The following is a 47,203-nucleotide window of genomic DNA, read 5'->3' as shown; positions in this document are numbered from 1 at the left end:
TAGAACCTTTTGGTTGGCTAACAAAAGTTGCTTCCTTCACTGAAGCGTGGCGTCAGCCACTTTTGTACTATAAACAAATAAAAAACTAAAGAAAAATTGCACATACAAGATTTAGAAATGCAGCAATAAAAGTGATATACAATATAACTTTAAAAAATAAAAAGTATATACTAATTAAATTAATAGTATATACAAAGAGTGATTCATATGATAATATAAAATTAAAGAATAAAATGACATATTAATACAAAGTTTAATTTAGATGGAGCATACCATTTATTATGAATAATTAGTAAGCGGTATATTAATAATTTATATATTAAGAACTAGTTGAGGAGGATACACAATGGCAAAGAGTTTAGACGAATTAAAATCAATATCTAAAGAAATTAGAAAAGACATAGTTAAGATGCTTACTGAATCAGCATCAGGGCATCCAGGAGGATCACTATCAGCAACTGATATTATGACTGTATTATTTTTTAAGGAAATGAATTTAGATCCTAACAATGAAAAGGATCCAAATAGAGATAGATTTGTTTTATCAAAAGGCCATGCTGCCCCTGTACTTTATAGTGCTTTAGCTAGGAGAGGATATTTCCCAGTTGAAGAATTATCAACTTTAAGAAAGTTTAAGTCAAGATTACAGGGACACCCAAGTATTCAATACTTACCAGGAATTGATATGTCAACAGGATCATTAGGCCAAGGAGTCTCTGCAGCAGTAGGGATGGCTTTAGCTGGAAAGATAGATGAGAATGATTACAGAGTTTATACATTATTAGGTGACGGAGAATTAGAGGAAGGTCAAGTATGGGAAGCTGCAATGTGTGCTGCACATTATAAATTAAACAATTTAACAGCATTCATTGATTTTAACGGATTACAAATTGATGGGGATATTACTAAGGTTATGAATCCTTGTCCAATAGATAAGAAGTTTGAAGCTTTTGGTTGGAATGTTTTAGTTATTGATGGACATAACTATGAAGAAATTATAGATGCTATAGAAAAAGCAAAAGAATGTAAAGATAAGCCTACAGCAGTAGTTTGTAATACAGTAAAAGGAAAAGGTGTATCATTTATGGAAAATCAAGCTGCATGGCATGGTACAGCACCTAGCAAAGAACAATGTGAAACAGCATTAAAGGAATTAGGAGGGGAAATTTAATGAGTAAGAAGATTGCAACAAGAGAAGCATATGGAAAAGCTTTAGCAGGATTAGCTAATACTAATGAAAATATAGTGGTTTTAGATGCAGATCTTTCAAAATCAACAAAGACTTCAGAGTTTAAGGATGTATGTCCAGAAAGATTCTTCAATATGGGAATTGCAGAAGCAAATATGGTATCAGTGGCTGCAGGACTTGCTACTTGTGGAAAGGTTCCTTTTGTAAGTACATTTGCTATGTTTGCTGCAGGAAGAGCATTTGAACAAATAAGAAATTCAATTTGTTATCCAAGATTAAACGTAAAAGTATGTGCTACTCATGCTGGTATAACAGTTGGAGAAGATGGTGCATCACATCAAACTGTGGAAGACTTAGCATTAATGAGAGCAATACCAAATATGGTTGTTATTTCACCATCTGATGCAGTAGAAACAAAAGCAGTTATAGAAGCAATAGCAGAATATAATGGTCCTTGCTATGTAAGATTAGGTAGATCGCCTGTTAATGTTGTTAACGATGAAAGCACATATAAATTTGAACTTGGTAAAGGTGTACTTTTAAATGAAGGTACAGATTTAACAATAGTAGCTACAGGAATAATGGTAGATGTTGCTTTAGAAGCTAAAGAAATCTTAGCATCACAAGGTATTTCTGCAAGAGTTATCAATATCCATACTTTAAAACCAATTGATTCAGATATTTTAGTAAAAGCTGCTAAGGAAACTGGAGCAATTGTAACAGTTGAAGAGCACAGCGTAATTGGTGGTTTAGGTTCAGCAGTATCAGAAGTTTTAGGAGAAGTTTGCCCAGTACCAGTAGTTAAGGTTGGGGTTAATGATCAATTTGGTCAAAGTGGAAAGCCAGATGAATTATTAGAGTACTATGGATTAACAGCTACAAACGTTGTTGAAAAGGCTAAAAAAGCTATTGAATTAAAAAGATAGTTAAAAATTTTATTAATACAGATGATGAATCAAAATGAAATATTCTTGATTCATCATCTTTTTATAATTAAATGGATAAATTTAAGATTAGATTTATAAGTGAAACCAGGATTTTAATTACAATTTCATAATTCGTATTTCATAATCTAGTTTTTATAAATGTTTATGATATAATTTTGCATTGGAATAATATTCAATGTAAATGGCATAAAAAGAGGTAAAAGAGGAAACATAATTATAGTAATTTAAATAATAGGAGTATATTATGAATAAAGGTAATTTAAGAGATTTTATGTTAATAACTTTTGGTGTGTTTCTCGTAGCAATATCGGTAGTATACTTTTTTCAACCTAATAATATTGCTGCAGGAGGGGTAAGCGGTATAGCAATAATAATTAATAATTTTGTCCCAGGTATACCTATAGGTCTATTGGTTTTAATGATGGATTGTATTTTGTATATAGTTGCCTTTCTTGTAATAGGTAGCAAATTTGGTGGCAAGAGCATTTATGCCAGTCTTACTTTGTCAGGGATAATGTGGTTATTAGAAAAGGTATTCCCTTATAAAGCTACAAATGACCTTATGCTTGCAACTATTTTAGGAACAATAATTTCAGCATTAGGCTTAGCAATTGTTTTTAATTGCAATGCATCTACTGGTGGAACTGATATTTTGGCAAAGATACTACATAAGTTTTTCCACTTTAACATAGGAAAGTCACTGCTGATAGTAGATTTTATAGTTACACTAGCAGGAGCAATGACATTTGGAGTTCAAAAAGGACTATATGCGGTATTAGCAGTAATAATAAGTGGCTTTGCAATAGATAAAGCTATTGCTGGTTTTAATATTTGTAATGAAGTTACAATAATAAGCAAAGAAAGTAAAAAAATAAGTGAATTTATTTTAAATGATTTAGGAAGAGGTTGTACATTTATTAATGGTATAGGAGGATTTACTGAAAAGCAAACTACTATACTTTATACTGTTATAGGCAGAAGTGAATTTATTAAGCTTAAGAGATATATTAGCCAAATAGATAATAATGCCTTTATAACTGTCAGTGAAGTAGCTGAAGTTATGGGAGAAGGCTTTAAAGAAATTAATGGAGAATAATTAAAGGATGGGGTGGTACAAATGAAAAAAATAAAAGAATATGCATTAACAACATTAGGAATAGTATTAACAGCCATTGCACTTGAATACTTCTTCTTTCCCAATGATATAGCAGCTGGTGGAGTTTCAGGTATAGCTCTTGTAATTAATGGAGTTACTGGTTGGAATATAAGTATAATGGTCTTCATATTAAATATTATTCTATTTATTCTAGCTTTTGTTGTTTTAGGAAAAGGATTTGGTGGAAAGAGTATATATGCCACTGTAATGCTTTCTGTAGTAATGGAGATAATTGAAAGAGTATTTAGTCCAGGAATATTAACAGATAATATGTTTTTAGCAAGCTTTTTTGGTTCAGCACTTTTAGCAATGGGATCAGCAATAGTATTCCATCAAGGTGCATCAACAGGAGGAACTAGTATATTAGCAGCTATAATAAGTAAATTTACATCTTTAGGTGTGGGTACATCATTATTATTAAATGACTCAATTATATGCCTTCTAGCAATTAATGTTTTTGGTATAGATAAGGGGTTATTTGGTTTCTTTAGTTTAATATTAATAGGACTTCTTATTGATAAGTTTATTGATGGGTTTAATACATGTAAGCAAGTATTTATAATTACCAGCAAAGCTGAAATGGTAGTTAACTTTATTAATAAAGATATAGATAGAGGATGTACAGTATTAAATGGAAAAGGTGGATATACTGATAGTGAAGTAAAGATTGTTTATACAGTACTTAGCAGCAATCAATTCATTACATTAAAAAGCTTTATTAAGGAAAATAATCCAGAAGCGTTCATTACAGTAAATGACTCTAAAGAAGTGTTAGGATTAGGATTTAATAACGATTACTAAAAATTGGATAATCTTAAATAGTTAGGTACATTGTTGGTCAATAAGGTTTTATGTGATATAATCAATTTAGAGTTTTGGAGAAGGAAGGATAAGAGGTGTTTTAATGATAGAATTTAATAATGTATCAAAGATATATAACAACAATGTAAAAGCGTTATCAGATGTAAGTGTTAAAATAGATTCAGGTGATTTTGTATTCTTAGTTGGACCTTCAGGATCAGGAAAGTCAACTTTTATAAAAATGTTATTAAAAGAAATTGAACCTACAATGGGAAATATTACTGTTGCAGATAAAAAATTATCAGAAATAAAGAGAAATCAAATACCATATTACAGAAGAAAGATAGGTATGGTGTTTCAAGATTTCAGACTTATACCAACATTAAATGTTTATGAAAATGTTGCCTTTGCTATGAGAGTTGTGGAAGCTTCTCAAAAGGAAATAAGAAAGAGAGTACCAATGGTGTTATCTCTTGTTGGATTATCTCATAAATATAAAATGTTCCCAAATGAATTATCAGGGGGGGAGCAACAGAGGGTGTCACTGGCTAGAGCTATAGTAAACAATCCATCTGTGCTTATAGCCGATGAACCTACAGGTAACTTAGATCCAGATACAGCAAAAGAAATTATGGAATTATTAGAAGATATAAATAGATCAGGTACAACAATAGTTATGGCTACTCATGCTAAGGATATAGTTGATAGTATGAAGAAGAGAGTTATAGCTATAGAAAAAGGATCTATAGTGAGAGATGATAGAAAGGGGATGTACGAAAATGAAAATTAATACAATAAATTATTTTATAGTAGATGCCCTGAAAAGTATAAAACGTAATATAACAGTTAGTTTTGCTGCTATGTTAACTGTGCTAGTAACATTTTTTGTATTAGGTACATTTACATTAGTTGGTTTAAATTTTAATAAAACTATAGAAGATGTAGCTGATAAGATTGAAATAAAAGTTTATTTACAAGATGACATAAAACTTGTAAATCAAAGGGAAGTAGAAATTAAATTAGCAGAGCAGGAAGGGGTAAAGGCAGTTACTTATGAATCAAAAGATGAAGCCTTTACAAAACTTAAGAAGGATTTAGAAGGAAATAGCGGTATGCTTGAAGGATATAGTCTTGAAAATAACCCGCTAGCAAGTTCATATATAGTTACTTTAGAGGATGCGTCATATGCAGGTGATGTAAGTAAAGCTGTAGAAGATATGACAGGTGTTGAATCTATAACTAATCAACAAGAATTAATAGAGAAAATAAGCAACGTAGTTGATTTTGTACAAATATTAGGTATAGTATTATTCTTTGTATTTATAGGAGTATCAATATTCTTAATAATGAATACAATCAAACTAGCAGTATATTCAAGAAGAAGAGAAGTAGGAATAATGAAGTTTGTTGGGGCAACAGACTGGTTTATAAGATGGCCTTTTGTTATTGAAGGTATGATAATTGGAGCTGTTGGTTCATTACTTGCAACGGCAATACTGTACTTTATATATAGAGGAGTATTTGGATTTATAGCAAGTAATCTTTTAATAGCCAACTTAGTTCCAGTATCATTTGTATTAACAACATTATTAGGAGGATTCCTATTAGGTGGAATAGTAGTTGGAGCCATTGGAAGTATAGCTGCACTAAGAAAGTTCTTAGTTGTATAAAAAATAAGTGCTTATAAATAAATTAATTAATAAGGAGCTGTAAGGTATTTACGGCTCCTTAGTTTCGTTGAAAAAGCAAAAAAATATATAGATAAATAAAAAAAGAAGCTTAACATTTATTTAAATTAATATTATTATTTAAGATATAGAAATAATAATCATAAAGCTATTTAACATAAATTGAAAGGAAGTAGAGAAATGGAGAATTATAGCAGAGAGGAAAAAGAAGGTAGGAAAGATAAATTTAAATGGTTAAAGATTGCTGCCATAGCTGTATTATTTATAGGAACAGGAATTGGAATGTTTTATGGAGGTAATATTGTAGCAACCAAAGGATTTATTTTGACTGGAGTTCCTGAAAAAGCTGTTGAGGACTTAGGAAAAATAAGTGACTCAGATAAATATAGTGATTTATTTGAGCTTAGAAGTTTGCTTATGGCAAAATATGATGGAGATATAGATGATACTGTACTTTTAGAAGGTGCTATGAAAGGAATGGCATCTGCATTAGGTGATCCATATACTGTTTACATGAATTCAGAGGAGTATGTTGATTTCGTAGAATCAAATAATAACTTCTATGGAATAGGAGCTCAAATTGGTGTAAGAGATGAAAAAGTAGTAATAATAGCACCAATTGAAGGTTCACCGGCAGAGAGGGCTGGAATAAAGGCAGGAGATGTAATCTTACAAGTTGATGATTATGAGGTTACTGATGCTAATAGTGAAGAAGTAGTATCAAGAGTTAGAGGAGAAGAAGGAGTTTCAGTAAAGTTAATTGTTAAAAGAGGCCAGGAGACCCTACAATTTGATGTAGTACGAGAAGAAATTCAAAGTGAATCAGTAAAAGGTGAAATATTAGAAGATAATATTGGATATATTCAAATTACTACATTTAGCGATGAAGATGTAAGTGTTAAGTTTACAGAAAAGCTTAATGAATTAAAAGAAAGTGGAATGGAAAGATTAATATTAGACCTTAGAGGAAATCCAGGAGGATATTTAGATAAATGTGTTGAGATAGCATCTAACTTTATTCCAGAAGGTGAGATGATTACTTATACTATAGATAAATATGATAATAAACAAGTTTCCTTATCGCAAGGTGGAGATGCAATTGGTATGCCATTAGTAGTATTAGTAGATGGTGGCAGTGCCAGTGCATCAGAAGTTGTTACTGGTGCATTAAAGGATAATAATGTGGCAACAGTTATAGGAACTACAACATTTGGAAAAGGTATAGTTCAGCAGCTTATTCCTTTTGTGGAAAGTGATGGGGATACTGGAGCTATTAAAGTAACAACATCAAAGTATTATTGTCCTAATGGGGAAAATATTCATGGTAAGGGTATAGAGCCAGATATTACTGTAGAATTAAGCGAAGAAGTGTTAAGTCAAGAGTATAGTAGGGATATTGATACACAATTCCAAAAGGCATTAGAGGTAATAAGAGAAAAATAGTAACTTAGGAGGCTACAAATGGAGCTGATAACATATAGTCTGAGAACTGTAGCAGAAGCAATAATTAAACCAACATATTTACTAATGCTTATAGTATTTGGCGTAATATTTTATTTAAAAAACAAAAGAACTTCAATGATACAACAAATGACCATTGGAGAAGTAATTGATACTCCATTGGAATTAACATTATCACAACTTGTAATAGGTATATTAGCAGGCACAATAGGAAGTATTATACTATCAGTATTAGGCGTTAGCTTTGGTAATAACTCAGGTATAGAATTTATTTTTATAACATCAATACTATTATTGATAATAAGACCAAGGCTTGTATGCTTTGCTTATTCTGGAGCAGTGCTTGGAGCAGTTAGTATGATATTAAATATAATATTAAATAGTATTGGAAAGCAGTCATATATTAATGTAAATATACTATCATTAACCAGCTTTATAGCTGTGCTACATATGATTGAAGGAATTATTGTCATGGTAGATGGTAATAGAGGGGCCATTCCAGTATTTAGTAATAGGGACAATAAAATAATTGGAGGGTTTTCATTTAATAGATATTGGACTATACCAATAGCTGTAATGATAATGATTAGTGGAGATTCTTCAGGAACAGGAATAATTTCAGCACCAGCATATAATTGGTGGCCTATTATTAAAGATTCAAATTTAATGACAATGTTAGCAGTAGCATCTTTAACATTTGTTCCTTTTTATGGTGTGATAGGCTATAGTTCTGTTACTTTTACTAAAAGAAAGAAGGAGAAAGTTATAGGTGCTGGTATAGGGATATTTTTATATGGAGTATCATTACTTATAGTTTCACAATTATGTAGTATTGGATTAATGGGAGAAATTTTAGCATTAGTTTATATGCCATTAGGGCATGAATTATTAATTAAGTTTGAAAGAATGAGAGAAAAACGTGGAGAATACTTATATGTAAGTGATGAAAATGGCATATCAATACTTGAAGTAGCACCTAATTCTGTTGCTTTCGAAGCTGGAATTAGAAGGGGAGATAAGATTTTAGCCATAAACGGTGAACCTGTAACTTCGGAAGTGGATATTTTAAAAGCCGTTAAGGAATCTACTGCTATGTTGCCTATTAAAATAAAAAGCCAGTACGGTAAGATAAATGATTATATATTACAACCAGGTAATAGAAGATTGGGAGTATTATTAGTTCCTCGTATGGTAAAGAGTGAAAGTAGAATTGATATAAGTAGCGATGAATTTAAAAGAATATTAGAGGAATTAAAAAGCAAAAAGTAGTAATTGCAAATGTAATTACTACTTTTTTCATAGCTTAAATTTAGATATTAATATTTAAATGTTAATAAATTGTACAAAATGTTAATAATAAGTAGAATAGAGATATAGTAATAATTATGACGGAGTTGATAATGAAATGAATAAATTTAAGATACATTCAAAATTTAAACCCATGGGAGATCAGCCAAAGGCCATTGATTCATTGGCACAGGGTATAGAAGAGGGGCAAGAATTTCAAACCTTATTAGGGGTTACTGGTTCAGGAAAGACTTATACCATGGCAAATATTATAGAAAAGGTTCAAAAACCAACCATAGTACTAGCACATAATAAAACTTTAGCAGCTCAATTATGTTCTGAATTTAAAGAATTCTTTCCAGACAATATAGTTGAATATTTTGTATCCTATTATGATTACTATCAACCAGAAGCTTATGTGGCTTCTACTGATACATTTATAGAAAAAGATGCATCTATAAATGATGAAATAGATAAGCTTAGACATGCTGCTACATCAGCGTTATTAGAAAGAAGAGATGTAATAATTGTTGCATCAGTTTCTTGTATATATGGGTTAGGTAATCCAGAAGAATATAAAAAGCTTACAATATCTTTAAGACCTGGAATGGAAAAAGATAGAGATGAAATTATAAGAAAACTTATAGACATTCAATATGAAAGAAATGATATAGATTTTTCAAGAGGTACATTTAGAGTAAGAGGTGATTCTTTAGATATAGTTCCATCATCATCATCTAATAATGGAATAAGAATAGAATTCTTTGGTGATGAAATTGATAGAATAAGAGAATTTGATGTGTTAACAGGAAAGATAATTGGAGATAGAAAGCATGTATCAATAACTCCAGCATCTCACTTTGCTGCTTCACAAGAAACAATAGATAAAGCAATTAATGTAATAGAATATGAATTAGAGGAAAGATTAAAAGAACTTACATCACAAGATAAACTTGTGGAGGCTCAAAGATTGAGACAAAGAACAAACTATGATATAGAAATGATAAAGGAAATGGGATATTGTAGTGGTATAGAAAATTATTCTAGAATTCTTGATGGAAGAGCACCAGGAACGCCACCACAAACATTATTAGATTATTTCCCAGATGATTATTTAATGTTTATTGATGAAAGTCACGTTACGTTACCACAAGTTAGGGCAATGTATGCTGGAGATAAATCAAGAAAAGATAATTTAGTAGAGTACGGATTTAGACTTCCATCAGCTTATGATAATAGACCATTACAGTTTAAAGAATTTGAAGATAAGATAAATCAAGTTGTTTTTGTTTCTGCTACACCAGGCCAATATGAAGTAGATCATTCTACTAATATAGCAGAGCAAATAATACGTCCAACTGGACTAATAGATCCTGAAATAGAAATAAGACCTGTAAAGGGGCAAATTGACGATTTATATGGAAGTATTTTAGAAACTACAAAGAGAGAGTTTAGAACGTTAGTTACTACATTAACTAAAAAAATGGCAGAAGATTTAACTAAGTATCTTACTGATCTTGGTGTGAAGACAACATATATGCATTCAGATATAGACACCATTGAGAGAATGGAAATCATAAGAGATTTAAGACTTGGTAAATATGATGTACTTGTGGGAATTAACCTTTTAAGAGAAGGTCTTGATATACCGGAAGTTGCTTTAGTAGCAATTTTAGATGCTGATAAGGAAGGATTCTTAAGATCAGAAACTTCTATGATACAAACAATCGGTAGAGCAGCTAGAAATGCTGAAAGCAAGGTTGTTATGTATGCTGATACAATAACAGGTTCTATGGATAGAGCCATTAAAGAAACAGAAAGAAGAAGAAAGATTCAAATGGATTATAATAAAGAACATGGCATAGTACCTAAGACAATTAAAAAGGATGTAAGAGATGTCATTGGAAATATAATGGTTGCAGAAGAAGCTGAAGCTTATGAAGTTGATAGCACAGGATTATCTGAAAAAGAAAAGGCTAAATTAATAAAGGAATATACTGCTGAAATGAAGGATGCCGCTAAGAATCTTCAGTTTGAAAGAGCTGCAGAACTTAGAGATATGATTAAAAAGCTTGAAGAATAGGTTATTATTTATAAAGAGTGTTGCTTTTAATATATAAAATTATTAATTGAGAGGTAGATAAAATATGAATAAAATTTTAGTGGTAGAAGATGACTGGGATATTAATGGGTTATTATACAACATATTAGAACAAAATGGTTATGAAGTAAAAGCAGCATATTCAGGTAGTGAGGCTAAGATGTGCTTGGAACAAGGAAAATTTGATTTGTTACTTTTAGATTTGATGCTTCCAGGAATAAAAGGTGAGGATTTAATTGATGAAATAAGAAAAAGCAGTATCATACCCATAATAGTTATTTCAGCAAAAAGTGCACAAGAAGATAAAATAAATGTCTTAAAGATAGGTGCTGATGATTTTATCTCAAAGCCTTTTGATATAAATGAAGTTATTGCAAGAGTAGAGGCACAATTAAGAAGATATAAAAGATTTTCTAATTTAACTGGTGAAAATAATAAAATAGAGCATAAGAATCTTATTATTGACACAGAAAGTAGACAGGTGTATGTAGATAAGCAAGAAGTTATATTAACAGCAAGAGAATTTTCAATTTTAGAGCTTCTTATGAAGAATCCCCATAAGGTATTTACAAGAGCTAATCTTTTTGAATCTGTATGGCAAGATGAATTTATGGGAGATGATAATACTGTTAATGTACACATAAGTAATCTAAGATCTAAGCTAAATAAAGCAGATAAGGAAAACGAATATATACAAACAGTATGGGGAATAGGTTTTAAATTAAAAGAATAATATATAAAAAGAATTCAGTTTTTTATCTGAATTCTTTTTTTGCAACAAACAAAAATGTGAATATAAGTAATATTATGGTAAAATTATAAAGTAAGTATAAATATAGTGGGGAGTATCATGGAAGTTAAAGAAGCGGTAAAAGAAGATAAAAATTCAGGATATAAGCAATTGTTAAATGAAAAAAACTTTTTACTTAATACATTTGCTAATATAGTATCAAGATTTGGGGACGGAATAGATACAATTGCCTTTTCATTGCTTGTTTATCAAATTACAGGCTCTACATTATTAGTGGCAACATTATATGCTATTAATGGTATACCTAACATAATATTTAGTATGGTAAGTGGAGTTGTTTGTAAGTATATTACTGATAAAAAGATTATGGCCATATGTGATTTTGGAAGAGGGGCATGTGTTACTCTTGTTGCAGTTTTGTTTATCACAGGAAATTTAGCAACTTGGCATTTATATGTAATTACATTTTTAAATTCATCCTTTGAGTCTTTTAGAGGACCAGCAACAACATCAATTATTCCTAAAATATTACCGCAGGAGAAAATGGAATATGGAATGGCATTTATGTCATCAGGAACAAAAGTAGCAGAAATGATTGGACTTGCTTCAGCAGCATTTTTAATAGGTATTTTAGGATTAGGAGGAGCTATTATTATTGATGCAGTAACATTTTATATCTGTGGAGTATTAATAATGGCAATAAAATTAAAAGACAAGCTTGTTGTCAATGAAAAGTTAACAGTTAAAAGTTATTTTATTGATTTAAAAGAAGGTTTTAGTTATGTAAAAAAAGATGGATTATTATTAAATATAGTAATATTTGCAGCTGTAGTAAATGCATTACTTGTACCATGTAATTCAATGCAGGCTCCTTATGTAAAAGTGTTTTAAACTCAGGAAGTAGTGCTATGTCAGTAATGAGTATATCAACATTGGTAGGAATGACTTGTTCAACAGTTTTGGCACCTAAGATAAAAGAGAAAATAGGAAATAAAAAAATGTTTATATCAGGTGGAATAATTGTAGGAATATCATATTGCATATTATCTCTATTAGGAACTTTACCACAGTTAGCTATGTATGTTGCATTATCTATAGATATGTTTGTATTAGGTGTAGGAGCATTATTTTTAAATTTTCCACTACAAATAATAATGCTTAAGAGTGTTCCAGGAGAATATTTACCAAGAGTTGCTTCTATATTTAATGCAGGAGCATTATGTGCAACACCAGTGGTATCATGTATAGTAGGTGCTATTTCAGAATTTACAAGTATTAAAATACTATTTATAGGATTTTGTATGGCTGTTGTAATATTATATATATTGCAGTCATTTAGTAAAAACATAAAAAAATACGATAACTATTAGAGAATTAAAAATTAAGAATTAAAAATGGAAAATTAATGAGAAAATTCAGCTTTAGGGCTGAATTTTTTTATAGAATAAAATCATTAACCTTAATTATTAACTTTCATTTATGAATTTTAAAGAAACTCTTTAGAGTTTATACAGAAATTCATCATTCATCATCCATAATTCATCATTATCTAACCAACTTAATACTTTCTTAATATTTTCTTTAAGTTATCTTATAGGTATCTAGATAGAATGTAAATATATAAAAGGACAGGGAGGAAAATTAAGGTGAAGGAAGCAGTACTTAAAACTTATAATCTTTGTAAGAAATATAAAGATCAAATGGCTGTTGATAATGTTAGTATGACCATAAGAAAAGGTGATATATATGGATTTATCGGACAAAATGGAGCTGGTAAGACTACTTTAATAAGAATGATTACAGGACTTGCTCATAGGACTTCTGGAGAAATAGAGCTTTTTGGTGGAAGTGGAGAAGAAGCTTTAAATAAGGGGAGAGAATTTATAGGTAGCTTAATAGAAAGCCCAGCATTTTATAAAAATATGACAGCTAGAGAAAATCTTGAAGTATCTAGATTAGTAAGGAATATACCAGGAAAGGAATGTATTGATGAGGTTTTAAATTTAGTTGGCTTAAAGGATACAGGTAAAAAGAAGGTAAAAGACTTTTCACTAGGTATGAGGCAGAGGCTTGGAATTGCCAATGCACTACTTGGAAATCCTAAGCTTTTAATTCTTGATGAACCAATAAATGGACTTGATCCAATGGGAATAATTGAAATAAGAGAATTATTAAAAAAGATAAATAAGGAAAAGGATATTACCATATTAATTTCAAGCCACATATTAGGAGAGCTTTCAGAAATGGCCACTACTTATGGAATCATAGCTAATGGCAAGCTTATTGAGGAAATATCTTCATCAGAGTTATCGCAGAAATGTAGACAATATATAGATTTAAAAGTAGATGATGCAAAAAAGGCAGTAATCCTTTTAGAACGCCAATTTGGTATAACTGATTATGAAGTTTTAGAAAACAACAAGATAAAAATATTTTCACATTTAAATGAAACAGGAGCTATTAATATGCAATTATCTAAAGGTGTCGTAGTAGTTGAAAAGATAGATATAAAAGGAGAAAAGCTGGAAGAGTATTTTATGGACAGAGTTGGAGGTGAAGTAAGTGTTTAGAATGTTAAGGGCTGAATTTTATAAGATGTATAAAAGCAGGGGCTTTAAGGTGCTTTGCATAGTAGCAATATTATTAGGTTTATTAAATGTGGTTATGAATAATGTAATAAATGAGGAATTCTTAAGCAAATCTTTAGGTACACAAGTTTCAGAAGAGCAAATGGAGTCTTTGATTAATAATGATTCTGATGAAATAATTTCACCAGGAAGCCTAGGATTTCATACTAATGGAGCAAAAGATCCCTTTAACATAACTGCTGTAGAAGCATTTCACGCTTCTTTTGGTTCAGGTATAATGGAAATACTTATTGCAGTTCTTGTGGGAACAATGGTAGCTAAGGAATATTCAGAGGGAACTATAAAAAATACTTTAGCTTATGGTAAAAATAGAACAAGCTTCTATATAGCTAAGTTTATTAATATAATTGCAGGCTCAGCCATTATTATGGCAATAATGACAGGGGTTACTACTTTAGGAGTCATCATTACAAAGGGTTGGGGAGAGCAGTTTAAATTTACACAATTGATTCATATGGTTGAGACTTTTTTAGGAGCAGTGATAGTTTTTGGTGCAGTGGCGGCAATAATAATGGTTATATCATCTTTAGTAAAAAGCAATGGGGCAACCATAGGTATATCAGTGGCGTTATTTATATTATTACCAACAATGGCTAGCTTCTTATATGGTGTTTATGATTGGTTTGATAAGATATATGAGTTATCATTATTTTATAACAGTGCATTAGTTACAGCAATTAAAGCAAGTTTACAGGATGTTATTAGAAGCATGGTAATAGGTGTAGTTACCATGGCTATTGCACTGGTAGCTGGTATAACTATATTTAGAGGTCAAGATATAAAATAACTGGAGGGTTATTAAGATGTTAGAAATAAGAAATTTTTCAAAAAGCTATAGCAAAGGAAAAAATGTTGTTGAAGATATATCATTAAAAGTAAATAATGGTGAAATATATGGCTTTGTTGGCCATAATGGAGCAGGTAAGACAACCACAATAAAATCTATAGTAGGTATACTTGATTTTCAACAGGGAGATATACTAATCGATAATATGTCCATTAAAGATGAGCCTTTAGAATGTAAGAAGGTTATGGCATATATACCAGACAATCCAGATATATATGAAGCTTTGACTGGAATACAATATTTGAATTTTATTGCCGACATATATAAGGTGAGCAAGGAGCAAAGGGAAGAACTTATAAGACTTTATGGTGATAGATTTGAACTTACACCTTATCTAGGTGATTTAATTTCTTCTTATTCCCATGGTATGAAACAAAAGCTTGTGGTAATTTCAGCCCTTATTCATAAACCAAAGCTTTTAGTGTTAGATGAGCCTTTTGTAGGGCTAGATCCTAAAGCAGCCTATACCTTGAAGGAAATAATGAGAGAAATATGTAATGAAGGCAGTGCCATATTTTTCTCCAGTCACGTTCTTGAAGTAGTTGAGAAGCTTTGTGATAGAGTTGCCATAATCAAGAACGGTCATATAGTTGCTGAAGGAAAGACAGCAGAAGTAAAGGGTAATAGTTCACTTGAGCATGTATTTTTGGAGTTGATAGATAATGAGTAATTTAGCATCTTTATTAAAGGTAGCTTTTTATAATACCACAGGTATCAATAGCTTATCTAAAAATATAAAGGAAGGCAAAGAAAAGAAGAAGTTAATATTTACATCTTTTATGGTTGTTTTTATTGGTCTTACTCTTGTATTGATGTCAAGTACTTATAGTTATGGATTAGCAGAGGTATTAAAGCCCATGGGACAACTACAATTACTATTATTATTTGCAGTAATTATTAGTTCTGTAATAATAGTGTTTACTTATATTTATAAAGCACCAGGCGTATTATTTTCAGCAAAAGATTATGAATTGTTAAGTTCTTTGCCAATAAAAAGCAGTACTGTTTTATGTAGTAAGCTAATGGAAATGATGATTATAAATTATATATTTACATCATTAATTATCGTTCCAGTATCAATAGTTTATTTCATAATCAGTGGAAATACTAGCTGGACATTCTTTTTAGTGATGCTTATAGGTTTAATCTTTATTCCTATGATTCCAGTGGTGTTAGCATCAATTATTGCAATGATAATATATTATATTTCATCTAAGTTTAAGCACAAAAATGCCATGTCTATAATCATTGGTTTATCAGCAGTGATGTTAATTTTATATGCTTCCATAAGAATGAATGATATTATTAATTATTTTATGCTAAATAGTGAATCCATAGTAGAAGGTTTTGGCAAGGTATATCCACCAGCACAATATTTAGCAGAGGCAATGGTTGATTTCAATTTAGTGTCATTGGTTAAATTTATTGCAGTTTCAATTATTCCATTTAGTATATTTATTGCTGTATTCAGTAGAATTTTTAGTAAGATAAATAAAATATTAGGTGAAAACTATAGAAAATCAAATTATAAATTAGGTCAGCTAAAAACAAGCAGTCAGTTATCAGCATTAACTAAAGGTGAACTAAGGTTATATTTTTCAATACGTATTTATGTTATGAATACAATTGTAGGTATGTTAATAGTTTTAGGGGTGGCAGTACTTTCATTATTTAAAGGTAGTGAATTTATTACATCAATTTTAGTAGTTCCTGAGATAAGTACAATGTTAGAAGCTGAAAAATTAAGTGCTTTAATTGCTTGTGGTACATTAATTATTACTATCTTTGGTATAGGTTTAACATGTACTACAATGTCTAGTATATCCTTAGAGGGAACAAATTTATGGATTAAAAAAACATTGCCAGTAAGTGAAAAGGAAATATTTAAAGCCAAGATAATCAGTAATTTAATATTAACAATTCCAGCAGCTATTTTAAGTAATATAATATTTTATGTGGCATTAAAGTTTCATGTTATATATTTAATGTTAAATATAATAATAGCCATAGTATTTTCAGTTTTAAATGCTGTGTTAGGATTATTGATTAATGTATATTTTCCAAAGCTAGACTGGTCAAATCCAACGGTAGTTGTTAAGCAAAGTGCAGCAGTATTTATAGGTATAGTTGTAACTTTTGCTTCTATTGCATTACCAATAGCGGTCTTCTTATTATTGAAAGTAGAAAATATATTAATGTTCTTAAGTTTTCTAGCAATAATCTTCTTAGCTGTAGCTTTTATAGCTTGGAATATATTAATGACAAAGGGTGTAAAACAATTTAAGATGTTATAGAATAAATATGGGGTGTATGAATATACATCCCATATTTAGATTAATTAGGAGAAAAGAAATGGTTTTTAATATTATAGCTATAATTATAATTATTGTGCTTATTATGGTTATAGCAGGTTATAAAAGGGAGTTTAAAAGTATAGTTAAACAAATAGATAATCATTTAGATGATTATGTAAATATAAGGACTGGTACTTCTGATAAGGATTTAGATAGATTGGTAAGTAGAATAAATCTTTTATATGATGGCAGACAAAAGGTAAATTCTGAAAAGAAGAAGGTTGAAGAGGATTTAAGGGCAAGTATATCTAACATGTCTCATGATTTAAGGACGCCTCTTACTTCCATAATGGGATATATGCAGTTAGTAAGGTCACCTAGGATCACTGAAAAAGAAAAAGAAGAATATATGGATATCATTGAAAGCAGGACAAAATACTTGCAGACACTGATTAGCAGTTTCTATGAACTTTCAAGGATAGAAGGAAATGAATATAAGTTTAATTATAAGAAGATAAATTTAAGTGCTTTATTATGTGAAAATATAGCTTCTTTTTATAATGATTTTATGGAAAATGGTATTGATCCTATAATTGAAATTGATGAAAAAGTTAGAGATATTATTGCTGATGAAAATGCTGTAAACAGAATATTTGCTAATTTAATAAATAACGTCCTTAAGCATGGTGAAAGCTTTGTGAAGATTACCTTAAAGGAAGATGGCAATAAAATAGTGACAGAATTTATTAATGGAGCATCTGATTTAAGTGAAGAAGATGTGGAAAAGATATTTGAAAGATTTTATACAGCTGATAAATCAAGAAGTGATAGGAATACTGGCTTAGGACTTTCCATAACAAGAAGTCTTGTAACACAGCTTGGACATGAAATAAAGGCTAAATCGGAGGATGGAAAATTAGTTATAAGTATAACTTGGAATATAAGAAATTAAAAATGTAAAATTAAAAGTTTATCTACTTTTGTTTTATAATAGAATATAATTATGAAGATATGTTAAAAATTAATATAGAGGTGAGTTATGGATAATTTAAAGGATATTAGATGGAAACAAAGATTTGAGAATTTTGATAAATCATATAAATTATTAAATAAATATGCTAAGCAACCAATTACAACTGAGCTTGAAAGAGCTGGTATAATTCAATTTTTTGAAATGACTTTTGAATTGGCGTGGAAGGTATTAAAAGATTATTTAGAAGCGCAGGAGTATTTAGTTAAAAGTCCCAGAGAAACTGTTAAGCAAGCGTTCCAAATAGGTTTAATTGATAATGGACATATTTGGATGGATGCATTATCAAATAGAAATTTAACAACACATACATATGATGAAGAACTTGCTAATAAGATGACAAATGAGATAATAACTATGTATTTACCAGAGTTGGACAAAATGTATGAAAAGTTATCTAAGGAGCTATAAATATGTTTGGGTTAATTGAAAGAGATATAGAATATATAGTAAAGGCCATGAAGAAATTTAATGAAATAGAAAAGGCAATAGTTTTTGGTAGTAGAGCTATTGGTAATTATAAAAAGGGATCAGATGTAGATATTGCAATAATTGGTGATGGTATTGATAGAAGGACAGTATATAAGTTAGATGATTATTTAAATGAAGTTTATCCATTACCATACTTTTTTGATATATTACAATATAATTGTATTACAAATGAAAACTTAAAAAAGCATATAGATAATGAAGGGAAAATTATCTATGAAAGAAAATAAGGTGTTTTTATAACACCTTATTTTTATAAAATTAGAATATATTTAAATAAGAGGGCTATATTAAATAAAGAAAGTTACTCTTCATCACTTATAAAGTGATATATTCCACATTTTTCACATAGATATAATTTTTTTCTTTTAGTATCTTCTGTATCATCAATTACTAATCTAAAAGTCAATTCAGAATTACAGTCTTTACATAAATACATATTAATTTTCCCTCCTGGATAAATATGCTATCAAATATAAAGTAATAATTCAATGCATAAATATTGCCAATTAATTATGCAAAAATAAATGTAATTGACAATAAAAAATAACAACTCTAAAATAGTAATAAAGAATGTCTGTTCGAGATTAAATGTAGAATAATATGATAAAAATAATAAAAGAAATAATTTCTATAAAATGAATGGCGATAAATAAGGGAAGAGGTGGACTTTATGAAAGATAAAATCGTAGTAAAAGGTGCAAGAGTACATAATTTGAAGAATGTTTCATTGGAGATACCAAGAGATAAGCTAATAGTTTTTACAGGGCTTTCTGGTTCAGGAAAGTCATCTTTAGCATTTGATACTTTATATGCAGAAGGACAAAGAAGATATGTAGAGTCCTTATCATCATATGCAAGACAATTCTTAGGGCAAATGAATAAACCAGATGTTGATAATATAGAAGGATTATCACCAGCAATTTCAATAGATCAAAAAACCACAAGCAAAAATCCAAGATCAACTGTTGGAACAATAACAGAAATATATGATTATTTAAGATTATTATATGCTAGAGTAGGTATTCCACATTGTCCAAAGTGTGGTAAGGAAATTACTCAGCAATCTGTGGATCAAATTGTGGATAATGTCATGAAACTTGGGGAAAGAACTAAGGTTCAAGTTTTAGCGCCAGTGATTAGAGGAAAAAAAGGTATGCATGAAAAGGTCCTTGAAAATATAAGAAAGCAAGGCTTTGTTAGAGTAAGGATAGATGGCGAAATTTATGAAATAGCTGAAGAGGAAATCAGTTTAGAAAAAAATATTAAGCATAATATAGAAGCAGTTGTAGATAGACTTGTTATTAAAGAAGGCATAGAAAGCAGATTAGCTGAATCTATCGAAACTGCTTTAAAAATGGCTGAAGGATTAGTTATCATAAATGTAGTAGGACAGGAAGATATCCTGTTCAGCGAACATTTTGCTTGTCCTGATTGTGGTATAAGCATAGATGAATTAGCACCTAGATTATTTTCATTTAACTCACCATGGGGAAAATGCGAGAAATGTGATGGACTTGGAACATTAATGGAGTTTGATCCAGACCTAATTATTCCTGATAAAAGCTTAAGCATCATGGAAGGTGCAATAGCAACTTGGGGGGAAGGAAGATTAAAAGAAGATTCATGGACTTTTGCCATATTAAAAGCATTAAGTGCAGAATATGATCTTGATTTAAATAAACCTATTAAGGAATTTTCAAAAGAAGAGCTAGATCTTTTGTTATATGGAACACAAGGCAAGACTTTGAATGTTAAATATAAAAAAGATGGTTCCCTAAACACTTATAGATATGCTTATGATGGTGAAATAAATACATTAGATAGAAGATATAGGGAAACTAATTCTGATGTTATTAAAGCTGAAATAGAGCAATATATGAGTGATAGTTATTGTCCAAAATGTAAAGGAGCACGTCTTAAAAAGGAAGCATTAGCAGTAGCTGTTGGAGGCATAAACATTTATGACTTTACAAAGATGTCCATTAAAGATGAATTAGAGTTTGTAAACTCTTTAGAGTTCTCTGAAAAGGATAGGATGATTAGTGATCAAATCATTAAGGAGATAAAGAATAGATTAGAATTCCTTGTTAATGTTGGACTTGATTATCTTAATCTTTCAAGAAATTCAGGAACACTATCAGGAGGAGAATCTCAAAGAATTAGATTGGCAACACAAATTGGTTCAGCACTTATGGGAGTGCTATATATACTAGATGAGCCAAGTATAGGTCTTCATCAAAGAGATAATGACAAGTTGATTCAAACTCTTAAAAATTTAAGAGATGTAGGAAATACAGTTATAGTAGTTGAACATGACGAAGATACTATGAGAGAAGCCGACTTTATCGTAGATATAGGTCCAAGAGCAGGTGAACATGGTGGACAGATAATAGCAGCAGGGCCAGTGGAAGAAATAATGGCTTGTAAGGAATCCATAACTGGTCAATATCTAACTGGTGAAAAAAAGGTTGAACTACCAGCTGAAAGAAGAAAAGGTAATGGTAAGTTTATTAAGATAAAAGGTGCAAAAGAAAATAACCTTAAGAATGTTAATGTAGATATTCCGCTAGGAACATTAACAATGGTTACTGGTGTATCTGGTTCAGGAAAGAGTACCTTAATTAATCAAATACTTTATAAGGGATTAAATAAACTTGTGAATAAAAGCAAGAATCCAGTTGGAGCTCATAAGGAAATATTAGGTTATGAAAATATAGATAAGATTATTGATATAGATCAAAGTCCAATTGGAAGAACACCAAGATCAAATCCTGCAACATATACAGGAACTTTCGATATTATCAGGGAATTATTTGCTCAAACAACAGAAGCTAAAATGAGAGGGTATAAGCCAGGAAGATTCAGCTTTAATATAAAAGGTGGAAGATGTGAGGCTTGTGCTGGTGATGGAATCATCAAAATAGAAATGCAATTCTTATCTGATGTTTATGTTCCATGTGAAGTATGTAAAGGAAAAAGATATAACAGGGAAACTTTAGAAGTTAAATATAAAGGTAAGAATATAGATGATATATTAAATATGACTGTAGAGGAAGCCTTAGAATTCTTTGAAAATATTCCAAGAATCAAAAATAAAATTCAGACATTATATGATGTTGGTTTAGGATATATTAGATTAGGTCAGCCATCAACACAATTATCAGGTGGAGAAGCTCAAAGAATAAAGCTTGCTTATGAATTATCTAAGAGAAGCACAGGAAAGACATTATATATCTTAGATGAACCAACTACTGGACTTCATGTAGATGATGTAAATAGACTAGTACAGATTGTTCAAAGACTTGTGGATGCAGGTAATACTGTAGTAGTTATTGAACATAATTTAGATATGATAAAATGTGCAGATTATATTATAGATTTAGGACCAGAAGGTGGAGATAAAGGTGGTACTATAGTGGCTAAAGGGAAGCCAGAAGAAATAGTGAAAGTAGAAGATTCATACACTGGAAAATATCTTAAAAAGTTATTAAGATAATAATTCATGGGTTGTTATTTTTTTCAATAACTATTAATATTAAGATTGAAGAACAGTAGATAGAGGTGAAGAAATGAGTATTAGCAAGATAATGGCCTTTGTATTTGGGATAGCCTTTATTGTATTTTTGTATGGAATAATATATTATTCATTAAAAATAATGTACAAGGATGTAAAGACTGGTGGTAAAAAGAAAAGTAATCCAGCAGCAAGAAAATATGCAGTGGAAGTAATTAATCCAGGGGCTAGTGAGGATTTAGAAGAAGGTTCTGTAATTTTAGTCAGAACAGAATTAACAATAGGTAGAAGAGAAGATAATTTAATAGTTTTATCAGAGCCATTTGCATCTGGTTATCATGCTAAATTATATGTTAAAAATAATAATCTTTATATTCAAGATTTAAATAGTACTAATGGTGTATATGTAAATGATGAAAGAATAAAAGATAAGGCAAAATTAACAGCTGATGATGAAATAAAAATAGGAAGTGCTATTTTTAAAGTATTAAAGCCAGGAAAGCAATAGAGGTGGTTAAAGGCATGAAAGGATCTAAGCAGGAAAAGAGATTATTAAGAATGATTTATTTACTATGCTTACTACTTTTCACTTATCTGGGCTTGCAATCAAAGCCCTTTGATACTCTTGCAATAGTTATGGGAGTAGTTCTATGTGTTTTAATAGGCTATTCCCACTTTGTAATTAGAAGGTATTATCCTGATGGTGATAAATTTATTTTAAATTTTGCAAGTGTTTTAGCAGTGGTAAGTATAGCTATGCTTTATAGAATTGATAAAGCAACTTCTGTAAAGCAATTGGTATGGGTTACTATTGGAGTAATAGGTTACATATTAGTGGTAGCCATAATACCGGATATGAGCAGGTTTGCTAAATATAAGAATGTTTATATGATTGCAACCATAGTGCTTATGCCTATGGCATTTTTATATGCAAAAATAACTGGAGCATCAGCTATTGGTGGTGCTTATAACTGGATAAGTATAGGTAAATTCATGGTTCAGCCTTCAGAGTTTGGGAAGATAACATTAGTGCTATACTTGGCAGCAGCTTTTTCTGAATATGAGGATAATGGAAGTATTAAAGATGATATAAAGCAACTGATAGTGCCAGCTTTAGTTGCTGGATTTTCACTTATATTCCTAGTTGCACAAGCTGATTTAGGTTCAGCACTTATATTCTTTGGAATAATTATCAGTCTTCTTTATGTGGCAACTTCTAAAAAGCTATATGTAGCATTAAGTTTAGGTGGTGCTACAGCAGGAGCCATATTAGGATATAATCTTTTTGCCCATGTAAGGGAAAGAGTTATGATTTGGAGAAATCCATGGGAATATGCTTCTGATGCAGGATACCAATTAGTACAATCTTTATATGCTATTTCCTCAGGTGGACTTGTAGGAAGTGGACTTGGGCAAGGATATGTAGAGTATATTCCAGTAAATGATTCAGATTTCATATATGCAGCAATATGTGAAGAGTTTGGCATGATATTTGCCGTTGGTTTAATGATAATATACTTCTTATTATTCTTCAGAGGTATCAGATCAGCATATGTTACCAATGATAAGTTTTCACAGCTGTCTGTTGTAGGTTTTAGTACCATGATAGCATGTCAAACATTAGTTATTATAGGTGGTATTTTTGGAGTAATTCCTTTAACAGGTATTACACTTCCAATATTAAGTTATGGTGGTTCATCAGTGCTTACCATATTCTTTGCTTTAGGAATATTACAAAAGGTATCAGAGGAGGCGTAAGAGTATGGATGAAAATAAATTAGCTAAAAGTGTACAACACGTAATGGTTGTGTTTTTGTTTTTATTTATAGCATTAATAACATATATAGCATATTTTCAAGTGTTTAGAGGTCCTAAAATAGCTGAGGATTCAGGAAATGTAAGAGTTCTAGCAGCAAAAAATGAAGTTATTAGAGGTACTATTTATGATAGAAATGGTACACCTTTAACTGAAACTACTAAGATTAATGATTTAACTCAAGATAGAAAATATCTTTATGGTGATTTATTAGTTCATCCATTGGGATATTACGATGAAGTCTACGGAATGTCAGGTCTGGAATCAGAATATGATGATGAATTAAGTAGCAACAGTTTTATAGGAAATAGTTATAGAGCATTTTTAAGTAGCATAGATTTTGCAGGATTAGTTAGTGATATAAAAGATGACTTAATAAACGAAAAGAAATTAAATTTATCAGAAAACTTTAAGACTTTTGTAGATAAGATTAAAGTTAAAAATGAGGAAGAAGAAAATGAAGCAAAGGTAGGAAATAGCATAGTTACTACTTTAGATTTAGAATTACAGCAGGTAGCTAGCGATGCATTAGGAGATAATAAGGGGTCAGTAGTAGCCATAAATCCTAAGACTGGAGAAATACTGGCTATGGTTTCTAAGCCATCCTTTGATCCAAATGATCTAGGGGCAGCACTGGAGGCGGCTTACAGCGGAAGTGATGAAGAGACTCCTCTTATTAATAGAGCTATCGATGGATTATATCCACCAGGTTCAGTATTTAAAACCGTTACTTTATCAAGTGCCTTGGAAAACATCCCAGGGGTAGCTAATAGGACATTTAACGATCAAGGAAAAATTATTTTTGATGATGGAACTACTTTAAATAACTATGCATATCAGTCACATGGAGCCATTGATTTAAGATATGCCTATAGAGTATCAAGTAATGTTGTTTTTGGAACATTAGCTATGGAATTAGGTAATAGTACTTTAAAACAAACAGCAGAAAACTATGGATTTAATTCAGTTATTAGTGGTCCAGGGTTAACTATAACAGCAAGTCAGTTCCCAACACTAGAGAGCTACGCCCAAGGTGAAATAGCACAAAGTGGTATTGGTCAAGGTGGAGTTTTATCTACACCAATTCAAATGGCCTTAGTGGCAGCAACAGTTGCTAATGATGGAGTGATGATGCAACCTAGATTAGTAAACTCCATTTTAGATAGTGCAGGTAATACTGTTAAAACAATGGAAGATACAGAATTAAAGCAAGTGGTTTCAAGTGATATAGCTTCAACTATAAAAAGCTATATGAAATATTTAGTAGATAATAATCTTTATAGATGGCCAGCTTTTGAAGGAACAAATGCTGGAGGAAAAACAGGTACAGCAGATTATAAATTACCTGATGGAACAGATGCAATTCCACATGCATGGTTTATTTCAGCAGCACCAATTGATGATCCAGAAATAGCAGTGGCTGTTATTGTAGAAAATGGTGAAAGTGGAGCAGTAATTTCAGCTGAAATTGCCAGCTACGTAGTAAGAAAAGCAGTACTTGGATATTAATACAGAAGAGGAAGCTCTTCGAAAAAAAGGAGCTATAAGCTCCTTTTTTTAATTATGAATGATGAGTGATGAATGATGAATTGCGGAATAAACTCCATGGGAGTTTAAAAAAGAATATATTTTAAGAAACTCTTTGAGTTTCATCATTAATTCATCATTCGTAATTCATAATTCATCATTAAAACGTAGTGAAGCGTAGTTAAGCGTAGTGAAACGGAGTGATACGGTGTTTGATTTTGAATATCATTTAAAAAATCTTCCATCTAAGCCAGGGGTTTATTTAATGAAAAATTCTCTTGGAGAAGTTATTTATGTAGGAAAAGCTAAGATATTGAAAAATAGGGTAAAGAGTTATTTTCAGAATTCTAAAAATCACAGTGAAAAGGTTAGAGTAATGGTTAAGCATATTGCTGAGTTTGAGTATATTGTTACAGATTCAGAAATGGAAGCATTAATCTTAGAATGTAACTTAATAAAAAAGTATAGCCCACGATATAATATTTTGCTAAAGGATGATAAGTTTTATCCTTTTATTAAGATAACTGTTAATGATGATTTTCCAAGGGTTTTTGTTACAAGAAACTATTCTAAAGATGGAAGTAAATACTTTGGACCATATACTAATGGGACAGCAGTATATGAAACAATTAATTTAATAAATAAGATTTTCCCTTTAAGAACTTGTAAGCTTTTAATTAAAGAGGGAGGAGAGACTGTAAGGCCTTGTTTAAATTATCATATTAAGAAGTGTTTTGGACCATGTGGTGGCTACATAAGTAAGGAAGAATATGGTAAAATGATAAATGATGTTATAGATATTTTAAGCGGAAAAGATACTACTGTATTAAAAGTACTTCAAAGTGAAATGGAAGAGGCATCCATGAACTTAGAATTTGAAAAAGCAGCAGATTTAAGAGATAAAATTTTAGCTATAAAAGCTATAGTTGAAAAACAAAAAATATTTAAGACCATGGAAGGCGATGAAGATTTTATAAATATCTACAAAGATGAAAAAGATAGCTGTGTACAGGTATTTTTCTCTAGGGAAGGAAAAATTCTTGGTAGAGAGCATTTTATTTTTGAAAATACAGCAGAAGATTCCATTGAAGAAATACTAGAAGAATTTATAACATCTTTTTATGGAGGTACTGCAAAGGTTCCAAGAACTATATATGTTCCAGCAATAAGTAATGTTGAGTTAGTTGAAGAATATTTAACTATTAAAAGAGGAGCTAAGGTTTGGATTAAGGTTCCACAAAAAGGTCAAAAAAGAGAAATGCTTGAGATGGTAAAAAACAATGCCCAAATAACCTTAGAAAAATTTAAGGATAAATACTTAATAGATAAGGAAATCAATAAGATAGCCTTAGAAGAACTTCAGGAGTTATTAGATTTAGAAATTTGGCCTTCAAGAATTGAAGCTTATGATATTTCAAATATACAAGGTGTTGATTCAGTAGGTTCAATGATTGTCTTTGAAGAAGGACGCTCTAAAAATAGTGATTATAGAAGGTTTAGAATAAAAACCGTTAAAGGTGCCAATGATTATGACAGTATGAGAGAAATACTAACCAGAAGATTTTCTCATGGTTTAGAAGAAGTAAAGGCTATACAAGAATCTAAGTTGCAGTTTTCAGCAGGTAAGTTTTCTAATTTTCCTGATCTTATAATGATGGATGGTGGAAAAGGTCAGATAAATATAGCATTAGAAGTACTAAGGGATTTAAATATAAATATTCCTGTTTGCGGACTTGTTAAAGATGATAAACATGCCACTAGGGGGATTATTTATAATAATGAAGAACTTATTATTAATAGAAGCTCTAATTTAATGCAGCTTATAAGAAGAATTCAAGATGAAGTACACAGATTTGCCATAACATATCATAGAAGTTTAAGAGATAAAAAGACACTTCATTCTGTCCTTGATGATATACCTAATGTAGGAGAAAAAAGAAGAAGAGCCTTACTAATGAAGTTTGGCAGTGTAGATAATATAAAAAGTGCTACTTTAGAGCAATTATTGGAGACTCCAAGCATAAATAATAAAGCAGCAGAAAGTATTTATCAATATTTCAATGGAAATGAAAGCAAATAGCTTAAAATCCTTGTTAAATGGGATAATTTAATTTATACTATTAAAATGTAATTAATTAAGAAATAAGGAGCTAACCATGAATAAATATAATAAGTTAGGAAATTTGTTTAGCCAATTATATAAAGAAGAATATATAAAGATAGATGAGCCATTAAAAAATTATGTTAATTTTAAAGTTGGTGGACCAGCTGATATTTTATTAATTCCAGAAACTAAATCACAAGTAATTGAAAGTGTTAAGATATGTAGAGAAAACAATATTCCTGTATATGTTATAGGAAACGGTTCTAATTTGCTTGTTAAAGATGGAGGAATTAGAGGAGTAGTAATCTTATTAACATCATTAACTGGAATGGAAGTAGTAGGAGAAAAAATAGAAGTTGAAGCAGGAGTTATGCTTAAGGCAGTTTCAGATAAAGCAATGGAGCATTCTTTAACAGGATTTGAATTTGCTTGTGGTATTCCAGGAACTATCGGTGGAGCTGTGTTTATGAATGCTGGTGCTTATGATGGTTGTATGAGTGATGTAGTTGAAAGTATAGAAGTCATTAGTGAAGAGGGAGAAATAAAGACTTTATCTAAAGAAGAATTAGATTTTGGCTATAGATCTTCTGCTGTAATGAAAAAGGGATATATAGTTTTAAGTGCTATACTAAGCTTAAAACATGGTGAAGTAAAGACTATTAAGGAAATGATTGCAGATTTAACTGAAAAGAGAGAATCTAAGCAACCACTTGAGTATCCATCAGCAGGAAGTACATTTAAGAGACCTGAAGGTTATTTTGCAGGAAAGCTAATACAAGATGCTGGATTAAAAGGATATGAAATGAATGGTGCAGCAGTTTCTAGCAAACATTCAGGCTTTGTTATAAATAAAGGTGGAGCAAGTGCAAAGGATATCTTAAATCTAATTAAGCATATTCAAGATGAAGTTAAAAAACAATTCGGTGTAGAACTTCATACAGAAGTAAGAATTGTTGGAGAAGACGAAAACAATTAAAAACTTAGTTAATGATGAATTATGAATTACGAATGATGAATTAATGATGAAATTCTTACAGAATTTCTGAAAATTATATTTTTCTAAACTCCTTAAAGGAGTTTATTCCTAAATTCATAATTCATCACTCATCATTCATCATTAAAAAAAGGGGGGTGTATTACTGCATCTCCTTTTTTGTCGTGATATAATTAAATTAATGATAGAGTTAAGTATAATACAGTGTTATTTTTAGGAGGAAAAGGTACATGAGATTTATAATTGTAACAGGACTATCTGGAGCCGGAAAATCAGAGGCAACAAATGCATTAGAGGATATGGGGTATTTTTGTGTAGATAACTTACCACCAAAGCTTATAAAGAAATTTGCAGAAGTATGTAAGCAAAGTAAAGGTTCAATTGATAAGGTTGCCTTAGTTATGGATATTAGAGGTGGTATTTTCTTTGATGATTTATTTGAAAGTTTAAGTGAATTATCTAAGGAACAGTTCCAATATGAAATATTATTCCTAGATACTTCAGATGAAGTGCTAGTTAAGAGATTTAAAGAAAAGAGAAGAAGTCATCCACTGGCACCTGGTGGAAGAGTGATCACAGGAATTGAACTTGAAAGACAAAAGCTTAGAGATGTAAAGGATAAAGCTGACGTAATTATAGATACTTCTAAGTATGCTATTAAGGATTTAAGAGAAGAAATGGCTAGAAAATTTGGTGATAAGGAAATGCCAGAAAAACAAATGGCCATTACCATATTAAGCTTTGGCTTTAAATATGGAATTCCTGTAGATTCAGATTTGGTGTTTGATGTAAGATTTATTCCAAATCCTTTTTATATTCCAGAACTTAAACCATTTTCAGGTAATGATGAACCTGTAAAAAACTACGTTATGGAGCAAACAGAAACACAAACTTTCTTACAAAAAGCAAATGATATGTTTGAATTCTTAATTCCTAATTATCAAAAGGAAGGAAAGAGACAATTAATAATTTCCATTGGATGTACAGGAGGAAGACATAGATCAGTGGCAATAGCTAATTCTATTTATGAAACACTACGTGCAAATAATCATGATGTTTATATTGAGCATAGAGATATAAAGGAAGATGTACATAAGGGAGATAAAAAACTATGATGATAAAAGAGAATAATGAGGCTAAGGTTGTGGTTATAGGTGGAGGGACAGGGCTTTCCACCATGCTGAGAGGTTTAAAACAATATACAAGCCATATAACTGCCATTGTAACAGTAGGTGATGATGGTGGAGGATCTGGAAAGCTAAGAGAAGATTTAGGAATGCTTCCGCCAGGAGATATAAGAAATTGTATTTTAGCATTGGCAGATACAGAACCTTTAATGGAAGATTTATTACAATATAGATTTACTGAAGGCAGTTTAAAAGGACAGTGTTTTGGAAATCTATTTTTAGCAGCAATGGCTGGTATAAGTGAAAATTTTGAAGATGCAGTGCAAAAAATGAGTTCAGTACTAGCTGTTAAAGGAAAGGTCCTTCCAGTAACATTAGATGATATGAAGCTTATTGCTGAATTGGAAAATGGTGAAATAATAGAAGGTGAATCCAAAATACCAAGCGAAGTTATTGTTAGAAATACAAGAATTAAGAAGATAGCTATTAAACCTATTGATGCAAAACCATTGGAAGAAGCAATAAAAGCAATAAATAATGCAGATGTTATTATTATGGGGCCAGGTAGTCTTTATACAAGTATAATACCTAATCTTCTTGTAAAAGGTATACCAGAGGCCATATGTAAAAGTCCTGCTAAGAAAGTATATATTTCTAATGTTATGACTCAACCAGGAGAAACCGATGGCTTTAAAGTTTCTAACCATTTAAAAGTACTAATGGATTATGGAGTAGCGGAAAATATTGATTATGTTATTGCTAATAATGGAATAATTCCACCAGATATTAAAGAAAAGTATGCTAAAGAAAATGCTGAACTAGTAGTTTTAGATTATGAAAATATAAGTAACTTAAATGTAAACGTAATTGAAGCAGATCTTATTAAGATTACTAAGAGATATGTTAAACATAATGCAGAAAAATTAGCAGAACTTATTATTAAGAATATATAAAAGCAATGTATATAAGTTTTAGAAAATATTAATTGTTGGCAAGAATAAAGATTGGTTTTAGAGGAAAGTTCAGATATTTTAAGGTGGCTAATTAGCACTTAAAAATTAAATGAACTTTCCAGCTTATTAGTGTGATACATACGGCACAGTTTATGATATAATACATAATATATTTTAAATTAGTTAGGAGAAGGAATATATGTCGTTTTCAGCAAAGGTTAAGGGAGAAATATGTAGATATACGGATATATCCAGAGAAGAGGCATTAGCAGAGATTTCTGCAATAATGAAGGGTAGTGGGACAATTGGATTTAGTGGAAGAGGTCTTAGTTTTAAGATAACCACAGAAAATCCAGCATCAGCAAGACATATATTTACTATATTAAAAGAATATTTTGATATACATTCTAAGCTGATGGTTAAGAAGAGCAATTCACTGAAGAAGAATAATATATATATGGTATTAATAGATGAAGATATGGGAGTAAGGGAGTTACTAAAGAAGACAGGAATTTTCCAAGAAATTGATGGTGTATTGACTTTAGATTATAAAATAGATTCTGAAATGATAAAAACTGATGAATGTAAAAGAGCTTATATAAGAGGAGCATTCATTGGTGGAGGAAGTATCAGCAATCCTGAAAAGACATATCATTTAGAGTTTGTAATTCATAGTGAAGAATATGCTCAAGACCTATGTAAATTAATAAATTCATTTGGATTAAATTCAAAAGTTATACAAAGGAAAAATAGTTATATTATTTATATAAAAGAAGGAGAACAAATAGTAGACCTTTTAAATATAATAGGAGCTCATACTTCATTATTAGAGTTAGAAAACATAAGAATAATGAAAGAAATGAGAAATAACGTTAATAGGCTTGTTAATTGTGAAACTGCCAATTTAAGCAAGACAGTAAATGCAGCAGTAAGACAAGTTGAAAGCATTAAGCTTATTCAAGAAAAGATTGGTCTTAAGAGACTACCGAAGAATCTGCAGGAAGTGGCAGAGTTAAGATTAAGCTATCCTGATGAATCACTTAAAGAATTAGGTGAAATGTTAAATCCACCAGTAGGTAAATCAGGAATAAATCATAGACTAAGAAAAATTGAAAAAATTGCCGAGGAAATAAGAAGCGGAAACTATTAAAAGAGGGGTGATATTTTGTTAAAGGAATTTTGCCATCTTCATTTGCATACTGAATATAGTTTGCTAGATAGTTCAGCTAAGATTAAAAAGCTAATAGCCAGGGCTAAAGAACTTGGCATGAAAAACATAGCCATAACGGACCATGGTGTCATGTATGGCTGTGTAGCTTTTTATAAGGAAGCAGTAGCAAATGGAATAAAGCCAATACTAGGATGTGAAGTTTATGTGGCAGCTAAATCAATGAATATAAAGGTTGCAGATAAAGAAAATTCTACAAATCACTTAGTATTATTGGTAAAAAATGAAGTTGGTTATGAAAACTTAATGAAGATAGTGTCGGCAGCATCAATTGATGGTTTTTATTATAAGCCGAGAGTTGACCATGAATATTTAAAGAGCCATAGTGAAGGGATAATTGCCTTAAGTGCATGTCTTGGTGGAGAGGTGCAAAGGGCTATAATGGCAGATGACTATGAAAAAGCCAAGAAGATAGCTTTAGAATATAAAGAGATTTTTAAAGATGGTTTCTATTTAGAAATACAAGATCATGGCATGGAAGAACAACGTAAAGTTATAGATTGGAATATGAAGTTATCTAAGGAAACTGGTATACCACTTATAGCAACTAATGATGTTCATTATTTAACTCAAGAAGACTCAAAAGCCCATGACATATTGATGTGTATTCAAACAGGAAAGACCATTGAAGATACCAATAGGAGAAGGTATCCGTCAGATCAGTTCTACTTAAAGTCAGCTGATGAAATGTGGGATTTATTTTCTTATGTACCAGAAGCATTGGAAAACAGTATTAAGATTGCAGAGGAATGTAATTTTGATTATGAATTCCACGTATCAAAGTTACCAAATTTCCCTGTACCAGATAATAAGGATCATTTTGAATACTTACAGGAAGTTTGTTATGGAGGTCTTATTGATAGATACGATGTCTTTGAAAGCTTTAGAAATAAGCCTGTAGATGTTAAAGCCATTAAGGATTTTGCAAATACTAATGAAGAGGCATTAGGATATGTGGAAAGGCTTGAATATGAGCTTGGTGTTATTAATCAAATGGGGTATGTTGATTACTTCTTAATAACTTGGGACTTTATTCATTTTTCCAACGAGCATGGTATTCCAACTGGACCTGGGCGTGGATCTGCGGCAGGTTCAATTGTAGCTTATACTTTAGGAATAACAAAGATAGACCCTATAAAGTATAGTTTAATCTTCGAGCGTGAATTAAGATGCGCTCATTAAATTGGGTGAATTGCTGGAAAGCTAAACTAATAATAATTAGCATGCTAATCAGCAGCCAAGTCTAGGAATAGCTAAATGTACTAGAAAGGTTCAGAGACTAGAGAAGTGAGTAGCTAAGCAATAATCTTCTCCACGAGTGCCCAACATACTAAAATGATAAAATTTATTTAGTATGATGATATAGTCCAAACTGAGATAGAAAAGACTATCTGATGAAAATGAGGGAAACCTCCAGAGCACGGAATAAAGAGTTCGTGGTTAATAATAATTTGTTCTTAAATCCAGAAAGAGTTAGTATGCCAGATTAAAAGACTAGTTTATATGAATTATTTATATAATAATTCAAAAATATATTTAGATAGGAAATATGATAAATATAATATTTTAAAAAATATGAAATAAGCTAGTTTATAGTCGTGCATGTTAGAAATAGCATGCTTAAAGAGCCTCGAATTGCTGGAAAGTCCTTAGAGCCTTTTAAACCAAAGCAGAAGGATGAAATAAGCTTAAATGTAATGGTGGTTTAACCATAAAAATTAAAAGGATTGGATAACCAGCAGCCAAGTCTTGAAGAGAGAAAGGTCCAACGACTAGTGCAAAGGCACGTAGCATTTATTTTAGTTATATTTGCGAAGCGGGGCATCCCAAACCGTAAAGGGCGGTGGGAGAAGATATAGTCTATACCCACTGAAAAATCAGTGTTAAAGTATCTTGAAAAAGAGGGTAGTAATAGATAGATTCGGATTTTTGTTACGAAAGAAGGCAAGAAGTAATTGATTATGTTGTTGATAAATATGGGGTTAACAATGTATCACAAATAATTACTTTTGGTACTATGGCAGCAAGGCTTTGTATAAGAGATGTAGGAAGAGCTATGAATTATTCTTATGCAGAAGTTGATAGAGTTGCCAAGATGATTCCTACAATGCTAGGGATAACCATAGAAAAGGCTTTAGATATGAATCCAGAGTTTAAGGCAGCATATGATACTGATGATAGGGTGAAAACCCTTATTGATGTAAGTAGAACGTTAGAAGGCTTACCGAGACATTCATCTACCCATGCGGCAGGTGTTGTTATTGCTTCAAAGCCATTGGTGGAATATGTACCACTACAAAAAAATGAAGATAATATAGTAGCTCAATTTGATATGACTACATTGGAAGAATTAGGGCTACTTAAGATGGATTTCCTTGGTCTTAGAACATTAACAGTTATGAGTGATGCTGTTAAAATGATTAAAGCAAACCGAGGAATAGAAATAGATTTAGATAAGATAAACTTTGAAGATAAAGAAGTTTATAAGATGATCGGTGAAGGAAAAACCGCAGGGGTATTCCAATTAGAATCACCAGGTATGACTTCCTTCATGAAGGAACTTAAGCCAGACTGTTTAGAAGATATCATAGCTGGTATCTCTTTATATAGACCAGGTCCTATGGCCGAAATTCCAAGATATATTGAAGGTAAGAGAAATAAAGACAGTGTACATTATGAAACGCCTGAATTGGAAGATATTTTAGACGTCACATATGGGGTAATGGTGTATCAAGGTGCGAAACGTTCTACAAATATAAAAATTATAGAAATATAATATAAAATTGTAGGGATATATAAATATCTAACTTATCATTTGAAATGAAAGGTGAAAGTCCTTTTAAGAACTGTTAAGGGCAGTTCTTCCCTAAGCTACGACATGCATTAATAGATTAACATATTATATGTATGAAGCTCGTTAAAGTCGGTGAAAATTGGACCTGAAAAGTGGTTAAAGAAGTAATCGGGGGTCTATAAAATTAATATGGCTACGAATAGAAATTCTCGTTTGATGAATCGACAACCATTAATATGCTAAAAAGAAAGCATACATTTAAGTGTAAATTATATATTCTTGGTTATGTAATTTATGGTTATTAATATAATCGTCTTTAGCTAACCCTTATAAAGCGAAAAGATACTTAACGGTTCTAGAGAAAGCCTAAGTTAATATGTAAAGATAGAATGATAGGAACGTTTGAACTCATTCCATAGATGCTAAGATAGTTAATTATCGACGCTATGAAATAAATAGGAAATGATTTATGAAGAATGAGGGCAGCAGCCTGTAGTAGCTGAGAAGTAAAGTAATTTTTACGGAGCCAAGGGGCATAGTTAATTCAGAATGTATGTTCTCTAGTGTGTTGGAAATAATATACTAGAGGTGGTTAAAAATGAGATACGATATTGAAATAAAAAATAAAGCAATAGAATATTATTTAGTTGGTTATTCAGCAAATCAAGTATCTAAGATAGTAGGTGTGAATGAAGCTACCATTAGAAAATGGATTAAAGAAAAAAATATTGAAGTTAGAAATGGTGGAAGTTATAACAAGAAATATGATGAAGAGTTTGTTAAATATATTTGGAAATTATATGAAAGTGGACTGAATACAACAGAAATAACTAATAAATTAGGTTTAAAAAGAGGTATAGTATCATATTTGTTAAGAGAAAATAGTTATAAGATGAATCATAGAGGTCCAAAGTCTATGATAGGAAGAGAAGATTATTTTGATTGTATTGATTCTTTTGATAAAGCATATTATTTAGGTTGGATAATGGCAGATGGAAATGTAAGTATAACTAATGGCCAATATTCCCTTAAAATACATATTGCTATTAAAGACAAAGAATTAATTGATAATTTTTTAAGTACAATTCAATCAACAAACAAGACTAAAGTAAGGAATGGAAAAAATACTAGCTATTATGTTAGTTTAACTTCTAGGCATATGTGTGAAAGTCTAATGAATTATGGAATTATACCACATAAAACAGGATTAGAAGTATTTCCAAAAGATATTCCAAAAGAATACTATAGGGATTTTATACGTGGTGTATTTGATGGTGATGGAATTACTGATATTAGTAAGAAACGATCAGGATTTGTTGGTAGTTATAATTTAGTAAATAGTATTCTAAGTATACTTAATTATAAAGAGATACGTATTTTTAAAACTAAGAGTGAAAATATTTTTTATTTTTTAGGAGGTAAGAAATTTTCTAAGTTTTTATTTCAATATATGTATGAAGATAGAGAACTTTATTTAACAAGAAAATTCGAAAGAATGAAATACATTTGTGAGAATTAATGGAACGCCGTATGCGGTGAAAGTCGCACGTACGGTGTGAAGTGGGGGAAAACAAAGCCTGACCGTTAAGACGAAGGTGGAGTTACCTATCACTATAGCAGGTAATGGAAATAGTTAGAAAGCTTGGAGGGTATTCTCTAGGAAGAAGTGATATGGTTAGAAGAGCCATGTCTAAGAAAAAACATAGTGTAATGGAACAAGAACGTAAAAACTTTATTTATGGAATTGTAGATGAAGAAGGAAATGTTGAGGTTCCAGGTTGTTTAAGAAATGGGATAAGTGAAAAAGCGGCAAATGACATCTTTGATTCAATGATGGACTTCGCATCGTACGCTTTTAACAAGAGCCATAAAATGGAAAGTGTGGCATTATAAGGAAACTTATAATTAAAAACTCCTTAAACTGCTGGGAGGTCCTAAAGCTATTTAAACCACAACATAATTTGAAAAGATAAGTGTGATGGTGGCAGAAATGCAGAAAAAATTAAATGGATTATATATGGGGAGACCCTAAGTATAATAGTTTTATAATTGGATAAAACTAGTAATGGATAATCAGCAACGAAATTTCTAAGGTGATAATTTATATGGATAGATACATTTATAAACTAGAAAATATAAATTATTATTATGAAAGACGCTCAGAGACTATAATAGGAGATACTTGCAAAAAGTATATGGTATAGTCCAGACTACAACTTTATACAATGTATAAAGGCTTATGAAAGTAAGTGTGGTAAAGGCAGCAGCTTATGCAGTAGTTGGTTATCAAACTGCATATTTAATGCATTATTATCCTGTTGAAACAATTGCAGCTATGTTAAATTCCATGATGGGAAGTTCAGAAAAAGTTGCACATTATATTAATTTTGCTGAAAGTCTAGGAATTCAAGTGCTTCCACCAAACATAAACGAGAGTTATTCTAAGTTTACTGTAAAAGGTGATAAAATAAGATTTGGGCTTGCAGCTATAAAAAATGTAGGTATTAATGTGGTTGATAGTATAGTTGAAGCTAGAAATTCAAAAGGTAAATTTGAATCAATAACAGACTTTATCAATAAGATAGATTTATCAGCCATCAATAAAAGAGCTGTGGAAAGCTTAATTAAAGCTGGAGCTTTAGATGATTTTAAAGTATTTAGATCAAAGCTTTTAGCTGTACATGAAAAATTAATGGATAGTGTGGCAAGTGAAAGAAAGAGAAATATAGATGGTCAAATAAGCTTATTTGGATTAACAGAAGATGAAGATTTTAAAGCACCGGAAGTTACCTATCCAAATATAAAAGAGTTTGCAAAGAACAATTTATTAGCAATGGAAAAAGAAATGACAGGTCTATATTTATCAGGACATCCACTTGATGAATATGCTAAAAGTTTAAAAATAATGACATCAACAACTATACAAAAGATTTATGATTGCCAAGATGCACATAATGAAGGTATTGATGATGAAGAATATTCAATACATGATGAAGATAAAGTAGTTGTTGGGGGAATAATTACAGAAGTTAATCAAAAGGTAACGAGAAATAATCAAATAATGGCCTTTATTAAAATTGAAGATTTAAGTGCTGTTATAGAAGTTATAGTTTTCCCTAAAACCTTAGATAGAGTAAGGAACTTAATTGCTACTGATGCCCTTGTTGTAATCAAGGGAAGGGTAAGCATGAAGGAAGATGAAGCTGTGAAAATTATTTGCGAAACAGTGGAGCCTTTAGAAAAAGTAAATTCATCTAAAGTTTATGTAAGAGTTGATAATTTAGATATGGCTAGAGCCTCTAAGCCGAAGCTTATGGAAATTGCTACTGAATATGCAGGGGATACTCCTTTGTATGTATTTACAGCAAATGATAGAAAAAATTATAGAATGCCAAGAAACATGTGGGTAAATTTATCTAGTGATGTCTTTGCAGAATTAGAAAAAGTATTTGGTGAAGATAATGTTAAAATAGTAGAATAGAAATGACTTGGCTTAATTAAAGCCAGGTCATTTTTGTTTTATGAAAAATAACAAAAATTATAAAAAGTTTTTGTAAACAAATACAGTAGAAAAAGTAAAAAAATATACAAAAACAAATTTAAAATAAATTTTTAAATTTTAATGTTATAAAAAAAATTATTAATTATTTTAATGAAGCCTTATTTTACAAGGGTTTTAAAAGGAAAATTCAATTTAAAAAATATTATATATTTTAATCTATTATAGGACACAATATAAAATGAAGATATAAAAATCTACAATATAGTTGCTAAATTTAGTTGCAATCAAAGCACTTTAACAGTAAAATAAAAAATGGTAGTAAAAGTTTAAAGATTCAGAAATTTTAAAAATTTCAGAGTATGTGGGACATGCAGAGTCCATAGTGGTATCAAGGAGGAATGATTATGATAAAGAAAATAGCTGTTTTAACTAGTGGAGGAGATGCTCCGGGGATGAATGCTGCTATTAGAGCGGTAGTTAGAACTGCATTACATCATAACATTGAAGTAATGGGAGTACACAGAGGTTATAGCGGATTGCTAAATGGAGAAATGTTCCCAATGAATAGATCATCTGTTTCAGATATCATCCAAAGAGGTGGAACAATTTTAAGAACAGCAAGATGCGAAGAATTCAAAAAAGAAGAAGTAAGAAAAGAAGCAGTAAAAATACTTCAAGATAATGGAGTAGATGCACTAGTGGTTATTGGTGGAGATGGTTCATTCACAGGAGCTAAATTATTATCAAAGTTAGGTGTTAAAACAATAGGTTTACCTGGAACTATAGATAATGATTTAACTTATACTGATTATACTATTGGATTTGATACAGCTTTAAACACTGTAACAGATGCTGTTGATAAAATAAGAGATACATCAACTTCCCATGAAAGAGTTTCCATAGTAGAAGTTATGGGAAGAAATTGTGGTGATATAGCTCTTTATGCAGGTATTGCATGTGGAGCAGAATATATAATAACTCCAGAAAAAGGATATGACAAAAAGGAATTATGTGATATTATATTAGATGGTAAGAAAAAAGGAAAAATGCATAATTTAATTTTACTTGCGGAAGGTGTTGGAGGAGCTAGTGAACTAGCTAAATATATTGAAAATGAAACAAAAATAGAAGCTAGGGCAACGGTATTAGGCCATGTCCAAAGAGGTGGAAGCCCAAGTGCTTTTGATAGAGTTTTAGCTTCAAGAATGGGTTCAAAAGCTATTGAATTATTATTAGAAGGAAAAACTTCAAGAGTAGTTGGTATAAGAAAGAACGAAATTTATGATGTAGATATTGATGAGGCATTAGCATTAGATAGAACATTTGATGATAAGTTATTCTCAATATCATCAGAAATAAATAGTTAGTTGTGTTATCTAAAAATATATATATAAAATAAGATACTAAACATAAAGGAGTGTTATTTACATGAGAAAGACTAAAATAATTTGTACAATAGGACCAGCGAGTGAAAAGAGAGAAATATTATCTCAAATAATAGAAGCAGGAATGAATGTTTCTAGACATAACTTCTCTCATGGTGATCATGAAGAACATGCAGGAAGAATAAACTTAGTAAAAGAATTAGCTAAGGAATACAACAAAGAAATAGCTGTTATGTTAGATACTAAGGGACCAGAAATAAGAACTGGTAAATTCGAGCCTAAAAAAGTTGAATTACAAGCTGGAGCTAAATTTACAGTTCACGCAGGTGGAGATGTAATTGGAAATACTGAAGAATGTTCAGTAACTTATGCTGGTTTAGCTAACGATGTTAAAGCAGGAGATACTATATTAATAGATGACGGTTTAGTAGGATTAACTGTTGAATCAATCGAAGGAAACAAAATCCACTGTACAGTTCAAAACACAGGATTTGTTGCAACTCACAAAGGAGTTAACGTTCCAGGAGTTTCAATAAAATTACCAGCTTTAACTGAAAAAGATATAGCTGACTTAAAATTCGGTTGTGAAATCGGAGTTAACGCTGTTGCAGCTTCATTCATCAGAAAAGCTTCAGACGTTGAAACAATAAGACAAATATTAAATGAAAATGGTGGAGAAGACATCAAAATCATTTCTAAGATAGAAAACCAAGAAGGTGTTGACAACATAGACGCTATATTAGAAGCATCAGACGGATTAATGGTAGCAAGAGGGGATTTAGGAGTTGAAATTCCATTCGAAAAATTACCAGCTGTTCAAAAAATGATGATAGAAAAATGTAATGCTGCTGGAAAACCAGTTGTTACAGCTACTCAAATGTTAGACTCTATGATGAGAAACCCAAGACCAACAAGAGCGGAAGTTTCAGACGTTGCTAACGCTATCTATGATGGTACAGATGCAATAATGTTATCAGGAGAATCAGCTAATGGAGATTGGCCAGTAGAATCAGTTCAAACTATGGCTAAAATAGCTGAAGAAACTGAAAAGAAATTAAGCTACGAAACAGCTGTTTCAAGAGCTAAGAACCATACTCCAGCAGTTTCAGGAGTTATTTCAAGAGCTGCATGTAATGCTGCTAACGAATTAAAAGCTGCTGCAATAGTTACTTCAACTAAGAGTGGAGCTACTGCTAGAAGAATTTCTCAATGCAGACCAGATTGTCCAATAGTTGCAGTTACACCAAATGAAAAAGTAGCTAAGGGATTAGCATTCAGCTTTGGAGTATACTCAATGGTTACACCTGCTGCTTCAAACACTGATGAAGTTATAGCTAACGCTATAGAAGCTGCTAAGAACAGCGGATTTGTTTCTACTGGTGAAACAGTAGTAGTTGCTGCTGGATTAGATACAGTAGGTTCAACTAATCTTTTAAAGGTTACAGAAGTTAAATAGTAAAAAATAACACTCTATAAAGAAGTACCATAAGGTGCTTCTTTTTTTAATGAAGAATGAAGAATGAATGATGAAACTCTTCCAGAGTTTCTTGAAAACAGTAAAAGAAAATCCCTGAGGATTTTCATCATTAATTCATCACTCATAATTCATCATTCATCATTAAATAGAGTATGCTATTTAATAAAAATGAATAGAATTATGCAATGAAAAAAATATTAGCCTTTAAAAATGAAAGAAATATTGCAAAAAGTTATAAAAAACAGAAAAGTTAACAAAAAGTTAACAATTAAAATCTAATATATAGGTTATAATCAATAATATGATTAAAAGATGGCAATTACTTTAATATCATGGCAACTGATTAACCAATTTGCACCGAAAGGTGCTCTTTTTTTTATTTAAAAATAAAATGTTGTATAAAGTTTAATGAAAATGAAAATAACTAATAAATATAATGAAATATTTAGGAGGCATTTTTATGACAACTTTAAATTGCTGCTCAACTAATTGTGTTAACAATAAACATGGTACATGTAAAGCTCATGAAATAAATGTGAATGGACAAGGTGCTCATTTTAGTAGCGACACAGAATGTAATGGCTTTAATAATAGTAAGCTTAGAAGTACATTGAATATGTTTGATAATATGAATATAGTGAGTCGGTTACAGGATTATACGGCAAATCCACCAATAACATCAGTTAATTGTACTGCTAATAACTGCTTTTATAATAAAGATGGACATTGTATTGCAGAACACCTAAGTTTTAAGAATGACAATTTAAGAGATAAAACCAATTGTAATACATTTATAGAAGCATATTAATAATAAAAAGCTGATTTCTTTTTTATAAGAAATCAGCTTTTATAGTAAAGATTGTTAATGCTTATTTATAACATTAGTAACATAGTATATAATAGATAATAGATTTTAAAGCGTAAGAAAAGAAATATATGATTGACAGGTGATAGATTTGGTAGAAAAGAATAAAGAATATATATTAGATATAATAGCTCAAGGATATGAAGGTGAAGGGATAGCTAAAATAGATAATACTTTTCCAGTATTTATAGAAGGAGCACTAGTAGGAGAAAAAGTAAAGGTTAAAATAGTAAAATCAAAGAAGAGCTTTGCTTATGGAAAGCTTGTAGAAGTTATGGAACAATCAAAAGAAAGATGTGCTCCAGAGTGTGGCATATATAAAAAATGTGGTGGATGCAAATTACAACATAGTACATATAAAGAGCAATTAAAGTTTAAACATGAAAGAGTAAAGGATTGTATCAGTAAGATAGGTAAGCTAGATGAAAGCTTAGTTAAGTTTCCTTTAGGTATGGAAGAACCTTGGAGATACAGAAATAAGGTTCAATTGCCTATAGGACTAGTTAATGGAGAATTAAAAATAGGATTCTTTGCGCCAAGAAGTCATGAAATAATTGATATGGAAAGCTGTTTAATACAAGATGAAATTGCTGATAAAGTAGTTGAATTAACTAGAAGCTGGATTATAAAAAATAATATTAAGCCCTATAATATAGACGGACAATATGATGAAAGTGGTATATTAAGACATATCATGATAAGGAGAGGATTTACTACTAATGAAGTTATGGTTGTAATAGTAACTAATGGTAGAGAACTTCCTCATAAAGAAGAATTTATTAATTTAATGGTTAATAATATACCTGGAATTAAGAGTATTATTCAAAATATAAACTCTAAGCCAACTAACGTAATATTAGGATTAGAATCTCTAACTCTTTGGGGAAGTGAGACTATATGTGATTATATAGGACAATTTAAGTATAATATATCACCGTTATCATTCTTCCAAGTTAATCCTATCCAAACAGAAGTATTATATGGAAAGACTTTAGAATATGCCAATTTAAGTGGGAATGAAACAGTATTTGATGCTTATTGTGGTACAGGAAGTATTACATTATTTTTATCACAAAAAGCAAAAGAAGTTTATGGAGTAGAAATTATTCCACAAGCAATTGAAAATGCTAAGATAAATGCTGTGGAAAACAATGTGAATAATGCCCATTTTTATGTAGGTGAATCAGAAGTTGTTATACCAGATTTAATTAATCAAGGAATTAAGGCAGATGTAGTAGTGGTAGATCCCCCTAGAAAAGGCTGTGATAAAAAGCTATTAGATGCAATAACTGATATTGATGCTAAAAGAATTGTATATGTAAGCTGCGATCCAAGTACATTAGCTAGAGATTTAGCCATATTAGAGGAAAATGGATATAAAACCATGGAAGTACAACCTGTTGATATGTTCCCACATACAGCACATATTGAAAACGTAGCTAAGTTAGTTAAAAGATAGGATATAAAGTTCTTGAAGATGCCAATATTATGGCGTTTTCAAGAACTTTTTTTATTTGTTAAGATTGAAGGAAAAATCGAGTATTTTTATAGTTATAAACTAATTTTGAAACATTAAAACAAATACCAGATGATAAATATATTTGTTCTAATACAACCATTGCTGGATCGTTAGGTGATAAGTTTAATAAATTAGCAAGGTTATCATCTAGTTTTTCTAGATGTAAATATCTATCGGAAAAGCCTAAATTTAAATTTAAAGCTGTTTGTAAATATTCAAAGATTGAACCTTTTGCAATTTCCTTGTTAAGGTATGGAACTATACTCTTTTTATAATAAGCTTCTTCGTAACACATTATTTCTTCATCTATATATCTTAGTCTTTTAATTAGATAAATGTCATCATTAACAGCACACTCTATTAATTCTGCAATTTCTTTATCTGCTTTGATAAGATTAAAATCTAAAACTTTTGATGTTATATTAAATTCTTTTAAACTAGTAGTAAATCCTTGTGTGACATTTAAGTTTATGTAACCAGTACGATTTCTTCTTCTAACAAAAATCCCACTTCCCTGAAGCTGATATACAATTTTTCTAGCGACTAAATATTCTATAGCTTTAACAATAGTACTTTTACTTACCTTATATTCAGAAGCAAGAGCTTCTACTGTAGGCAATTTAGTACCTTGTGGAAGATCATTACTATAAATATTATTTTCTATTTCATTTGCAATTATCTGATATTTTAGCATTTTTACTCCCTTTATTACGTTAACATATTTATAGGTTAAGTATATCATAAAGAAAATATGAAATAAAATGTAGAAAATGTTTTCATAAAAATATTGACAAATTATACTGGTATAATTATAATTTAATCATATAATTTATTTATACAAGTATAAAAGTATTGATAAGGAGGAATATATATGGCAAGTTCAGTACGTGACTATGATAAACTAGCAGTAGATATAATAAAAGCTGTTGGTGGAAAAGAGAATATTGTAAAAGCATCAAGATGTGCAACAAGGCTTAGATTAGTTTTAAAAGAAACAACTAATGAAGCCAAAGAAAACGTTTCAAATCTTACAGGGGTAATAACAGTAGTTGAAAGTGGAGGACAATTCCAAGTTGTTATTGGAACTCATGTAGGAAAAGTATTTGATAAGGTAGCAAGTGAGCTTAATTTAGATAGTAATACTATAGAAGATGAACCAAAGGCTAGTATTTTAAATAGAATAATTGCAACAATGTCAGCAGTATTTGCACCATTTATTTATATATTAGCTGCAGCTGGTATATTGCAAGGATGTTTAATATTAATTAATATGGCTAACCCAAGTTTTTCTAGTACAGGTACTTATGAAGTATTAAGTTTTATGTCATGGGCTCCATTTACGTTTTTACCAATATTTATAGCTATCACAGCATCTAAACACTTCAAATGTAATGCATTTATTGCAGTAGCATGTTGTGCAGCTTTAGTAAGTCCAACTTGGGCAGAAATAGCATCAAGAATAGCTGATGGAGAAAGTGTTAGATTTCTAGGAATAAGTTTAGCAGAGACAACTTATACATCATCAGTTTTACCTCCATTATTTTTAGTATGGATATTATCTTATGTTGAAAGATTTGTAGATAAAAAATTACCAGAAGTAATTAAATCATTATTTACTCCATTCATATGTATGATTGTAATGGTTCCACTTACTATATTAGTTATAGGACCATTATCAGATTCATTAGCTACAGGAATAGCAAATGGATATAATTATTTATATAATTTAGCACCAGCAGTTGCAGCAGCTGTTATCGGTGGATTATGGCAAGTTGTAGTAATATTTGGAGTTCATTGGGGAGTTACGCCAATGTGTTTAGCTAACTATGATTTATACGGTATGGATACATTCCAAGCATTCCAAACAATGGCAGTTATAGCTCAAGCAGGAGCAGTTTTTGGAGTATTTGTAAAAGCTAGAAATAAACAAACTAAAAATATAGCTTTATCAGCAGGAGTTACTGGAATATTTGGTATAACTGAACCAGCAATATATGGTGTAAACTTAAGATTTAAGAAACCGTTTATATGTGGATGTATTGCAGGTGCAATTGGAGCGGTAGTTGGATCATTCTTTAATATAGCTTATTATGCATATGCAGGTCTTCCAGGGCTTTTAACTGTTGTAAACTCTATTACACCAGATAATCCAAAATCTATTATAGGAATGTTATTAGGAGCAGCTATATCATTCTTTGGAGCAATTGCACTTGTTCAAATAGTTGGTATTGGTGAAAAAGAAACTAATGAAGAAAAGCAAGATAAAAAAATTGAAGAAGGACAACCGATTTTAAATATGGGAGTTAATGTAATAAAAAGCCCTATATCTGGAAAAGTAATAGAATTAGAAAAAGTTGATGATCCAGTATTTTCTTCAGGAGCAATGGGAAAAGGTATAGCAATTGAACCAATGGATAACAAAGTATATGCTCCATTTAATGGTACAATAGAATTCATAGCTGAAACTAAGCATGCAATTGGATTACTTTCAGAAGATGGTGTAGAAGTATTAATACATGTTGGTATGGATACTGTAAAGATGCAAGGTAGAGGATTTAATGTTAAGACATCAGTAAATTCTAAGATAAAAGCAGGAGATCTATTATTAGAATTTGATAGAAATGCTATAGAAAAAGAAGGATATTCTTTAATTACACCAGTTGTAATAACAAATGCTGATAATTATGAAGATAATGTATTATGTATAAATGAAGAAGTTAAAAATGGAAGAGAAATAATTAATCTAAAACAATTAAGTATGCAAGCATAGTAAAAAATATAGTAAAATAAAGGAGAATTATTATGGATAAGTTACCAAATAACTTTTTATGGGGTGGAGCCTTTGCTGCGCACCAATTTGAAGGTGGATGGAATGCTGGAGGAAAGGGGCCAAGTGTTGTTGATGTAATGACAGCAGGAGCTCATGGAGTACCAAGAAAGATAACAGATACAATAATGGAAGATACTTTTTATCCAAATCATGAGGCAATAGATTTTTATGGAAGATATAAAGAAGATATAGCATTACTTGCAGGAATGGGAATTAAGTGTTTAAGAACATCAATAGCATGGACAAGAATATTCCCAAAAGGTGATGAATTAGAACCAAATGAAGAAGGTTTAAAGTTTTATGATGATGTATTTGATGAGTTATTAAAGTATGGAATAGAACCAGTTATTACTTTATCTCATTTTGAATTACCATTACATTTAGCAAGAGAATATGGTGGATTTAGAAGTAGAAAGCTTGTAGATTTCTTTGAAAGATTTGCTGAAGTTTGCTTTAAGAGATATAAAAATAAAGTTAAGTATTGGATGACTTTTAATGAGATAAATAATCAAATGGATACAAATAATCCACTATTCTTATGGACAAACTCTGGTGTAACATTAAAAGAAGGAGAAGATCCAAGAGAAGTTTTATTTAAAGTAGCTCATAATGAATTATTAGCAAGTGCAAAAGCTGTTATAAAAGGAAGAGAAATTAATCCAGAATTTAAAATTGGATGTATGATATCACATGTTCCTATATATCCATATTCTTGTAATCCAGAAGATATAATGGCAGCAGAAGAAGCTATGCGTGAAAGATTCTTTTTCCCAGATGTACATGTACGTGGACACTATCCAAGATATGCATTAAAGGAATTTGAGAGAAAAGGCTATGATATTGGTATGAAAGAAGGAGATGCAGAAATCCTTAAAA

The 47,203-nt window shown here is 30.6% G+C and carries 37 protein-coding genes and 5 pseudogenes; 39 read left to right on the top strand and 3 right to left on the bottom strand.

Features of this window, described 5'->3' with window-relative positions:
* Positions 1–346 precede the first annotated feature (346 nt).
* From Q5O44_RS06005 to Q5O44_RS05915, 19 genes and pseudogenes are all read left to right on the top strand, one after another.
* The gene (locus tag Q5O44_RS06005) at positions 347–1,171 is read left to right on the top strand and encodes a transketolase (RefSeq protein ID WP_022167495.1); all 825 of its coding nucleotides are present in this window, start codon (positions 347–349) and stop codon (positions 1,169–1,171) included.
* The gene (locus Q5O44_RS06000; protein ID WP_022167494.1) at positions 1,171–2,115 is read left to right on the top strand and encodes a transketolase family protein; all 945 of its coding nucleotides are present in this window, start codon (positions 1,171–1,173) and stop codon (positions 2,113–2,115) included. The genes Q5O44_RS06005 and Q5O44_RS06000 overlap by 1 nt, the downstream gene beginning before the upstream one ends.
* A gap of 265 nt (positions 2,116–2,380) precedes the next feature.
* Positions 2,381–3,232 (top strand): YitT family protein, encoded by an 852-nt coding sequence (locus tag Q5O44_RS05995; RefSeq protein ID WP_022167493.1) that lies wholly within the window; start codon positions 2,381–2,383, stop codon positions 3,230–3,232.
* 21 nt (positions 3,233–3,253) lie between these two features.
* Positions 3,254–4,093: a YitT family protein gene (locus Q5O44_RS05990; RefSeq protein ID WP_022167492.1), complete on the top strand. Its 840-nt coding sequence runs from the start codon at positions 3,254–3,256 to the stop codon at positions 4,091–4,093.
* 103 nt (positions 4,094–4,196) lie between these two features.
* Positions 4,197–4,883: a cell division ATP-binding protein FtsE gene (gene ftsE / locus Q5O44_RS05985; protein WP_022167491.1), complete on the top strand. Its 687-nt coding sequence runs from the start codon at positions 4,197–4,199 to the stop codon at positions 4,881–4,883.
* Positions 4,873–5,763 (top strand): permease-like cell division protein FtsX, encoded by an 891-nt coding sequence (ftsX, locus tag Q5O44_RS05980; protein WP_022167490.1) that lies wholly within the window; start codon positions 4,873–4,875, stop codon positions 5,761–5,763. Before ftsE ends, ftsX begins: the two co-directional genes overlap by 11 nt.
* 198 nt (positions 5,764–5,961) lie before the next feature.
* A complete protein-coding gene (locus tag Q5O44_RS05975; RefSeq protein WP_022167489.1) occupies positions 5,962–7,224 on the top strand; it encodes a S41 family peptidase in 1,263 nt (420 codons plus the stop codon).
* An 18-nt stretch (positions 7,225–7,242) separates the two neighbouring features.
* Positions 7,243–8,511, top strand: a complete 1,269-nt coding sequence (locus tag Q5O44_RS05970; RefSeq protein WP_022167488.1) for a PDZ domain-containing protein — start codon at positions 7,243–7,245, stop codon at positions 8,509–8,511.
* Positions 8,512–8,647: 136 nt separating this feature from the next.
* A complete protein-coding gene (gene uvrB / locus Q5O44_RS05965) occupies positions 8,648–10,612 on the top strand; it encodes an excinuclease ABC subunit UvrB (RefSeq protein WP_022167487.1) in 1,965 nt (654 codons plus the stop codon).
* Between the two features lie 64 nt (positions 10,613–10,676).
* Positions 10,677–11,363: a response regulator transcription factor gene (locus Q5O44_RS05960; protein WP_022167486.1), complete on the top strand. Its 687-nt coding sequence runs from the start codon at positions 10,677–10,679 to the stop codon at positions 11,361–11,363.
* Between the two features lie 117 nt (positions 11,364–11,480).
* Complete coding sequence (locus tag Q5O44_RS05955) at positions 11,481–12,272, top strand: MFS transporter (RefSeq protein ID WP_022167485.1); 792 nt, start codon at positions 11,481–11,483, stop codon at positions 12,270–12,272.
* 11 nt (positions 12,273–12,283) lie between these two features.
* A pseudogene (locus tag Q5O44_RS05950) lies at positions 12,284–12,751 on the top strand (MFS transporter); the annotation flags it as partial.
* Positions 12,752–13,027: 276 nt separating this feature from the next.
* Positions 13,028–13,951, top strand: a complete 924-nt coding sequence (locus Q5O44_RS05945) for an ABC transporter ATP-binding protein (RefSeq protein ID WP_022167483.1) — start codon at positions 13,028–13,030, stop codon at positions 13,949–13,951.
* Position 13,952: 1 nt separating this feature from the next.
* Complete coding sequence (locus Q5O44_RS05940; protein WP_291660376.1) at positions 13,953–14,816, top strand: ABC transporter permease subunit; 864 nt, start codon at positions 13,953–13,955, stop codon at positions 14,814–14,816.
* A gap of 16 nt (positions 14,817–14,832) precedes the next feature.
* A complete protein-coding gene (locus tag Q5O44_RS05935; RefSeq protein ID WP_022167481.1) occupies positions 14,833–15,546 on the top strand; it encodes an ABC transporter ATP-binding protein in 714 nt (237 codons plus the stop codon).
* Positions 15,539–17,170, top strand: coding sequence for a hypothetical protein (locus tag Q5O44_RS05930; protein WP_022167480.1), 1,632 nt, complete (start codon positions 15,539–15,541; stop codon positions 17,168–17,170). The genes Q5O44_RS05935 and Q5O44_RS05930 overlap by 8 nt, the downstream gene beginning before the upstream one ends.
* Positions 17,171–17,228: 58 nt before the next feature.
* On the top strand, positions 17,229–18,122 hold the full coding sequence (locus tag Q5O44_RS05925; RefSeq protein WP_022167479.1) for a sensor histidine kinase KdpD: 894 nt from the start codon (positions 17,229–17,231) through the stop codon (positions 18,120–18,122).
* An 87-nt stretch (positions 18,123–18,209) separates the two neighbouring features.
* Positions 18,210–18,611, top strand: a complete 402-nt coding sequence (locus tag Q5O44_RS05920; RefSeq protein WP_022167478.1) for a nucleotidyltransferase substrate binding protein — start codon at positions 18,210–18,212, stop codon at positions 18,609–18,611.
* Between the two features lie 2 nt (positions 18,612–18,613).
* Positions 18,614–18,919 carry a nucleotidyltransferase domain-containing protein gene (locus tag Q5O44_RS05915; RefSeq protein ID WP_022167477.1) on the top strand — a complete coding sequence of 102 codons (306 nt, stop codon included), beginning with the start codon at positions 18,614–18,616 and terminating at the stop codon, positions 18,917–18,919.
* Between the two features lie 74 nt (positions 18,920–18,993).
* Here Q5O44_RS05915 and Q5O44_RS05910 read toward each other — a convergent pair whose 3' ends face one another.
* Positions 18,994–19,128 (bottom strand): hypothetical protein, encoded by a 135-nt coding sequence (locus Q5O44_RS05910; RefSeq protein WP_022167476.1) that lies wholly within the window; start codon positions 19,126–19,128, stop codon positions 18,994–18,996.
* A 234-nt stretch (positions 19,129–19,362) separates the two neighbouring features.
* Between Q5O44_RS05910 and uvrA the strand changes: the two genes are divergently transcribed.
* From uvrA to pyk, 16 genes and pseudogenes are all read left to right on the top strand, one after another.
* Entirely contained in the window at positions 19,363–22,188 is a 2,826-nt protein-coding gene (uvrA, locus tag Q5O44_RS05905) for an excinuclease ABC subunit UvrA (RefSeq protein WP_022167475.1), read from the top strand.
* 73 nt (positions 22,189–22,261) lie between these two features.
* Positions 22,262–22,714, top strand: coding sequence for an FHA domain-containing protein (locus Q5O44_RS05900; RefSeq protein ID WP_022167474.1), 453 nt, complete (start codon positions 22,262–22,264; stop codon positions 22,712–22,714).
* Between the two features lie 14 nt (positions 22,715–22,728).
* A complete protein-coding gene (locus tag Q5O44_RS05895; RefSeq protein WP_022167473.1) occupies positions 22,729–23,964 on the top strand; it encodes an FtsW/RodA/SpoVE family cell cycle protein in 1,236 nt (411 codons plus the stop codon).
* Positions 23,965–23,968: 4 nt separating this feature from the next.
* Entirely contained in the window at positions 23,969–25,531 is a 1,563-nt protein-coding gene (locus Q5O44_RS05890; RefSeq protein WP_022167472.1) for a penicillin-binding protein 2, read from the top strand.
* 226 nt (positions 25,532–25,757) lie between these two features.
* Positions 25,758–27,629, top strand: coding sequence for an excinuclease ABC subunit UvrC (gene uvrC, locus Q5O44_RS05885; RefSeq protein ID WP_022167471.1), 1,872 nt, complete (start codon positions 25,758–25,760; stop codon positions 27,627–27,629).
* 76 nt (positions 27,630–27,705) lie between these two features.
* Positions 27,706–28,629, top strand: a complete 924-nt coding sequence (gene murB / locus Q5O44_RS05880; RefSeq protein WP_022167470.1) for a UDP-N-acetylmuramate dehydrogenase — start codon at positions 27,706–27,708, stop codon at positions 28,627–28,629.
* Between the two features lie 248 nt (positions 28,630–28,877).
* Positions 28,878–29,762 (top strand): RNase adapter RapZ, encoded by an 885-nt coding sequence (rapZ, locus tag Q5O44_RS05875; RefSeq protein ID WP_022167469.1) that lies wholly within the window; start codon positions 28,878–28,880, stop codon positions 29,760–29,762.
* A 23-nt stretch (positions 29,763–29,785) separates the two neighbouring features.
* Positions 29,786–30,724, top strand: a pseudogene (yvcK, locus tag Q5O44_RS05870) (uridine diphosphate-N-acetylglucosamine-binding protein YvcK); the annotation flags it as partial.
* Between the two features lie 202 nt (positions 30,725–30,926).
* Positions 30,927–31,877 (top strand): DNA-binding protein WhiA, encoded by a 951-nt coding sequence (gene whiA / locus Q5O44_RS05865; protein ID WP_022167467.1) that lies wholly within the window; start codon positions 30,927–30,929, stop codon positions 31,875–31,877.
* Positions 31,878–31,892: 15 nt separating this feature from the next.
* A pseudogene (gene dnaE, locus Q5O44_RS05860) lies at positions 31,893–33,122 on the top strand (DNA polymerase III subunit alpha); the annotation flags it as partial.
* A 748-nt stretch (positions 33,123–33,870) separates the two neighbouring features.
* Positions 33,871–34,689: pseudogene (locus Q5O44_RS05855) on the top strand (DNA polymerase III subunit alpha); the annotation flags it as partial.
* Between the two features lie 658 nt (positions 34,690–35,347).
* Positions 35,348–36,268 carry an IS630 transposase-related protein gene (locus Q5O44_RS05850; RefSeq protein WP_022167464.1) on the top strand — a complete coding sequence of 307 codons (921 nt, stop codon included), beginning with the start codon at positions 35,348–35,350 and terminating at the stop codon, positions 36,266–36,268.
* A 104-nt stretch (positions 36,269–36,372) separates the two neighbouring features.
* Entirely contained in the window at positions 36,373–36,642 is a 270-nt protein-coding gene (locus Q5O44_RS05845; protein WP_022167463.1) for a hypothetical protein, read from the top strand.
* A gap of 367 nt (positions 36,643–37,009) precedes the next feature.
* Positions 37,010–38,230, top strand: a pseudogene (locus Q5O44_RS05840) (OB-fold nucleic acid binding domain-containing protein); the annotation flags it as partial.
* 428 nt (positions 38,231–38,658) lie between these two features.
* Positions 38,659–39,618 carry a 6-phosphofructokinase gene (pfkA, locus tag Q5O44_RS05835; protein WP_291660378.1) on the top strand — a complete coding sequence of 320 codons (960 nt, stop codon included), beginning with the start codon at positions 38,659–38,661 and terminating at the stop codon, positions 39,616–39,618.
* Between the two features lie 61 nt (positions 39,619–39,679).
* Positions 39,680–41,092, top strand: a complete 1,413-nt coding sequence (gene pyk, locus Q5O44_RS05830; protein WP_022167460.1) for a pyruvate kinase — start codon at positions 39,680–39,682, stop codon at positions 41,090–41,092.
* 14 nt (positions 41,093–41,106) lie between these two features.
* Here the strand turns inward: pyk and Q5O44_RS05825 are convergent, their stop codons facing one another.
* Positions 41,107–41,238, bottom strand: coding sequence for a hypothetical protein (locus tag Q5O44_RS05825; protein ID WP_302637494.1), 132 nt, complete (start codon positions 41,236–41,238; stop codon positions 41,107–41,109).
* 335 nt (positions 41,239–41,573) lie between these two features.
* Between Q5O44_RS05825 and Q5O44_RS05820 the strand changes: the two genes are divergently transcribed.
* Positions 41,574–41,921, top strand: a complete 348-nt coding sequence (locus Q5O44_RS05820) for a DUF1540 domain-containing protein (protein ID WP_022167459.1) — start codon at positions 41,574–41,576, stop codon at positions 41,919–41,921.
* 148 nt (positions 41,922–42,069) lie between these two features.
* Positions 42,070–43,437 (top strand): 23S rRNA (uracil(1939)-C(5))-methyltransferase RlmD, encoded by a 1,368-nt coding sequence (gene rlmD / locus Q5O44_RS05815; RefSeq protein WP_022167458.1) that lies wholly within the window; start codon positions 42,070–42,072, stop codon positions 43,435–43,437.
* 58 nt (positions 43,438–43,495) lie between these two features.
* On the opposite strand, the gene Q5O44_RS05810 is transcribed toward rlmD, so the two are convergent.
* The gene (locus Q5O44_RS05810; RefSeq protein ID WP_022167457.1) at positions 43,496–44,191 is read right to left on the bottom strand and encodes a GntR family transcriptional regulator; all 696 of its coding nucleotides are present in this window, start codon (positions 44,189–44,191) and stop codon (positions 43,496–43,498) included.
* A 177-nt stretch (positions 44,192–44,368) separates the two neighbouring features.
* On the opposite strand from Q5O44_RS05810, the gene Q5O44_RS05805 reads away from it, so the two are divergent.
* Both Q5O44_RS05805 and Q5O44_RS05800 read left to right on the top strand, forming a co-directional pair.
* Positions 44,369–46,267: a beta-glucoside-specific PTS transporter subunit IIABC gene (locus Q5O44_RS05805; protein ID WP_022167456.1), complete on the top strand. Its 1,899-nt coding sequence runs from the start codon at positions 44,369–44,371 to the stop codon at positions 46,265–46,267.
* 32 nt (positions 46,268–46,299) lie between these two features.
* Positions 46,300–47,203: family 1 glycosylhydrolase (locus tag Q5O44_RS05800; RefSeq protein WP_302637493.1), on the top strand; the 904-nt coding region annotated here is incomplete at its 3' end.

This window comes from Clostridium sp. CAG:221, assembly GCA_000435835.1.
GTDB lineage: Bacteria > Bacillota > Clostridia > Clostridiales > Clostridiaceae > Clostridium.
This window is presented reverse-complemented; position numbering and strand designations above follow the sequence as displayed.

Excerpts from the sequence above, each read along its gene's own strand:
- Q5O44_RS06005 (WP_022167495.1), top strand. The coding sequence starts at position 347 with ATGGCAAAGAGTTTAGACGAATTAAAATCAATATCTAAAGAAATTAGA.
- Q5O44_RS06000 (WP_022167494.1), top strand. The coding sequence starts at position 1,171 with ATGAGTAAGAAGATTGCAACAAGAGAAGCATATGGAAAAGCTTTAGCA.
- Q5O44_RS05995 (WP_022167493.1), top strand. The coding sequence starts at position 2,381 with ATGAATAAAGGTAATTTAAGAGATTTTATGTTAATAACTTTTGGTGTG.
- Q5O44_RS05990 (WP_022167492.1), top strand. The coding sequence starts at position 3,254 with ATGAAAAAAATAAAAGAATATGCATTAACAACATTAGGAATAGTATTA.
- ftsE (WP_022167491.1), top strand. The coding sequence starts at position 4,197 with ATGATAGAATTTAATAATGTATCAAAGATATATAACAACAATGTAAAA.
- ftsX (WP_022167490.1), top strand. The coding sequence starts at position 4,873 with ATGAAAATTAATACAATAAATTATTTTATAGTAGATGCCCTGAAAAGT.
- Q5O44_RS05975 (WP_022167489.1), top strand. The coding sequence starts at position 5,962 with ATGGAGAATTATAGCAGAGAGGAAAAAGAAGGTAGGAAAGATAAATTT.
- Q5O44_RS05970 (WP_022167488.1), top strand. The coding sequence starts at position 7,243 with ATGGAGCTGATAACATATAGTCTGAGAACTGTAGCAGAAGCAATAATT.
- uvrB (WP_022167487.1), top strand. The coding sequence starts at position 8,648 with ATGAATAAATTTAAGATACATTCAAAATTTAAACCCATGGGAGATCAG.
- Q5O44_RS05960 (WP_022167486.1), top strand. The coding sequence starts at position 10,677 with ATGAATAAAATTTTAGTGGTAGAAGATGACTGGGATATTAATGGGTTA.
- Q5O44_RS05955 (WP_022167485.1), top strand. The coding sequence starts at position 11,481 with ATGGAAGTTAAAGAAGCGGTAAAAGAAGATAAAAATTCAGGATATAAG.
- Q5O44_RS05940 (WP_291660376.1), top strand. The coding sequence starts at position 13,953 with ATGTTAAGGGCTGAATTTTATAAGATGTATAAAAGCAGGGGCTTTAAG.
- Q5O44_RS05935 (WP_022167481.1), top strand. The coding sequence starts at position 14,833 with ATGTTAGAAATAAGAAATTTTTCAAAAAGCTATAGCAAAGGAAAAAAT.
- Q5O44_RS05930 (WP_022167480.1), top strand. The coding sequence starts at position 15,539 with ATGAGTAATTTAGCATCTTTATTAAAGGTAGCTTTTTATAATACCACA.
- Q5O44_RS05925 (WP_022167479.1), top strand. The coding sequence starts at position 17,229 with ATGGTTTTTAATATTATAGCTATAATTATAATTATTGTGCTTATTATG.
- Q5O44_RS05920 (WP_022167478.1), top strand. The coding sequence starts at position 18,210 with ATGGATAATTTAAAGGATATTAGATGGAAACAAAGATTTGAGAATTTT.
- Q5O44_RS05915 (WP_022167477.1), top strand. The coding sequence starts at position 18,614 with ATGTTTGGGTTAATTGAAAGAGATATAGAATATATAGTAAAGGCCATG.
- Q5O44_RS05910 (WP_022167476.1), bottom strand. The coding sequence starts at position 19,128 with ATGTATTTATGTAAAGACTGTAATTCTGAATTGACTTTTAGATTAGTA.
- uvrA (WP_022167475.1), top strand. The coding sequence starts at position 19,363 with ATGAAAGATAAAATCGTAGTAAAAGGTGCAAGAGTACATAATTTGAAG.
- Q5O44_RS05900 (WP_022167474.1), top strand. The coding sequence starts at position 22,262 with ATGAGTATTAGCAAGATAATGGCCTTTGTATTTGGGATAGCCTTTATT.
- Q5O44_RS05895 (WP_022167473.1), top strand. The coding sequence starts at position 22,729 with ATGAAAGGATCTAAGCAGGAAAAGAGATTATTAAGAATGATTTATTTA.
- Q5O44_RS05890 (WP_022167472.1), top strand. The coding sequence starts at position 23,969 with ATGGATGAAAATAAATTAGCTAAAAGTGTACAACACGTAATGGTTGTG.
- murB (WP_022167470.1), top strand. The coding sequence starts at position 27,706 with ATGAATAAATATAATAAGTTAGGAAATTTGTTTAGCCAATTATATAAA.
- rapZ (WP_022167469.1), top strand. The coding sequence starts at position 28,878 with ATGAGATTTATAATTGTAACAGGACTATCTGGAGCCGGAAAATCAGAG.
- whiA (WP_022167467.1), top strand. The coding sequence starts at position 30,927 with ATGTCGTTTTCAGCAAAGGTTAAGGGAGAAATATGTAGATATACGGAT.
- Q5O44_RS05850 (WP_022167464.1), top strand. The coding sequence starts at position 35,348 with ATGAGATACGATATTGAAATAAAAAATAAAGCAATAGAATATTATTTA.
- Q5O44_RS05845 (WP_022167463.1), top strand. The coding sequence starts at position 36,373 with ATGGAAATAGTTAGAAAGCTTGGAGGGTATTCTCTAGGAAGAAGTGAT.
- pyk (WP_022167460.1), top strand. The coding sequence starts at position 39,680 with ATGAGAAAGACTAAAATAATTTGTACAATAGGACCAGCGAGTGAAAAG.
- Q5O44_RS05825 (WP_302637494.1), bottom strand. The coding sequence starts at position 41,238 with ATGAGTGATGAATTAATGATGAAAATCCTCAGGGATTTTCTTTTACTG.
- Q5O44_RS05820 (WP_022167459.1), top strand. The coding sequence starts at position 41,574 with ATGACAACTTTAAATTGCTGCTCAACTAATTGTGTTAACAATAAACAT.
- Q5O44_RS05810 (WP_022167457.1), bottom strand. The coding sequence starts at position 44,191 with ATGCTAAAATATCAGATAATTGCAAATGAAATAGAAAATAATATTTAT.
- Q5O44_RS05805 (WP_022167456.1), top strand. The coding sequence starts at position 44,369 with ATGGCAAGTTCAGTACGTGACTATGATAAACTAGCAGTAGATATAATA.